This is a genomic window from Mycoplasma sp. 13536 (genome assembly GCF_055523495.1).
Genome location: NZ_JBVFVC010000001.1, coordinates 288,358 through 346,028, shown reverse-complemented (window position 1 = coordinate 346,028; position 57,671 = coordinate 288,358). Strand labels below are relative to the sequence as shown.

The 57,671-nt window shown below is 26.3% G+C and carries 39 protein-coding genes, 1 rRNA gene and 1 riboswitch (1 of these 41 running past the window's edge); of the genes, 19 read left to right on the top strand and 21 right to left on the bottom strand.

Annotated features, from left to right (window positions below; genetic code table 4):
* Window positions 1-563: the beginning of a S8 family serine peptidase gene (locus tag AC0B4N_RS01360; protein ID WP_465102115.1), read on the bottom strand. It extends 1,219 nt beyond the left edge of the window; 563 of the gene's 1,782 nt are visible here — the first part of the coding sequence; it begins with the start codon at window positions 561-563; the stop codon falls past the left edge of the window.
* A gap of 300 nt (window positions 564-863) precedes the next feature.
* Between AC0B4N_RS01360 and AC0B4N_RS01355 the strand changes: the two genes are divergently transcribed.
* Window positions 864-2,396 carry a transposase family protein gene (locus AC0B4N_RS01355; protein ID WP_465102114.1) on the top strand — a complete coding sequence of 511 codons (1,533 nt, stop codon included), beginning with the start codon at window positions 864-866 and terminating at the stop codon, window positions 2,394-2,396.
* Between the two features lie 385 nt (window positions 2,397-2,781).
* Here AC0B4N_RS01355 and AC0B4N_RS01350 read toward each other — a convergent pair whose 3' ends face one another.
* Complete coding sequence (locus AC0B4N_RS01350) at window positions 2,782-3,573, bottom strand: type I restriction-modification system subunit M N-terminal domain-containing protein (protein ID WP_465102113.1); 792 nt, start codon at window positions 3,571-3,573, stop codon at window positions 2,782-2,784.
* Window positions 3,574-3,802: 229 nt separating this feature from the next.
* On the bottom strand, window positions 3,803-5,068 hold the full coding sequence (gene obgE, locus AC0B4N_RS01345; RefSeq protein ID WP_046642903.1) for a GTPase ObgE: 1,266 nt from the start codon (window positions 5,066-5,068) through the stop codon (window positions 3,803-3,805).
* A 224-nt stretch (window positions 5,069-5,292) separates the two neighbouring features.
* Here obgE and leuS point away from each other — a divergent pair, with 224 nt between their 5' ends.
* The 4 genes from leuS (at window position 5,293) to AC0B4N_RS01325 (ending at window position 9,051) form a co-directional block, all read left to right on the top strand.
* Window positions 5,293-6,651, top strand: a complete 1,359-nt coding sequence (leuS, locus tag AC0B4N_RS01340; RefSeq protein ID WP_465102112.1) for a leucine--tRNA ligase — start codon at window positions 5,293-5,295, stop codon at window positions 6,649-6,651.
* Window positions 6,652-6,716: 65 nt separating this feature from the next.
* Window positions 6,717-7,679, top strand: coding sequence for a class I tRNA ligase family protein (locus AC0B4N_RS01335; RefSeq protein ID WP_465102111.1), 963 nt, complete (start codon window positions 6,717-6,719; stop codon window positions 7,677-7,679).
* Window positions 7,680-7,693: 14 nt separating this feature from the next.
* Window positions 7,694-8,098 carry a hypothetical protein gene (locus tag AC0B4N_RS01330; RefSeq protein ID WP_465102110.1) on the top strand — a complete coding sequence of 135 codons (405 nt, stop codon included), beginning with the start codon at window positions 7,694-7,696 and terminating at the stop codon, window positions 8,096-8,098.
* An 86-nt stretch (window positions 8,099-8,184) separates the two neighbouring features.
* Complete coding sequence (locus AC0B4N_RS01325; RefSeq protein WP_465102109.1) at window positions 8,185-9,051, top strand: hypothetical protein; 867 nt, start codon at window positions 8,185-8,187, stop codon at window positions 9,049-9,051.
* Between the two features lie 166 nt (window positions 9,052-9,217).
* Here AC0B4N_RS01325 and AC0B4N_RS01320 read toward each other — a convergent pair whose 3' ends face one another.
* The 4 genes from AC0B4N_RS01320 to AC0B4N_RS01305 all read right to left on the bottom strand — a co-directional run bounded on the left by AC0B4N_RS01320 (window position 9,218) and on the right by AC0B4N_RS01305 (window position 13,882).
* On the bottom strand, window positions 9,218-9,442 hold the full coding sequence (locus tag AC0B4N_RS01320) for a hypothetical protein (protein ID WP_046642908.1): 225 nt from the start codon (window positions 9,440-9,442) through the stop codon (window positions 9,218-9,220).
* Between the two features lie 30 nt (window positions 9,443-9,472).
* The gene (locus tag AC0B4N_RS01315) at window positions 9,473-10,504 is read right to left on the bottom strand and encodes a DUF4116 domain-containing protein (RefSeq protein ID WP_465102108.1); all 1,032 of its coding nucleotides are present in this window, start codon (window positions 10,502-10,504) and stop codon (window positions 9,473-9,475) included.
* A 74-nt stretch (window positions 10,505-10,578) separates the two neighbouring features.
* Window positions 10,579-10,694: riboswitch (SAM riboswitch) on the bottom strand.
* Between the two features lie 738 nt (window positions 10,695-11,432).
* Window positions 11,433-12,566 carry an Mbov_0401 family ICE element transposase-like protein gene (locus AC0B4N_RS01310; RefSeq protein ID WP_465102107.1) on the bottom strand — a complete coding sequence of 378 codons (1,134 nt, stop codon included), beginning with the start codon at window positions 12,564-12,566 and terminating at the stop codon, window positions 11,433-11,435.
* 41 nt (window positions 12,567-12,607) lie between these two features.
* Window positions 12,608-13,882 (bottom strand): Mbov_0400 family ICE element protein, encoded by a 1,275-nt coding sequence (locus AC0B4N_RS01305; RefSeq protein WP_465102106.1) that lies wholly within the window; start codon window positions 13,880-13,882, stop codon window positions 12,608-12,610.
* A gap of 228 nt (window positions 13,883-14,110) precedes the next feature.
* On the opposite strand from AC0B4N_RS01305, the gene dcm reads away from it, so the two are divergent.
* Together dcm and AC0B4N_RS01295 are read left to right on the top strand one after the other, a co-directional pair.
* Entirely contained in the window at window positions 14,111-15,067 is a 957-nt protein-coding gene (gene dcm, locus AC0B4N_RS01300) for a DNA (cytosine-5-)-methyltransferase (protein ID WP_465101272.1), read from the top strand.
* 1 nt (window position 15,068) lies between these two features.
* A complete protein-coding gene (locus AC0B4N_RS01295) occupies window positions 15,069-15,824 on the top strand; it encodes a PDDEXK family nuclease (protein WP_465101271.1) in 756 nt (251 codons plus the stop codon).
* Between the two features lie 122 nt (window positions 15,825-15,946).
* Here AC0B4N_RS01295 and AC0B4N_RS01290 read toward each other — a convergent pair whose 3' ends face one another.
* The 5 genes from AC0B4N_RS01290 to AC0B4N_RS01270 form a co-directional block, all read right to left on the bottom strand.
* Window positions 15,947-17,272, bottom strand: coding sequence for a hypothetical protein (locus AC0B4N_RS01290; protein ID WP_465101270.1), 1,326 nt, complete (start codon window positions 17,270-17,272; stop codon window positions 15,947-15,949).
* The gene (locus tag AC0B4N_RS01285; RefSeq protein ID WP_465102105.1) at window positions 17,259-18,920 is read right to left on the bottom strand and encodes a hypothetical protein; all 1,662 of its coding nucleotides are present in this window, start codon (window positions 18,918-18,920) and stop codon (window positions 17,259-17,261) included. Before AC0B4N_RS01285 ends, AC0B4N_RS01290 begins: the two co-directional genes overlap by 14 nt.
* 324 nt (window positions 18,921-19,244) lie before the next feature.
* Entirely contained in the window at window positions 19,245-20,429 is a 1,185-nt protein-coding gene (locus tag AC0B4N_RS01280; protein WP_465102103.1) for an IS30 family transposase, read from the bottom strand.
* Window positions 20,430-20,474: 45 nt separating this feature from the next.
* Window positions 20,475-20,708 carry a hypothetical protein gene (locus AC0B4N_RS01275; RefSeq protein ID WP_465102104.1) on the bottom strand — a complete coding sequence of 78 codons (234 nt, stop codon included), beginning with the start codon at window positions 20,706-20,708 and terminating at the stop codon, window positions 20,475-20,477.
* A 400-nt stretch (window positions 20,709-21,108) separates the two neighbouring features.
* Window positions 21,109-22,293 (bottom strand): IS30 family transposase, encoded by a 1,185-nt coding sequence (locus AC0B4N_RS01270; protein ID WP_465102103.1) that lies wholly within the window; start codon window positions 22,291-22,293, stop codon window positions 21,109-21,111.
* Window positions 22,294-22,388: 95 nt separating this feature from the next.
* On the opposite strand from AC0B4N_RS01270, the gene AC0B4N_RS01265 reads away from it, so the two are divergent.
* Both AC0B4N_RS01265 and AC0B4N_RS01260 read left to right on the top strand, forming a co-directional pair.
* Window positions 22,389-24,857: a S8 family serine peptidase gene (locus AC0B4N_RS01265; RefSeq protein ID WP_465102102.1), complete on the top strand. Its 2,469-nt coding sequence runs from the start codon at window positions 22,389-22,391 to the stop codon at window positions 24,855-24,857.
* Between the two features lies 1 nt (window position 24,858).
* Window positions 24,859-26,247, top strand: coding sequence for a hypothetical protein (locus AC0B4N_RS01260; protein WP_465102101.1), 1,389 nt, complete (start codon window positions 24,859-24,861; stop codon window positions 26,245-26,247).
* A 394-nt stretch (window positions 26,248-26,641) separates the two neighbouring features.
* On the opposite strand, the gene AC0B4N_RS01255 is transcribed toward AC0B4N_RS01260, so the two are convergent.
* Complete coding sequence (locus tag AC0B4N_RS01255; protein WP_465102100.1) at window positions 26,642-27,025, bottom strand: hypothetical protein; 384 nt, start codon at window positions 27,023-27,025, stop codon at window positions 26,642-26,644.
* 446 nt (window positions 27,026-27,471) lie between these two features.
* Between AC0B4N_RS01255 and AC0B4N_RS01250 the strand changes: the two genes are divergently transcribed.
* Window positions 27,472-28,656, top strand: coding sequence for an IS30 family transposase (locus tag AC0B4N_RS01250; protein ID WP_465101895.1), 1,185 nt, complete (start codon window positions 27,472-27,474; stop codon window positions 28,654-28,656).
* Between the two features lie 152 nt (window positions 28,657-28,808).
* Entirely contained in the window at window positions 28,809-30,227 is a 1,419-nt protein-coding gene (locus AC0B4N_RS01245) for a transposase family protein (RefSeq protein ID WP_465102099.1), read from the top strand.
* A gap of 445 nt (window positions 30,228-30,672) precedes the next feature.
* On the opposite strand, the gene AC0B4N_RS01240 is transcribed toward AC0B4N_RS01245, so the two are convergent.
* The gene (locus tag AC0B4N_RS01240) at window positions 30,673-31,461 is read right to left on the bottom strand and encodes a hypothetical protein (protein WP_465102098.1); all 789 of its coding nucleotides are present in this window, start codon (window positions 31,459-31,461) and stop codon (window positions 30,673-30,675) included.
* Between the two features lie 311 nt (window positions 31,462-31,772).
* Between AC0B4N_RS01240 and AC0B4N_RS01235 the strand changes: the two genes are divergently transcribed.
* The gene (locus AC0B4N_RS01235) at window positions 31,773-33,020 is read left to right on the top strand and encodes a hypothetical protein (RefSeq protein ID WP_465102097.1); all 1,248 of its coding nucleotides are present in this window, start codon (window positions 31,773-31,775) and stop codon (window positions 33,018-33,020) included.
* A 70-nt stretch (window positions 33,021-33,090) separates the two neighbouring features.
* Window positions 33,091-33,369 (top strand): 30S ribosomal protein S20, encoded by a 279-nt coding sequence (gene rpsT / locus AC0B4N_RS01230; RefSeq protein WP_465102096.1) that lies wholly within the window; start codon window positions 33,091-33,093, stop codon window positions 33,367-33,369.
* 109 nt (window positions 33,370-33,478) lie between these two features.
* On the opposite strand, the gene AC0B4N_RS01225 is transcribed toward rpsT, so the two are convergent.
* Both AC0B4N_RS01225 and AC0B4N_RS01220 read right to left on the bottom strand, forming a co-directional pair.
* Window positions 33,479-38,326, bottom strand: coding sequence for an MGA_1079 family surface serine endopeptidase (locus AC0B4N_RS01225; protein WP_465102095.1), 4,848 nt, complete (start codon window positions 38,324-38,326; stop codon window positions 33,479-33,481).
* 171 nt (window positions 38,327-38,497) lie between these two features.
* Complete coding sequence (locus AC0B4N_RS01220) at window positions 38,498-43,369, bottom strand: MGA_1079 family surface serine endopeptidase (RefSeq protein ID WP_465102094.1); 4,872 nt, start codon at window positions 43,367-43,369, stop codon at window positions 38,498-38,500.
* 178 nt (window positions 43,370-43,547) lie between these two features.
* On the opposite strand from AC0B4N_RS01220, the gene AC0B4N_RS01215 reads away from it, so the two are divergent.
* Window positions 43,548-44,813 carry a fibronectin type III domain-containing protein gene (locus tag AC0B4N_RS01215; protein ID WP_465102093.1) on the top strand — a complete coding sequence of 422 codons (1,266 nt, stop codon included), beginning with the start codon at window positions 43,548-43,550 and terminating at the stop codon, window positions 44,811-44,813.
* Window position 44,814: 1 nt separating this feature from the next.
* Window positions 44,815-50,286 carry a beta-N-acetylglucosaminidase domain-containing protein gene (locus AC0B4N_RS01210; protein ID WP_465102092.1) on the top strand — a complete coding sequence of 1,824 codons (5,472 nt, stop codon included), beginning with the start codon at window positions 44,815-44,817 and terminating at the stop codon, window positions 50,284-50,286.
* Window positions 50,287-50,329: 43 nt separating this feature from the next.
* Here the strand turns inward: AC0B4N_RS01210 and asnA are convergent, their stop codons facing one another.
* The 4 genes from asnA to rrf form a co-directional block, all read right to left on the bottom strand.
* The gene (gene asnA / locus AC0B4N_RS01205; RefSeq protein ID WP_465102091.1) at window positions 50,330-51,313 is read right to left on the bottom strand and encodes an aspartate--ammonia ligase; all 984 of its coding nucleotides are present in this window, start codon (window positions 51,311-51,313) and stop codon (window positions 50,330-50,332) included.
* Between the two features lie 60 nt (window positions 51,314-51,373).
* Window positions 51,374-52,486 (bottom strand): molecular chaperone DnaJ, encoded by a 1,113-nt coding sequence (gene dnaJ, locus AC0B4N_RS01200; protein WP_465102090.1) that lies wholly within the window; start codon window positions 52,484-52,486, stop codon window positions 51,374-51,376.
* A 114-nt stretch (window positions 52,487-52,600) separates the two neighbouring features.
* The gene (locus tag AC0B4N_RS01195; RefSeq protein WP_465102089.1) at window positions 52,601-54,103 is read right to left on the bottom strand and encodes a hypothetical protein; all 1,503 of its coding nucleotides are present in this window, start codon (window positions 54,101-54,103) and stop codon (window positions 52,601-52,603) included.
* A gap of 229 nt (window positions 54,104-54,332) precedes the next feature.
* A 5S ribosomal RNA gene (gene rrf, locus AC0B4N_RS01190) occupies window positions 54,333-54,438 on the bottom strand.
* A 258-nt stretch (window positions 54,439-54,696) separates the two neighbouring features.
* Between rrf and AC0B4N_RS01185 the strand changes: the two genes are divergently transcribed.
* Window positions 54,697-55,572 carry a hypothetical protein gene (locus tag AC0B4N_RS01185; protein ID WP_465102088.1) on the top strand — a complete coding sequence of 292 codons (876 nt, stop codon included), beginning with the start codon at window positions 54,697-54,699 and terminating at the stop codon, window positions 55,570-55,572.
* A gap of 241 nt (window positions 55,573-55,813) precedes the next feature.
* On the opposite strand, the gene AC0B4N_RS01180 is transcribed toward AC0B4N_RS01185, so the two are convergent.
* Entirely contained in the window at window positions 55,814-56,050 is a 237-nt protein-coding gene (locus tag AC0B4N_RS01180) for a hypothetical protein (RefSeq protein ID WP_465102087.1), read from the bottom strand.
* 227 nt (window positions 56,051-56,277) lie between these two features.
* Here AC0B4N_RS01180 and AC0B4N_RS01175 point away from each other — a divergent pair, with 227 nt between their 5' ends.
* The 3 genes from AC0B4N_RS01175 (at window position 56,278) to AC0B4N_RS01165 (ending at window position 57,457) form a co-directional block, all read left to right on the top strand.
* Window positions 56,278-56,568, top strand: coding sequence for a hypothetical protein (locus AC0B4N_RS01175; RefSeq protein WP_465102086.1), 291 nt, complete (start codon window positions 56,278-56,280; stop codon window positions 56,566-56,568).
* Window positions 56,556-56,945: a hypothetical protein gene (locus AC0B4N_RS01170; protein WP_465102085.1), complete on the top strand. Its 390-nt coding sequence runs from the start codon at window positions 56,556-56,558 to the stop codon at window positions 56,943-56,945. Before AC0B4N_RS01175 ends, AC0B4N_RS01170 begins: the two co-directional genes overlap by 13 nt.
* Window positions 56,946-57,019: 74 nt before the next feature.
* Window positions 57,020-57,457, top strand: a complete 438-nt coding sequence (locus AC0B4N_RS01165; protein WP_465102084.1) for a transposase — start codon at window positions 57,020-57,022, stop codon at window positions 57,455-57,457.
* Window positions 57,458-57,671 lie beyond the last annotated feature (214 nt).

Sequence of the window (57,671 nt, the reverse complement as noted above, 5' to 3'; positions counted from 1 at the left end):
CCTAAAAAAGAAAAAAGCCATTCATTATCATATTCATGCTCAAAATGAGAGTAATCTTGCCTAGGACTAACATATGCTTGTCCTTTGGTGATTTTTCCATTTTCTTTTTGTATCTTAAAATTATCATAATATGTATTTGTATTAAAAGAGTAAATATTAGTGTACTCAATATTATTATCTTCGAAAAAATTAAGTACCAGGTCATTTAATTTATTGTTATCGATGCTTTTTATATATGCAATTGATAAAACACCACTAAATTCATGATATAATATAGGAACATCTTTTCCTGTATTATGATTAATAAATTTAGTTATTTTATCCAATTGTGTTTGTGTTAAACGCGCAAAGATTTCAAGGCGATTAGCTCCCAAATTAATAGTTCTACCTTCATCAGATTCATCGGCCTGTGCTTTAACATATGCACTATTTAAATTTATATATTGAATTTTTTTATTATTATTTTCCGCTATTAACAGCTTGTTTGAACTTACACTCACTAGCGGTAAAATCGTTAGCACACTAGTAGCACCAAAAAATATATTTCTAACTTTTTTAAACATAAAACCTCTTTAAAACCTAGTTAGCATTAATAATTATTAGTATAAATTATTCAACTAACTAATATTCATTTTTTTCTTTTTTTTGATAGATCTTTTCACTCAAAAATAGTGAAGCAATACCTTACAGACTAAAAAAAAATTTTGTTATTTCCTTATATAAAAATTATAATACTATTTTAAAAATTTAAAAATTTTTTTGAGAACAGCTATTTTTTCCTGTCCAATGACAACTATATTAGGTCCATATATAAATCCCACCGAAAGTGAACTAATTTAATTAAAATATGGTATAAATTATTTATGAGAATCAAACATAACATAGATAAGTACAAAAACTTAACGAACTACGAACTAAAAAAACAGCAATCTCTCATATTAATTGCTGCTAATATTGAAAAATCTTTATCTCAACTTAGTTTAATTACAAAGCTCAGTGTATCAACTGTAAAAAGATATAAAAAAATAATAAAAAGTAATCAAGAAATTGACATCAGTCATAAAAATAAAAATCAACAAAGAAGTTGCAAAGTTACAGATTCAGAAATTAAATTAGTGTTTAAAGATTATTTAAAAACATGTGAAATTATTTTAAATAGCATTCTAACAAATAACCAACTTTCGTTTAAAAGTTATTATTATTCAGAATATGGTTCTTTTATAAGGCAAAAAATTTCTTACAAAACTTTGGTAAGAAGATTCAACCAATTAGGGTTATTTAATATAAATACAACCAAAAGAGGAAGAAAAATAGCAAAATTATCAAAGAAGAAAACTTCACAAGAGACAACATTGCTATTAAAAAAATATTATAAACAAATTAAACAAAATGAAAAACAAAGACAAGTTTTGGGTCTAAAGAAAAATTTAGAATTTGGTGAAATTGTTGAAATCGATGCTCAGCTTGAACCATATTTAAAAAATAATAAACCATTCTATCTTTATCACGCAATTGATGTTGCCACTGGAACATTATTAGCAGCATGATTTGAAGAACAAGAAACAACATTAGGATATCAAAGACTGTTAGAAATAGTATTTAAGAAATATGGATTTCCAAAGAAAATTTATACTGATAAAAGAAGAACTTTTTGGGGAAACGAAAACACACAAACAATTTTTGAAAAAGATTTAAATAAAAAAGGAATAGAAGTACTCAGTTCATCTAATCCCAAACATAAACCACACGTTGAGAGATCTTTTAGAACATCATTAGATCAATACCCATTATTAATTCATGAAAACGGATATAAAGATATTAATGATTTAAAGCAAAATAACGAAGTATTTCAAAATTATTACAACACGAGGAATAAAAAAATAATTTCTAAACATAATGTCTTTCAAAAAGAAGGAAAGAAAAACGGCAATTGAGCCGTTGATTTAGAGATTAATAGAAAAGTTTTAAATGGTGTTGTTAGATACCAAGGTAAAAACCTTGCAGCTTTCGATATGCATGACAAAAGGATTATATTTCCTTATAATTCTGATGTTGTGTTAGTACATTCTTCTGATGATAATTTGTATTTTAAATATAATGGAAAAAAATACTTTGCCAAAGAACCTAATGGAAAATATCTAAGCTTTACAGAAATGTGAGCTCTTGAGAAAGGTTTAGATTATTCTATCCCTGCCGTTGGAAAACTAGCATTTATCCATAAGAAAACAAACTCATTTTTTAAAACTCTTGAATTATACATCTCAAAGTTTAATAGTGTCTCTGTGAATGCACAAGGAAATAACCTTGAAGCCAATAAGATTATGGCTGAGTATTTAGAGATACTTCGAACATTACACAGAAGCATCAATGATGAAATAAAAATTGATGCATATTAATTATAATATTTTTTAATAAAAAAGAAAATAATAAAATAGAAAACACGGCCACGTGTTTTCTGGAAGTTTTGCTTACTTTTTCAAAAGTAAGGCCCCTTGATTGCAATCAAGGGCGGGGGGTTTAAAAATCTTTTTGCTGCATTTTGAAATTTTATAGTTAATTTAATAATATACATAATCATATCTTAATTTTTTAGACAGTAAAAACATCAAAAAATATATAAATTTTCCAATTTAGTTGCCAAAGAAGAAAAAAATTTTTTTGGTTTGTTTTTTCGTTATCTTTTTTTGCGACAAAGGGATCCATAATATAAATCAAAAAATAAAAAAATGATTAACCCCAGCAGTCTGGGCAAAAAATTAAAAAAGTAGTGCAAAAAAGTAGTTATTCTACAGCTACTCTAATTAATAATGAACCTGAACCAGCTGTTGGATCATAAATTCTTATAAGGTCACTATCATGGTTAATCTGACTTAGGTGATAAGAAATTATTTCTGACATTAAAATACCAGCTTCAAGCGGAGTATAAAATTCACCGGCTTTTTTACCAGCAGAAGACGCAAACATACCAATTAAATACTGATAAATAAATCCTAAAACATCGTAATCTTGTTTTTTAGTTGGTATTTCATCAATAATTCTAACAACTTTTTTGATGCTACTTTCATTTTTTATTTTTTGAATAGAAAGATAAAATTCATTAAAGATATTCTTGTACAAGAATGAATCTTTTTCATCTAAATTTTCAATCACAGAATTAAAATGGTTAATTGAATCTATTATGTAGTTTTTGTCAAATTTATTTCTATACTCTTTTTTATTTCATGTAGAAAATAAATACTCATAGGGTATAAAGTACTTTAGTTCATCAATTACATTCTCTACCAAATCTGGATGACTATTTTTGCTCAATTCTTCAATATATATAACTTCTTGATCTTTATATATTATTTCTTCACCCTTTTCATATAAACAATAATCGCCATTTTTATCTAATAATAATTCTTCTTGTTTAGATGATAAGAATTTATAAAAAATTAACCCAAGAATAATTTTGTCATATTCTGTTGCATCTAATTGTGATCTTAATTCACTTGCTGCAGCTCAAATTTTATTACTTAATTCTTGCTTACTTATTTTTTTAAATTCTTGATTTTTTTCAATATTTTCGTTCATATTACTCCTTTAAAACTAATCTATATTTAGATATTTTAATTATAAATTATTTAGCAATTAAAAGGAATTAAAATAGCTAAATTTCTCTTTAAATTAAGGAATTATTTTGCAGTTATTTTTCTATTTATATGACTTAAAATTGATATTGCAAATTTATTCTTAAATAAAATAAACAAAAATCATTCAAATAAATTATTGAATGATTTTTGTTTATTTATATAAATTTTTACTATTGTTCATCTTCTCATTCGAATTCGAATCCATAGATAGAAACAGTATCTCCTCTTTGAATATCCTGTCTAATTAATTCTTCTCATACACCAATTTTCTTAAGAATATTATTAAAACGTACTAAGTTATCGTAAGTATTAATAGGTATTTTGTGGTAAAGTTCTTCAACTTTTTTACCAGTAACTTCAAAATGACCTTTATATGGTGAATTAACTACATAATCAGGTTCAAATTCAATAACTTTAACTTCTTCTTCGTCATTTTCAATAGTAGCATATTGATTTTTTTCAATTAAGTTTCATAATTTAGCTTTAACTAAATCAAGGTTATCTCTAAAAATTGCAGATATTTCAACTACTTCAACATTTGGAAATGCTTTTTTGAACTTTTTAATATTATCTTTAAAAACATCCATGTCAGATTTATTAGCTATAACCAATTGAGGTTTATTTTCTAATTTAAGATTATAACTTCTTAACTCATTATTAATAACATTGAAATCTTCAATTGGATCTTTATCTTCAGAACCAAAATCAACAATGTGAGCTATTATTCTGCAACGTTCAATGTGCTTAAGGAATTGAATCCCTAATCCCTTACCTAAAGAAGCTCCTTTAATTAATCCTGGTAAGTCAGCAACTGTGAATGAATTATCATGGAATTGAACCATACCTAATTGAGGAACTAAAGTAGTGAACTCATAATCAGCTACTTTTGCATTAGCATTAGATATTGCATTAAGAAATGTTGATTTACCTGCTGAAGGTTTTCCTACAACCCCTACATCTGAAAGAATTTTAAGAACAATTTTGGCTTCATATTTTTCGCCTGGCATACCGTTTTCCGCAATTTTTGGAGCTGTGTTTTTGGTTGTCTTGAATTTATTATTTCCACGACCACCTTTACCTCCGCTTGCGATTAAATAAGGAACATCTGGTTCGATAATATCAGCAATTAACTTTTTACCATTGTAGACTAATGTACCAATCGGAACCTTAATGTAAGTGTCCTTAGCGTTGGCTCCATAAAGGTTTTTAGGTCCACCATTAACCCCATCTTCCGCGACGATATGTTTATTTTTATAGAAGCTTAATAGCGTATTTTTTCCTAAATCACCGACAAAATAGATGTGACCACCACGACCACCATCTCCACCATCTGGACCACCTTTATCAACGTGGGCTTCACGTCTAAAGGAAATCATACCATTTCCGCCTTTTCCCGCTTGTACTGATATAGTTATTTCGTCAATAAATCTTGCCATAATTCTCCTTATTTTACATATACTCTAAATATTACCATATTTTATATTCTTTTTAAATAATTATACAAGGTAAAAGAAACAAAATTTTAATAATCTATTTTAAATAATGCTGAAATATTATTTTAGTTATTTAAGACTAAAATATTCACTATTTTGGTCTTAAAATGCTTTTTTATTGTATTAATTATATTAATAACATAAAAATAAGTTATAATTAAATAACTATGTATAATCACAAAAAAGTTGAACAAAAATGACAAAAAATATGAGAAGAAACTAAAGCTTTTATCACTACAGACAAAAGTGATAAAAAATTTTATGCTTTAGATATGTTTCCTTATCCTTCTGCTTCTGGGTTGCATGTTGGTCATCCAGAAGGATATACTGCTACAGATATTGTTTCTAGATATAAACGTTTAAATGGTTATGATGTTTTACACCCAATTGGGTGAGATGCTTTTGGTTTACCAGCAGAGCAATATGCTTTAAAAACAGGTAACCACCCAGCACCATTTACGCAAGCAAATATAAAAACATTTAAAAAGCAACTTAAAAGTTTAGGAATGTCTTTTGATTGAGATAAAGAAGTAGATACAACTGATCCTAAATTTTATAAATGAACTCAATGGATTTTTAAAAAACTTTATGAACATGGTCTAGCAGAAATAAAAGAAATTGACGTTAATTGATGCGAAGGTTTAGGAACTGTATTAGCTAATGAAGAAGTTATTACTGATGAAAATGGTAATAGCGTTAGTGAAAGAGGTAATTTCCCTGTAATTAGAAAACCAATGAAGCAATGAGTTTTAAAAATTACAGCATATGCAGAAAAACTTTTAGAAGGACTAAATGAGGTAGAATTTTCTGAATCATTAAAAACACTTCAAGAAAATTGAATCGGTAAATCCGAAGGACATGTAGTTAAATTTGATTTAGAAAATTCAAATGAAACTCTAGATGTATTTACCACAAGAATTGATACTTTATTTGGTGTTTCATTCTTGGTTATAGCTCCTGAACATTCGTTATTAAATAATGTAAAAAATAATTATGAAATAAGCGAATTTTTAGAATATTCTAAAACTCTAAGTGATAGAGATCGTATTTCTAATAACAAAGATAAAATAGGTATATATACAGGAATAAATGCAATACATCCTATTACAAAAGAAATATTACCTATATGAACATCTAATTATGTTTTAAATACTTATGGAACAGGTGCTATTATGGCTGTTCCAGCAGAAGATGAGCGTGATAAAGATTTTGCCCTTAAATATAATTTAGAAATTAAGGAAATTATTTCTAAAGAAGACCAAGTATTGATTAATTCTAATCAATTTAATGGGTTAAGTATAAGAGAGGCTAAAAACGCAATTCATAATTTTCTAGCTAAAGAAAACAAATCAGAAATAGAAATATCATACAAAATAAGAGATTGAATTTTTTCAAGACAAAGATATTGAGGTGAACCATTTCCTGTATATTTTGATGAAGATAATAATATTTATATTGAAGAAAATATTGTTGAATTACCATATATGGAAAATATTAAGCCTTCAACTACTGCGAATCACCTTTAGCCAACAATAAAGAGTGACTTTACTTTGAAAAAGATGACAAAAGATTTAAAAGAGAAACAAATACAATGCCTCAGTGAGCAGGAAGTTCTTGATACTTTTTAGCTTATATAATGAAAAATGCTGATGGTTCATATCTTGACATGGATAGCAAAGAAGCATATGAAAGATTTAAAAAATGATTGCCTGTAGACTTGTACATAGGTGGTCAAGAACATGCGGTAGGACATTTAATTTATTCAAGATTTTGACATAAATTTTTATATGATATTAAAGTATTACCTGTGTCTGAACCATTTCTTAAAGTTGTTAACCAAGGTATGATTTTAGGACCTGATGGTAAGAAGATGTCTAAGAGTCGTGGTAATGTTATAAATCCTGATGAAATAGTAGAAGAATATGGAGCAGATACATTAAGAGTGTATGAAATGTTTATGGGTCCATTAACTGATACAAAAGAATGAAGCGTTGATTCAATTCGTGGAATCAGAAAATGATTAGACCGTGTTGAAGTTATAATAAGCAAATTTGCAAATGATTCTAGCTTAATAGATGAAAGTTATAAAGATAGTGAATTTAATTCTTTATGACAAAACACAATAAAAGAAGTAACAATAGCAATAGATACACTTAAATTTAATATTGCTATAAGTAAATTAATGGTATTTATCAACGGTTTATACAAGGTAGAAAAACTACAATCTATTAAACCTTTAATTGATTTTTCTATTATGCTCTCTACATTTGCTCCACACCTTGCAGAAGAATTGTTAGAGCAATTAAATCAAAAACAAATCAAAGAGCAAAAATGACCTATTGTTGACGACAAATTAATTCAAAATTCTACTGTTAAAATAGTAGTTCAAGTTAATGGTAAAGTTCGTGCTGTAATTGAAAAAGATGGTGATTTAAGTGAAGAAGAAATTTTTTCTTTAGCACTTGAACAGCCAAATGTTCAAAAATTTATAGATGGACAAGAGATTAAACGTAAGCAATATGTTAAAGATAAAATAGTAATCTTTAATGTGTAAGAATATTTGAAAAAATGATTAATATTAAAAAATGGAGATTTTATGAGTGAATTAGATTATGAAAAAATAGTGAGTCACAAATTGTTAAACTAAAATATATTAATGTTTTAGATTTTTATGCAGATATGACTCCTATGAGAGATGGTAGTTTTGTATTAGAAACAAAAGGTATTAAGTTACTAAAACAATATATGTTTAAAGATAATTATGGGCTTTTTGTGGCTAATAAGCCACTAATTGGTATCAAAGGAAAAGAAGTTTTTATATCTGAGCCTATTGGGGATAATTCTAAAAAAAGACAATTTATTGAAAAATGAATTAAGGAAGTAAAGTCTAAAAATAACCTAGAAGGTGAATTTAGTATTCAAGATTTTGAAAAAACCGTGAATAAAGGTGAAATTTTAGTTAAATGTATTTAATTTTATGTTGATATGATTTTACTCATCATAAATTACTTAATTCCTGTTGAATAGATGTAATTTTGAGCAAAAATAAATGGAGGAAAATGAATAATTTAGAAAAAGAATACGAAGATTTTTTTGATTTATATAAATTTATAGAAAAAAACAAAAATAACCAACAATCTGAAAAGTGATTACCCCTTTTAAATAAGAAAAATAGGGATTTTATTAATGCTGTTTTATATGTTGATTCAAACTATAATCTAGACCCTTTAGCTAAAGAGCCTGACAAAAAATTTATGTTTAAATTAAACTCGATCATAAGCGGCGAGAAAGAAGAGCTAGAAGGTTATGCTGGTTCATCATCACACTGATTTGAAAGGGTTATGAAAACTGATAAAAATTCCGAAGATGAATACAAAAAAGCAATCTTGGGATCTATAATTTCTATTGATAGAAGCAATTCAACTCATTTGGAAGCAATTAAAGGAACAAGGTTAGAAATTCTTAATAGAATAATTGAAATTGCGCCAAATAAAGAACAATTAGAAAAAGAATTAAAAAATGATGATCTAAACGAAAATCATATATTGTTTAAAATAACAGATGCAATAATTGATAATAATAATGAAAAAAACAGGTTTAACTTATCTTTTGCTTCTAAATTTTGCGCATATGCTTCGAAAATAATTCTAGGAGAAGTTAAATACCCTAAATATGACAGTGTAGTTTCTGATAATCTTTTTTATTTTTACAATAAATATGTGGACGAGAATTCTAATAAGAATAAAAATACTTATAAAATTAATCATGACATTAGAAAAATAGATGAATATATCAATAAATATCTTTTATATACGAATGATATAAAAAAGATAGTGGAAAAAGTAAAAATGAATAATGAATTTAGTGATTTTAATATTGAAGATTTAGATCACATTATTTGATACTTTTTAAAAGGCCAAAGATAAAAATGTCTTAAAGTTTAAGCTTTTTTGCTTAAAAATTACAAAAAAACACCCATAATTTGTATGAAAATACATTTATTATGAGTGTTTTTATTATTTACAATTTTTAATCCTAAAATACTTAAAAATCTTAAATTAACCGTTTTCAATTATTATTCAAACTTTATATTTAGTCTTTACTTGTTTCAAAGTACATTGCTGCTACAACAAGTTTCAACTTACTTACACTATTTAACTTTAATAGCTCAGCTGTTCTTTCTTCTTCAATTGATATAATGTTATTGTTGTGGATCTTATAAAATTGGTATCCGTTTAAAACTCCAACAAATTCATCTCCATATGCATTTTTTAATTCTCACATTTCGTTTAAATTATCTAATCTTACCAATCTCATTTATTTTTTCCTTTAATTACTTTAATAATATTATTTCTCTTTGTAAGCATCTGCTATTCATTTAAATACATCAGGGTCATTCTTGATTTCTTTAGACACATATTGTGAATGTCTTAAAAAATAAATATCTCGCATAGATTTTTTAACTATTTCTTTGTCTCCTTTTAATCTATCTGATGAGTTCATTATTTCAGAAGGTGATAATGAAACAGCAAGTAATACAACTTCTTTATCATCTTTTAATTTATCAGACAGGAATTGTAAAGAACCAGGTCTTTTACTGATTGCTAATAATGCTAATTCTTTATCGTTTTTCAGTCTATCTGAAGCATATCTTATTGAATATGGGTCTTTTTGTATTGCTTGTAAAACAAAATCTTTTTTATCTTTTAATCAACTTGATACATATTTTAAATTATCACCTTTTTTCTTAATAGCTATTGATGCAAAATAAAAATCATTTTTAAGTCGATCCGAAGCATATTTAAAGTTGTTTGGTAGTCTTTTAACTGCTAACTCCATTACTTGAGAATCATCCTTAAATTTATCAAATATATCAACCAATATGTTCGGATTTTTTTCTATGGCATCCATTACAAATTTTTTATTATTTTTAAAATCATAACTTAACATTCCAAATAAATATCCGTGATCTATTATTTTGTTTAAAACGATATTATAATGATCTTCATTATTAATATCAAAATCAAATAAATCAAAAAAACTTCACGCACCTAAAACTTGCTTAATAAATTTAGTGTCATTTAATATTTTCTTATCAACATGTTTTTTTAAAATAAGTGCAATAAAATCATTTTTTGAATCGTATCATATTTTTTTCAAAAATTTAATTATAAAATTAGGACTCTTTAAATGAGTATTTTCTAATAAATTTCATGCAGATTCAACTTTTTCATAATTCAATATAAATTCTTCTGTTGAAATTATTGAAACTATTGCATCTATTTCATTAGATTCTTTTTTTAGTTCTTCAATTTTTTGTTTTTTAATTATGTTATTTTTAATACAAATACTTGCTAATTCATCAAATATTTTTATCATTTTTTCTCCTTTTTTAATAATTAATAGTAACTAAAAAAAGAAAGAAAAAACTTCCTATAGTTATGATAGGAAGTTAATTATTTTTATGAAAATTAAACCTTCACCATCATACAAGCTTTAGCACTTTGCCTTTGTTAGGTAAGTTGCTGAAGGTTCATAGAGCTTGTCTCTCCCCTTCTCTTTATAGTTACTGTAGTATTATAAAAGATTTATCAATTAATCCAAACTAGAAAATTTAATTTTGATTTAACAAACATTATGGTTTTGGATTTTTATTTATTAACTGCTATATATTATTTTATTAATTAAAATAAAATGTAAAAAAGTTAAACAAGAATTACTAGGAATAAAACTAAAAGCAAAATAGTTAATATTATTGATGAAGTTACTCCTGCAATAATGACTCACATCATAATTTTTTTATTTTTAATTAAAATTTGTTCAGTTACTAATTTGACATATATATCTGTTTTATCTTGGTGCTTTTTACGGACCAGGCATAAAAAGGGGTGTATAGCTAAACACTATACTCTCTACAAAAATTATAACACAACCATAATTTTTTTATAACTGTAAAAATTTACAAAAATTAATCAAAAAAAGCAGTGTATACACTTTTAAGCTTTTTTTGATTAATCAAGTTTAATACAAAGTATTAAACTACGCGTGCGTGTACACGCACACTTTAAAGTGTCAAAAAACACCGCATGAATTTCTAACGAAAACGCTTTTTTTGATTTCTTTACCATATACTATGTATATGGTATTTTATTATTTTGTCCGTATGCATTTTTCACTACACTTTATAAAAACTGTATTGAAAATAGTATACACTTTTACATACACACAAAATCTTATATATATTACATAGTAATATATATAAAAAGTTCTAAAAATAGCATACTTTATTGTATGTATTTTGTATACACTAATAAAAATCAAAATTAAAATTCTTATTTTTTAGCCTGATAAAATTTTTACAATTAGTTCAACTAAATAAGCTAAATCTTTTAAAAATAGGGGTTTTTATAAAGTGATTTATGTAAGTTTCTGCTCTTCCGCCATTATAATTTTTTCTCAAAAAAGTATTAAAAATGTACTCTTCATTTTCAGAAAAAGTCTTTAAAAATCCTCTTAATTCTTTTATTTTATTAATAAAAATTTTGTGAATTTTTAGATAGTTTATTAAGCTTTTCAATACTCTTTTAAACTCTTGAAAATTCATTTTTTCCGAAAAATTATTCATTATTTTATATAAATTTTCAACTTGAAAATGCTTTGAAAATTCACTATTTTTCTTATTTTTTGTTTTATTAAAACCAAAAATATTAAATAAATTTCTTTTAAAATGATATAAATCATAATACCTTTTTACCCCTAATTTTTTTGAAATAGTACTAATAAATCTTGCTCCATCACCACTAATTATTACTTTATTTTTATCAAAATATTTACCAAAAAACTCCCTTATTTTATTTGTGATAAAATCTAAATTTTTATATTTTTCCTTAAAAACTAAACTATGTTTATTGTTATTTTTATCTACTAAAAAAATATTTCTTATACATCTTTTTACTTTTTTATGACCTAAATTTTCTTTAAAATAAGTATCATCAATATGAATTTCAATCCTGTTTTTTATGTCTAATTTATTAAAATTATTATTAAATTCATAAGATAAATTACCCATTTTTAAATGATAATCTAACACATATTTTGGTATCAATTTTTGATTATTTTTCTTCCTTCTAGTTCAAATTTGTTTATTAAATTGATTATAAATATCTTTGTAATAATACTTATTTTTACCGATTCTTTTTGTTTCTTCGTTATGATAATAAGTAAAACTTTTACCGGTACTTTTATCAATATATACTCCTAATTTATATTCAAAAACTTCACCATTTATTATTATTTTTCTCCTCTTTATTTTCTTTACTTTTCAGTTATTAAATTCACTTTTTTCTAATCTAATTTTTGATCTAAAAATATACTCTTCATCATTTCAATTTTTAATCATTTTTTGATTATCTATTTCAACTCAATTTTTAAATTTGCTCATATAAAAATTTTATAAAAAATAGCACTCTTTAGTGCTAAGTTCTACCTTGTAAAGGATTTCACTTTTTCTTGCTGATACTCCAAAATATCTTCATATCATTCTTCGAAAACTTTTTTAAATTTTTCTATTTTATTTACATTCTTAGAATTTCTAATAGATAAAATTTCATGAGCTAAATCTTCATCTTTCTTTTCTTTAAAAACCCATTTTTCTTTTAAAGCTGAATCTAATTTTTCTTTTGTGCTATAAATATTTTTAGCTTCTAATTCGTTTTTAGCTTCTGATTGAATCACTTCTATAAAGCTAATATTTAAATCATTTTTTATATTTTCATTAACTTTATTTACTATTTTTTCAATATCTTCTTGAGCAAAGCTATTTGATGATAAATATATAGTTTTATTTTTATTAAAATTATTAAAATCTTTCTCGCTAATTTTAAAAATTGAAGTTGTATCAATAAATTTTTGAACTTGATTATTATCTTTATTCATCGTAACTAAAATATGATTATCATTCAACTCTCATGCTTGACCCCAATAATCCAATTTATCACGCATTGATAAATAATATTTTTCATCATCTGAATCACATAAAATTAAAGCTTCATGTTCCATTTTTTCTTCAAACTCATTAAATATAATAGAATTTTCTTTCAATTCCTCTCTTAAGTAATATACATAATACTTAAATTCCTCCCTTACAGCATTTTTTATATTTTTAACTTCATCTTTAAAATCTTCATCAGTATTCCTATTTTGAATAACGTCATCTATAAATTCTTTATATTTTTTAGATTCTGATGGAGATAATGTCATTTTTTGAAAATCATAATCTAATAGTTTTTTTTCTGAATATATCATATAAGACTTAAATACTTTATCCTCATCTTTAAAAACTAAACTAACAGAAACTTTAGGAGGTTCTTGAGATAAATTTTCATATAATCCATTATAAATTTTTGTTATATCCGCGTGACTTAGATCATCACTGTCTAAATAAATTACATCATTTTTATTAAAGACTTTTTCAAAATCATCTTTACTGATTTTAAATATTTGTGTTAAATCTACATAGCTATCTTTGCTTGGTAAACCTTTTTTTCGTTTTGTAATTAATATTTCATCATTAATTGGTTTTTTTAATCTTCCTTTTTGATCATAAACACTTCTTGATTTTACATAGTATAAATTATCAAAATAATCACTAAAAACTATCACTGGATGATATTTTATTTCTTTTTCAAACCTATCAAAAATAATTGATTTTTCAGTTTTAATCATTTTTCTTTTTAAGTCATCTCTATCTCAAATCATATCACTCCTTAATTATAAATTTTATTTATAATTAAATTATAAAGTTTTTGTAGAATATTAAAAGAAATTAATTATGTTTTTTATGCAATTGCTTTATAATTTTAGTGTAACATCTTGCGTGCGTATTATGCGTACATGTATGTGTGCTCCGGCACACGCACACACAAAGATACTTGTGCGATCCTTTTATTGAAAATGGGATCTTTATGAAGAAAGGTTTTATATTTTATGGATTTTTTTGATTTTTGTTCTGGAATTGGTGCTGGTAGAATTGGGCTAGAAAATAATGGGTTAAATTGTGTTGGGCATGCTGAAATTGACAAAAAAGCTTCGAAGACATATGAAATTCTTTTTAACGATCAAAAAAATTATGGTGATATAATGAAAATTGATATCAACACCCTCCCTATTTTCGACTTTATGATTGCTGGTTTTCCTTGCCAAACTTTTTCGATTGCTGGTAAAAGAGAAGGATTTGAAGATGAAAGAGGAAAAATAATTTTTACATTAGTTGAAATATTGAGTAAAAGGAGAGTAAAATATTTTATACTTGAGAATGTAAAAGGATTGCTTAGCATCGATAAAGGCCAAACTTTTGAAACCATAAAGAAAATGTTATCTGACGCAGGATATAAAATTTATTATAAGGTATTAAATAGTATAAATTTTGGTGTTCCTCAATCTAGAGAAAGAGTATACATTGTTGGTTTTAGAAACGATTTAAATATTGATGATTTTGTTTTTCCAAAAGAAAATGATTATTTTTATGATATAGATAAATTTATTGATAAAAATAATAAAGAAGAGTTAGAAATTACAAATAAGACTTTTTTAAAATATTTATCAAACAAATATAATCAAAACAAAGATAACATTATAGATTTAATAAAAATGGAGAATTATATTTTGGATTATAGACAATCTGATTTACGTAAGTATCATAACTTTTTCCCTACACTTAGGAAAGGGAGACACGGGTTGCTTTATGTTAAAAATGGTAAGATAAAAAAATTAAATGGGTTTGAAGCATTAGCACTGCAGGGATTTCCTAAAGATAAAATAAAGATATTGAAAAATAACGATTGAGTAAAGAATAACGATTTACTTTCTCAAGCGGGTAATGCAATGACGGTTAATGTTATCGAAATGATAGCTAAAAAAATGTTAGAAAAAATCAAGGAGTAATATGGATAAAAAAATATTAGGATCTAAAATTGCTAAAAACGGTTTTAAAAATGAAGATCATATAGCAGAAAAATTCAATCTCTGAGAGCAAGATGAAGAAGCAAAAGAATGACTCATTATAATGGGATACGATTTAAATGCGATTGAATACGTCAAGGCAAAAGTATTGAAGGGGGGATTCAAAACAGATGTTAATGTTCGAATACAAATTAAATTAAAAGATGTATTTGATATCCAAAATATACAAGTAAAACTAGTAAGTCAAAAACAAGGATATAATCAAGTTGACAAAAGATGATTAAAAAAATACAAAGAAATGTGAAGTATGCCAGAGATTGTTTTTAATTATCTTCAATATTTTACTGGAGAAAAAGAACCTTATAAAAAATGGACAAGAAATGATCAAAGAATGTTTATTTCTGAATTTGAAGATGATAAAATAGAAAAAATAATCGATTGATTTGATAAAAATAAATTAATTATTATAACTGATATCATAAAAGGAAGGGGGGAATTTCATGCTGAATGAGTTTTGGTTGCCCAAAAACTAAATCAAAATAGTCGCTGAATTTTGAAAAATGTAAATGAAGTAATTGACTTTTACTTCAATAAAGGACTAGTGAAAATTTCAAAAGAAGGTTCAATTAATATAGGAAGGGTTACTATCCAAAGAAAAGGTGGTGACAACGGCAGAAAAACTGCTTCCCAGTTACAATTTAAATTAAACCCAGCTGAATTGTTTGAACTTGATGAATAAATTATTTATTAAAATGGTAGCATAGATAATTTTGTGTAAATTCTCTTTTGCTAACAAAAAATGTTAAAGACTAAAAAAACAAACACACTCTATAAATCAAGATCATAGAGTGTGTTTGTTTTTTAAATTGGTCTTGCAAGTTTTTCTTTAACTAATTGCCTTAAAGTTTTGTTTGTTTCTTTTTCCACTTGTTTAGTTATAAACATATCTGTTATTTTTTGCTCCATAAAAAAAACATAATTTTTTAAAAAATTATCAGCATGATCATTTGAGGAAATTGATTGAAAATCTTCAAAAGTTGATCAATTGGAAATAGTTTGTATAAACGATCAAATGATAGCAAAGTCATCAAAAAATGTATCCATAACATAGTGGAAAATTGAATCTTTATTTAATAAGAAATCACCCATTTCTTTTACCAGTTCAAAATGATCTTCATTTAAATCAAAAAATTCTTTTCTAATATTTTTTATTTTAGTTATTTCATTCTGATCATGTTTTAAATCTTGATTTATTAAAGAAAGTAATTTCCCAACGATACTAACAATATTATCTGAAATTTGAATACCAATAACTTGTTTCGAATCATTTTCTGGAAAAATATTTTTTATATTCGAATTTTTAAAAATATTTTTATTTATTCCATTATCTAAATATAAATCATATTCGTAAATCTCCCCTTTATAAGTTTTTTCAGTAATTCGCAAATCTAATGCTCAATCAAATAGTGATGAATTTAAATTAAATTCAATATCTTTCTGTTTAATTTGCGGTTTAAATGATTTAAGAGCATACTCCATTTGTTTAGTTAGTTGTGACAATGTTTCGTTCTGACCCATAGTTCTTGCGTTGCGTAAGTTTCTTTCAATAAAAGCATTTATGTCATATATTAATGCCTTTATGATTTCTTCCGCGTCTTTCGTCTTATCTACAAGAATTTTTCAAAACTCTTCTGAAGCATCATTGTTTATAAATTTGGTTACTGAATACTTAAACAAATATGCAGGCAAAATATCTTTCTCATCACAATAATAAATGAAATCACTAATTCTTTCCGATACTATAGATGATACCTTACTCACCATAAACAATATATTCTCAATTTTATTTTTATTAAGTAATTTAAATAACTTTATGTAAAAATTTAGATTTGAGTTTTTTAAAGAAGCTATACCATTACGAAAATTCTTGCCCTTTAGTATATTTTGCCCTTTTAGTTCACTTTTATTTTTAAGCTGGTGATTTTGTTTTAAAAAATCATCAACAATCTTTAAATATTCTTTCTCAATATTTTTTACTTTATCTTCTGGTATCATTAGAATGTTTCCTACGTAAGAAGTCATTCTGTCATCAGCGTATTTAATTTTGTTTTTATATGAAAAAGGAACGCTAATGTTAAGTCTTTCTTGAGTGCCTTTTTCATCCATATATAAATTAATTTTTTTCATAAATTCCTTTCTTAAATTTTTTAACCCTTTGTTTATTCATAAACTTAGGAAGTTTTACACCTAATTTTCAACCTCATTTTTTAGCTAAAATTTTAGCTACAAAAATTAATAAAATTAAAGATGCTACAATCCCTAAACCTAAAAAGCTATATCCCACTATTCTTTTTGTTTGTCTAGCTTTTTCTTCATCAGTCTTGTTTGTTACGGGTTTATTACTTTTATTATTTTCTATGTCTTTTTCGATTGTTTTCTCTATATCTTTTTCGTTAATTTTTAGATCATCATTAATATTAATTATTGTTTCTGGTTTTTTATCAATTGGTAATCCTGATTCATTAAACTCATTATTTTTTGCTTTTGAATAGTAATTAGCTATACCACCATAACCATAATTAAATGATTTTTCTTTGATTGGTAAAATTATAAAACTCTTATAAAAAACTACGTTTTCTAAAAGTTTATCATTTAAACTTTCTAAAATAGTTTCTTTATGTTTGTTTAACTTATTTATTTCTTCTATTTTAGTTGGCGTAAATGGTATTAATAAAGATTTCTCATTATCAATAAATTTATTATTTTCTATTCATTCTTTCGCTTCTTTTATTTTTAATTTGAGCGACTCACTTTTAAATTCTGTATTTTCAAAATCAATTAATAAATCTAATCAATAAATAAAGCTATTATTTCCAAATATTAAGTAATCTTGATATTCTCTTAAGTTAATTTCGTTCGCTGTTTCATTAATAAATTTAATTGATTTTTCTTTAACATCAAAAAGCCTATCTTCATTTAAAGATTTTTGTTTACTTAGTAATAAGCTTGTTAAATCATTTAAATTAACAATATCATTCTTTCCGACATTTCTGAATACAATCTCTTTGTTACCTAAAATATTGGCATTTTTACCAATTAAATTTAAATAAACGTCGCTATTATTGTTCTTTAATTTAGCTATTACAGTATCTAAATTACTTATTTCTATATCTTTATTTAAATGGATTTTTATCGAAGATTTAACATTATATTCTTTTAAATAATCTACTATTACTTTAATAATAGCTTCTTTTATTTTAGTTTCATAAACTCTGTCTACTAATTCTTCATCAACTCCGGCATCAATTTCAAGTTCTTTTCTAACTTCTTTTTTAGCCACATTGATAACGTTATTAAAATTAAGTCCATTAAATATGTCTTTAATATCTATTGGTGGGTAAATAATTTGATTTGCGTGATTATCATACTCAAATCTTGAACTAGAATTTCTATATTTTCCTATCCCTCTAATATTAATATTTTTTGTTAAATAGTCTTCTTGACCTTCTTGCTCAATTTCGACCATTCCGGCCTCTTCTATAAATAATTCAGTACTTCTTGAACTTGTAAATTCTTCTATATAATAATCTTTATCATAAATAAGAGGTTTCATTTTATTTGAATTAGTATATTTATCAATTTCTTTAATAACAAAGGATTTCACTTTTTCTATAATTAAATCTTTTTGTTCTTTAACTAAACCATTTAATGATAGCTTTTTTCAATTACTTGTATTTCCAAAAATATTATGGCTCAAAGCTTCATTATAATCTTTTATAGCATATAAATTACTATTAATAAATTCTAAATAATATTTCCTAATATCATTGTCCAATGACAACTATTTAGGTCCATATATAAATCCCAGCGAAAGTGAACTAATTTAATTAAAATATGGTATAAATTATTTATGAGAATCAAACATAACATAGATAAGTACAAAAACTTAACGAACTACGAACTAAAAAAACAGTATTTTTTGGAAAAGTCACTTGCGAGATATTAACAAAATAATTGCGTTTTAATTTTAACATAAATTTTACATAAAAAATGTATGCGAAAACAGAAAACACGGCAGTGTTTTCTCGTTGGTTTTGCTTACTTTTGCCAAAAGTAAGGCCCCTTTGATTGCAATCAAAGGCGGGGGATTAAAAAAATTTTAGGTTATCTTATATTGCCGGACAACTTGCCGATAGTTATTTATTTTATCCATCATATAATCAATTTCTTGCTGAGAGTATTTATCTAGACTTTTTCCTTTGGGAATGTAATACCTAATTAAGCGGTGCATATTTTCTATTGAACCTTTTTGTCATGAACTATATGGTTGGCATTTAAATAATCTTTCAGTTGGAATTACCTGGTGTAATAAGACATTTTCACTACCATTATCAACAGTTAAAGTTTTAATGTCTAAGTTATGTTTCTTGATTAGTTTGATAAGAGTTTGTTTGATAGCTTTGGAGTTGCGTTTTGAGAGCATAGCATAAGACATTCTGGTTTGCCGTTCAATTATGGTCACAATACAATAGGTATCATTGATTTTACCAATAACGGTGTCTAATTCAAAATGGCCGTGTTCAGAGCGATCATTAATATAAGATGGACGTTTCGAAATTTCTGTTGCATATTTTAATGTTTTAGGTTTGGTTTGCTTTTGCTTCCTTATGCCATATTTTCCTTCAGATTTTTTAACAATATGGTCAAAATCAAGGAAATAAGGGTATTTTTTAATTATTTTATAAATTGTACTAGGCGAAGGAGCAAATTCATCAGGGGATAATTTTTTAAAAGAATTCACAAGATAGGTAACTGATTTCTTAACTTCTTTTTGCTGCAAATTCTTTTTGTTTCTATTTTTATTGTATGTATTAAGCTCACTATACCAATACTTTCTGTAGGCCTTTCATTTCTCTTTAATTGCATCACTTACAAAAAAGAGTCGCGAAAATGAATAACCTAATAAATGTTCGTATAGCTTGGTAAAATTAAGGGTTTTAACCCGCATTACTCTTTTTGAACACTTAGCACAAACATAGCGATTTTGTTTATCTAAACTAAGTGGTCTGCGATTTGTAATAATTTGGATTTTACTTTTTATACTTCGAATGTCTCTATCAAAAATCTTGGCTACTTCTTGGATTGAGAAGCCTTCAGAAAGTTCTTGTAAAATATTATAAAGTTGCTCTAGATCGATTTGGTTTGTTCGTAATTTTCGATGCGACTCAAGAGCTCCTTGCATTTTCAAAATAGTATTATGATTCTCTTCGATTTTAAAGTGTTGATATTTATTTTCTTTTCGATATTTGTCAAAAACACAAATATATTTTTCTAAATTTTTCATATAATTTTAAGGTCTCCTTTATTTTTTGAAAAATTATCAATACAACTATTTTATTACAAGGCAGACAAAAACAATGTCACATGCAAAAAACTTGCATGTGACATTTCCAATTAATATTTTTTTATATCTTTTTACAGTTGATACACTGAGCTTTGTAATTAAACTAAGTTGAGATAAAGATTTTTCAATATTAGCAGCAATTAATATGAGAGATTGCTGTTTTTTTAGTTCGTAGTTCGTTAAGTTTTTGTACTTATCTATGTTATGTTTGATTCTCATAAATAATTTATACCATATTTTAATTAAATTAGTTCATTTTCGGAGGGATTTACATATGGGCCTAAATAGTTGTCATTGGACAAAATTTATGAAATAAGAAAATATTTCCACTTTATATTTTAAAAAATGTTATAATTTTAATGATTTAATTTATCGGAGGTTAACTTTTTTATGTTTAGTTTTAAAAAAATAAAAAAATCACTATTTTTAGTAATATTTTTTGGAAAAGTCACTTGCGAGATATTAACAAAATAATTGCGTTTTAATTTTAACATAAATTTTACATAAAAAATGTATGCGAAAACAGAAAACACGGCAGTGTTTTCTCGTTGGTTTTGCTTACTTTTGCCAAAAGTAAGGCCCCTTTGATTGCAATCAAAGGCGGGGGATTAAAAAAATTTTAGGTTATCTTATATTGCCGGACAACTTGCCGATAGTTATTTATTTTATCCATCATATAATCAATTTCTTGCTGAGAGTATTTATCTAGACTTTTTCCTTTGGGAATGTAATACCTAATTAAGCGGTGCATATTTTCTATTGAACCTTTTTGTCATGAACTATATGGTTGGCATTTAAATAATCTTTCAGTTGGAATTACCTGGTGTAATAAGACATTTTCACTACCATTATCAACAGTTAAAGTTTTAATGTCTAAGTTATGTTTCTTGATTAGTTTGATAAGAGTTTGTTTGATAGCTTTGGAGTTGCGTTTTGAGAGCATAGCATAAGACATTCTGGTTTGCCGTTCAATTATGGTCACAATACAATAGGTATCATTGATTTTACCAATAACGGTGTCTAATTCAAAATGGCCGTGTTCAGAGCGATCATTAATATAAGATGGACGTTTCGAAATTTCTGTTGCATATTTTAATGTTTTAGGTTTGGTTTGCTTTTGCTTCCTTATGCCATATTTTCCTTCAGATTTTTTAACAATATGGTCAAAATCAAGGAAATAAGGGTATTTTTTAATTATTTTATAAATTGTACTAGGCGAAGGAGCAAATTCATCAGGGGATAATTTTTTAAAAGAATTCACAAGATAGGTAACTGATTTCTTAACTTCTTTTTGCTGCAAATTCTTTTTGTTTCTATTTTTATTGTATGTATTAAGCTCACTATACCAATACTTTCTGTAGGCCTTTCATTTCTCTTTAATTGCATCACTTACAAAAAAGAGTCGCGAAAATGAATAACCTAATAAATGTTCGTATAGCTTGGTAAAATTAAGGGTTTTAACCCGCATTACTCTTTTTGAACACTTAGCACAAACATAGCGATTTTGTTTATCTAAACTAAGTGGTCTGCGATTTGTAATAATTTGGATTTTACTTTTTATACTTCGAATGTCTCTATCAAAAATCTTGGCTACTTCTTGGATTGAGAAGCCTTCAGAAAGTTCTTGTAAAATATTATAAAGTTGCTCTAGATCGATTTGGTTTGTTCGTAATTTTCGATGCGACTCAAGAGCTCCTTGCATTTTCAAAATAGTATTATGATTCTCTTCGATTTTAAAGTGTTGATATTTATTTTCTTTTCGATATTTGTCAAAAACACAAATATATTTTTCTAAATTTTTCATATAATTTTAAGGTCTCCTTTATTTTTTGAAAAATTATCAATACAACTATTTTATTACAAGGCAGACAAAAACAATGTCACATGCAAAAAACTTGCATGTGACATTTCCAATTAATACTATTTTTAGTAAGTATTTTAGGCGTTTCCTTGCCTACCATATCGCTATCTACTGCTGTTGACAGTAATAAAAAATATACAAAAAACGAAATCACAAAAAAATTTTTTGAACCATATTACAAAAGATTAGGGATTAATATTGATTTATACGATAAGGATCGCGAACAAAACGAATATGATAAAGTAGGTGTTATTGAGGTAGATAATTTTAAAGAAAAATTATTTTTTTCTAAAAAAGATCTTGAATTTAATAATTTATCTAAGTTTAAAGAATATAGTATGCATGGATTTGCTGTTTCTTCATTAGTCGGAACAGATATGGGTATAAATAAAAACGCACGCATATACTTTGACACAATAGACACGAAAGATATGGTAGGTGCAGTCAAAAATATGAACGAACAGTTTAATGTAAAACTTTTCAACATTAGCGCAGGTTATCATGATCTTCCTCATGTGATGAGAAATTATTTTAAAGATTTTATAATGGATGAATATTTATCGCTAAATAAAAATAATTCAAATGAAAACAGATCAAATAAAAATGAAAATAATAAATTAAAAGTAGAAATAGAATATTTAAATAAAATTTCATTTTCTTTATTCTACTATATTTATAATCAAAGTAGTAAATTACAAAAAAACCTTTCCGAAAACACTTATAAATATTATAAAAAATTGGATGAATATGCAACAAAAAACGACTTAAAAATAATTTTAAGTGCTGGCAACAACAATGAAATCATAGATTCTTCATGAAAAAATATTTTTATCAATGCATTAAAAAATGGTTATATTAATGATTTATCATTTAAATCATTGCTCTTTTGGGCTACTACTACATTAAAAAAAATGGTAATAAATGGTAATATAAATTTTGAAAGCGAAGACGATTCTTATGTTAATAAAATAAAAAATATAATCTTATTAATAAAAATATTAGAAAATATACTAGAGCCATTAGATGGTTTATTAGATAAAGAGAGCTTTTTCGATGATGAGAAAAGAATTAGAGAAATAATCGATGGTTCAATTAAGTTTCAATCTTTTAAATCATTTCCAAATTTGATAACTGTAGGAGCTGTAGATTCTCTTAATTTAGCAACTAATTTTACATCTTATTCATATTTGGATAGCGATAATTTGCCCTTAGTTTCGGCATATGGAGAAGACGGGGATGATCAATCAGAAAAACATTTAATTTATAAAATCGAAAAAGAAAAAAAGAATTTGTTTAATCAGCCTGCTTATTATTCTCTTAGCGAAGCCGAAAAAAAAGAATTATTAAAAAATAAAATTATTGAATGAGAAAAATTATTTTCGGAAGAAACAAGAAAAAAATTATATGAAATATATTCATCATTAACTAATGCATCAATCGAAGAAAAAAATATTATTAAATATTTAGCTAATTTTAATGGGACAAGCATGGCGGCGCCTTTAGTCACTGGAGTTATTTCTTTGTTGCAATCAAATTTAAAAAGAAATTTAAGTTTAAATGAAGTTAAGGTGCTACTAGCATCATCATCTACATACTCAAAAGAAAAAGCTACTAAATCAGCTTACTCAGAAAATCATACGAATACAACAGAAGAGATATGGAGAAAAAATAATTCCAAAAATAAAACCGGATTCGGTATACCTAAATACTTTAAAATGAAAAAAATAATGGATAAAAAATTGTTAAAAGTAATTTCGGAAGAATCATTTAAAAAATGAGTTTCAAAAAGTTCTATAGATTCTGATGAGATTATCATTAAAAATAATTTTAGTCACTTAACCGACACATTAAGTTTAACTGTTAAAAAAGATTTTAGAGAAGTTATAAAAAACTATAAAGAAGGAAATATAAAAGAAATAGCGAATTTAATTGAAAAACATGATAAAAGAATCGACAGCAAATTAGAAAAATTAAAAAAAGATCTTGAAATTAAAGAAAATGAATATATTAAAAGAAATAATGTTAATGAATTTAAAAGAAAATTATTTTCAGAAGGTTTATCTAAAGAAGAATCTGAAATACTATATGAGTTTAAGAAAAAAAGTAAAAATTATTTTGATGTTTATTCTCATTTAATACTTGAAAGAATAAACACTGAAGATCAATCAACATATAATTCAGTAAGAATGAAAGTCAGTGAATCAAAAGATTCCAGCGTAGAAAGAAACAATTTTGGTGAATATTCTAATCTGACCTCAACTAAATATCATCACGAAATTTTATTAAATGATTTTAAGGAATTTGAAAATATCATTAGGGAAGAATTAGCTTATATTGAAAATTATAGTGAGATAATAAAAAATAAAAATGATAAAATTAGAAATAAAAAGATAAAAGAATTTGAAGAGAAATATAATTTATATAGAGATGAATTAATGAAATATTATAAGGAATATATAAAAAAATATTGAGAATTTCATTATTATTTAAGTATTAATGGAGGGTAATATGAAAAAAAAGATATGTTTTCTTATTAGCTTGTTAGCCATAATGCCGCTATCTAGTTGTAATGTTAAAGAAAACGATGTAGTAAAGGTAAATAAAAGCGAAACATCACACAATGAAATGGATGATGAATTTAAAATAGATGAAAGATGATTTAATTTATTAAATAATTTATATAGCCATAATTTTGATAATAATGGTAAGTTAAAACTTTTAACCAATGATCAATCATGAGTTATTCTAAAAATGTTGAAAAATAAAAAGTATAATTATAAATATAAAAAATTGATCGAAGAATATTTAAATAAAATTTCTATTGACAATAATCTTGAGGAAAATGCTTCATTTAATTTAAATTATCTTTTATATTTAAAAGAAACCTTAGAATACAATTGAGAAAATACTGATGTTGATAAATTAATTTATAATGAAGAAAAAAACAAGAAAGAAATTAATGACTTAAAAAAAATAGACATTAATATAATTACTGAATTAATAAAAAATGATAAAAATTCAAAATTTAGTAAATTAGCATATGCTTTTGCAAGCACTTTTTTTGGTGTTTTGAATAATAACATAGATTTTACAAAAAAATTTTCATACTATGATCACTTATTTCGTAAAAAGTATAAATTTAATTTTAATGATTTTGAACACCACACAATAGGTAGTTATTTTAAGCGTTTAATCACACCTTATGTTAGTGATATAAATCAAAAAAAGAAATATTGATGAAGCCATTTTGATGATGAATTAAGAAAATTATTTTTATATCCACCATATGATGATGAAAAAGTAAGAAAACAAATAAATAAGAAATATAACGAGGGTAAGTTTTTATCTATAAAAAATATAATTGGTGAATACACAAACGGTAAAAATATAAAAATCAACTTTCAATCAAATAGAAATTTACTTGATAAAAAAGAAAATATTAAGTTAATAACAAAGGAATATAAAAAAGGGAATTATTTATTTCGTTTTATTACACTTAAAGAATATGCTCCATTGTATTCTTATGATGAATTTAAAAGCATATATAAAGAAGATGGAAAAAAACGTTTTTCTAATAAAAACTTTTCAGGGAATTTCTATTTTTCATTAGATACAAATAAACTATTTTCGAAAAACAATTCTGAATTAAAAGAAATATACATATTAAAGACTGATAATATTTTTATAAATGAAGATTTTAATTCCTTTGATGCTGAAAATTTTGAAAATATTTTAAACAATTATTACAATCATATAAACAAAGAACCAGATAATTTAGTTTTATCTATAGATGAATTTATGCCAATATTCAAAACTGGTAAAGAATATTTGGAATTATTTAAAAAAATTCAAAAGGATTATGATATGCCTATTTCTAGTGAATTTGTAACGCTGTAGAATATGTAGAATAACTACTTTTTTGCACTACTTTTTTAATTTTTTGCCCAGACTGTTGGGGTTAATCATTTTTTTATTTTTTGATTTATATTATGGATTCCTTTGTCGCAAAAAAGATAACGAAAAAACAAACCAAAAAAATTTTTTTCTTCTTTGGCAACTAAATTGGAAAATTTATATATTTTTTGATGTTTTTACTGTCTAAAAAATTAAGATATGATTATGTATATTATTAAATTAACTATAAAATTTCAAAATGAAACAAAAAGATTTTAACCCCCCCTTGATTGCAATCAAGGGGGACTTACTTTTGAAAAAGTAAGCAAAACTTCCAGAAAACACGTGGCCGTGTTTTCTATTTTATTATTTTCTTTTTTATTAAAAAATATTAAAATTAATATGCATCAATTTTTATTTCATCATTGATGCTTCTGTGTAATGTTCGAAGTATCTCTAAATACTCAGCCATAATCTTATTGGCTTCAAGGTTATTTCCTTGTGCATTCACAGAGACACTATTAAACTTTGAGATGTATAATTCAAGAGTTTTAAAAAATGAGTTTGTTTTCTTATGGATAAATGCTAGTTTTCCAACGGCAGGGATAGAATAATCTAAACCTTTCTCAAGAGCTCACATTTCTGTAAAGCTTAGATATTTTCCATTAGGTTCTTTGGCAAAGTATTTTTTTCCATTATATTTAAAATACAAATTATCATCAGAAGAATGTACTAACACAACATCAGAATTATAAGGAAATATAATCCTTTTGTCATGCATATCGAAAGCTGCAAGGTTCTTACCTTGGTATCTAACAACACCATTTAAAACTTTTCTATTAATCTCTAAATCAACGGCTCAATTGCCGTTTTTCTTTCCTTCTTTTTGAAAGACATTATGTTTAGAAATTATTTTTTTATTCCTCGTGTTGTAATAATTTTGAAATACTTCGTTATTTTGCTTTAAATCATTAATATCTTTATATCCGTTTTCATGAATTAATAATGGGTATTGATCTAATGATGTTCTAAAAGATCTCTCAACGTGTGGTTTATGTTTGGGATTAGATGAACTGAGTACTTCTATTCCTTTTTTATTTAAATCTTTTTATTAATTGGAAATGTCACATGCAAGTTTTTTTGCATGTGACATTGTTTTTGTCTGCCTTGTAATAAAATAGTTGTATTAATAAATTTTAAAAAAATGAAAGGAGACCTTAAAATTATATGAAAAATTTAGAAAAATATATTTGTGTTTTTGACAAATATCGAAAAGAAAATAAATATCAACATTTTAAAATTGAAGAGAATTACAACACTATCTTGAAAATGCAAGGAGCTCTTGAGTCGCATCGAAAATTACGATCAGATCAAATCGATCTAGAACAACTTTTTAATATTTTACAAGAACTTTCTGAAGGCTTCTCAATCCAAGAAGTAGCTAAGATTTCTAACAGAGACATTCGAAGTATAAAAAGTAAAATCCAAATTATTACAAATCGCAAACCACTTAGTTTAGATAAACACAATCGCTATGTTTGTGCTAAGTGTTCAAAAAGAGTAATGCGGGTTAAAACCCTTAATTTTACTAAACTATACGAACATTTATTAGGTTATTCATTTTCGCGACTCTTTTTTGTAAGTGATGCAATTAAAGAGAAATGAAAGGCCTACAGAAAATATTGGTATAGTGAGCTTAATACATACAATAAAAATAGAAATAAAAAGAATTTGCAGCAAAAAGAAGTTAAGAAATCAGTTACCTATCTTGTGAATTCTTTTAAAAAATTATCCCCTGATGAATTTGCTCCTTCACCTAGTACAATTTATAAAATAATCAAAAAATACCCTTATTTCCTTGAATTTGACCACATTGTTAAAAAATCTGAAGGCAAATATGGCATAAGGAAGAAAAAACAAACCAAACCTAAAACATTAAAATATGCTACAGAAATTTCAAAACGTCCAGCTTATATTAATGATCGCTCTGAACACGGCCATTTTGAATTAGACACCGTTATTGGTAAAATCAATGATACATATTGTATTGTGACCATAATTGAACGGCAAACCAGAATGTCTTATGCTATGCTCTCAAAACGCAACTCCAAAGCTACAAAACAAACTCTTCTCAAACTAATCAAGAAACATAACTTAGACATTAAAACTTTAACAGTTGATAATGGTAGTGAAAATGTCTTATTGCACCAGGTTATTCCAACTGAAAGACTATTTAAATGCCAACCATATAGTTCATGACAAAAAGGTTCAATAGAAAATATGCACCGCTTAATTAGGTATTACATTCCCAAAGGAAAAAGCTTAGATAAATACTCTCAGCAAGAAATTGATTATATGATGGAAAAAATAAATAACTATCGACAAGTTGTACGGCAATATAAGATAACCTAAAATTTTTTTTAATCCCGCGCCTTTGATTGCAATCAAAGGGGCCTTACTTTTGGCAAAAGTAAGCAAAACCGACGAGAAAACACTGCCGTGTTTTCTGTTTTCGCATACATTTTTTTATCTAAAAATTATGTTAAAATTAAAAGACAATTATTTTGTTAACATCTCGCAAGTGACTTTTCCAAAAAACAAGATATAAAAAAATAATAAAAAGTAATCAAGAAATTGTCATCAGTCATAAAAATAAAAATCAACAAAGAAGTTGCAAAGTTACAGATTCAGAAATTGAATTAGTGTTTAAAGATTATTTAAAAACATGTGAAATTATTCTAAATAGCATTCTAACAAATAACCAACTTTCGTTTAAAAGTTATTATTATTCAGAATATGGTTCTTTTATAAGGCAAAAAATTTCTTACAAAACTTTGGTAAGAAGATTCAACCAATTAGGATTATTTAATATACATACAACCAAAAGAGGAAGAAAAATAGCAAAATTATCAAAGAAGAAAACTTCACAAGAGACAACATTGCTATTAAAAAAATATTATAAACAAATTAAACAAAATGAAAAACAAAGACAAGTTTTGGGTCTAAAGAAAAATTTAGAATTTGGTGAAATTGTTGAAATCGATGCTCAGCTTGAACCATATTTAAAAAATAATAAACCATTCTATCTTTATCATGCAATTGATGTTGCCACTGGAACATTATTAGCAGCATGATTTGAAGAACAAGAAACAACATTAGGATATCAAAGACTGTTAGAAATAGTATTTAAGAAATATGGATTTCCAAAGAAAATTTATACTGATAAAAGAAGAACTTTTTGGGGAAACGAAAACACACAAACAATTTTTGAAAAAGATTTAAATAAAAAAGGAATAGAAGTACTCAGTTCATCTAATCCCAAACATAAACCACACGTTGAGAGATCTTTTAGAACATCATTAGATCAATACCCATTATTAATTCATGAAAACGGATATAAAGATATTAATGATTTAAAGCAAAATAACGAAGTATTTCAAAATTATTACAACACGAGGAATAAAAAAATAATTTCTAAACATAATGTCTTTCAAAAAGAAGGAAAGAAAAACGGCAATTGAGCCGTTGATTTAGAGATTAATAGAAAAGTTTTAAATGGTGTTGTTAGATACCAAGGTAAAAACCTTGCAGCTTTCGATATGCATGACAAAAGGATTATATTTCCTTATAATTCTGATGTTGTGTTAGTACATTCTTCTGATGATAATTTGTATTTTAAATATAATGGAAAAAAATACTTTGCCAAAGAACCTAATGGAAAATATCTAAGCTTTACAGAAATGTGAGCTCTTGAGAAAGGTTTAGATTATTCTATCCCTGCCGTTGGAAAACTAGCATTTATCCATAAGAAAACAAACTCATTTTTTAAAACTCTTGAATTATACATCTCAAAGTTTAATAGTGTCTCTGTGAATGCACAAGGAAATAACCTTGAAGCCAATAAGATTATGGCTGAGTATTTAGAGATACTTCGAACATTACACAGAAGCATCAATGATGAAATAAAAATTGATGCATATTAATTTTAATATTTTTTAATAAAAAAGAAAATAATAAAATAGAAAACACGGCCACGTGTTTTCTGGAAGTTTTGCTTACTTTTTCAAAAGTAAGGCCCCCTTGATTGTAATCAAGGGCGGGGCGGGGCGGGGTTTAAAATCTTTTTGTTTCATTTTGAAATTTTATAGTTAATTTAATAATATACATAATTATATCTTAATTTTTTAGACAGTAAAAACATCAAAAAATATATAAATTTTCCAATTTAGTTGCCAAAGAAGAAAAAAATTTTTTTGGTTTGTTTTTTCGTTATCTTTTTTTGCGACAAAGGGATCCATAATATAAATCAAAAAATAAAAAAATGATTAACCCCAACAGTCTGGGCAAAAAATTAAAAAAGTAGTGCAAAAAAGTAGTTATTCTACAAAAATTTAAAAATTTTTTTGAGAACAGCTATTTTTTCCCTGTCTATTTATCTTTTCGTGCTTTTAAGTATGAATTATTATATCAATTGTACAGGGTTTTATAATAAGCAAGGTTATCATTGGTGGTTCTTGTATCTTTTAGTATTTCAAATTTTAACTCTTTTGATTTAGGCAATACAAAAACCCCAAAGCTATGACTTAGTGGCACCACATCTTGCCTGCGGCGGTTTTGGTCATTAACTATAATATTTAGAGTTATTTTATCATGTTCATAGAAAGGGACAAGATAATCAATAGTTGAATTATGCTGAGTGATATTACCGTAATTTGCAAAAATATAAATATTATTATCTTCCAAAAGATTATAAACATCTTTATTATCCAAATAAATGGATTCAAATAATTCCTTGATTTGAATATCATCATTAAAGTCATCATGATTATGCAATTCTTTAAATCGATTTATAATTAAGGAATTAAATAATTCTTTTGAAGATATCTCAATAAATCTTTCCTTTATTTTAGGAATATTTTCATCAAAATATACTGTGTTAAAACCTCCGGTTTGATTTTGGCTATAAGTTTGTTTTATCCTTTCGTTATTATCCAACCATATTGGCGGGATAAAAGAAGCTAACTTAACCAGATTTTTATATTTAGGAATAATAAGATTATATATTTTACTAATTTCTTTTGAAATTTTTAACCTTTGTTCCACATCTATATCATTAAAAGAATTTGGATTAACTAACTCGTCATTATTCACAGTGCAGGCAAAAGCTGTAAAAGGGATTAATATCGTGCTAAGACCAACTAATGCTTTCTTAATCATGGATTCCTTTTACCAAATGAGTTACAGCACATTTTTTACTGCTGGAGTAGCAAAAAATGTTGCTAATCCCATTGAACTGACTGAGTTTAAAAAGAAAAATTTTAATTTCTTTGCCATAAATATCTCCTTTTTTATTAATTGATTGATGTTAAATATTATTATTGGGATTATTATACTATAGAAAATATTAATAATGTTTGAAAAATATCTTCCTTTTATCTAAACACATCATAATTATATCAAAGAAAAATATCAATATAAGCCCGAAACTTTTAGAAAATATATTTTTCCTTATCTGTTATAATAATAGAATGGAAATATACATACACAACACGAATTATAATTTAAAAAAAATAACATTAATACACGGATTTTTTAAAGCATTATGTTTAACTTTATTAATTTTAATTATATTAATATTGAATAAAACATACATTCCTTTTAATATCCATTTATCAACTAATCAATTAAATCAAAATATTATCTTCTGGGGGTTATTAATCCCTTTATATCTTGGTGTTTTAGCTGCAAGAATTTATTATTTTAAAATTGAATGGCAAATGTGACAGCATATTAAAGATAAAATTAAATATGAAGGTAATGGAGTATTTAATTTTACTTTCTTAAAATTATCCTTATTCATTCCGTTATTAGATATATACCGTTACTTCTTTTTATTTGCATTATTTAAAGAAGGAGACTATTATATATGTAATTGAAAAGAAGGTTCAAAACGTAATAATTTAAAATTTTCAGTTTATGATATTGCCCTTGGTGCAATTTTAATGTCTTTATTCTTTATTATTACTGCTTTAAAGAATTTTACTCCACTAAAAATTATTTCTTTATCGACTGAATATATCTTTTATATTATATTCACCATTTTCTTTGGTAAATATAAAGGGGCTTTTTTCTCTTTTTTGGCTGACTTTTTTAGTTTACTACTTTCAGGGCAAATTGCTTTATATCATGAAGCTTATGCAATTGTGCCAATTGCTGTTTCGTTTTTAATTGGCTTTATCTTAGATATCTTTAAGAAAAATAAAAAACAAGTTTTTATTTTTATGGAAATCTTTATGCTTTTATCTTTTGTATTATTAATTTATACATTCTTAGTAAATGTCAATGATCCAAAAGGTTTAAGAATTTCATCTACTTTTGGAATTAGTAGGTTAAGTGTTGGAGTTTTTGGCACTTTACTGGCATTAACTTTAGGAATGTTTGCATTATTTAATTTATCAGTATATTGATATTTTAAAGCAAAAACCCCAGGTAAAAAACAAACCTACTTATACTTATCTTTAACAATCTTTTTAGTTATCTTTACAATTGTATTAGCAAGGTGAATCTGAGGCCCAATTGCCTTTATTCAATACGCTAATAGATATTTAGGAAGAAGTTATAACTTACAAAATCGTTATGTAATTGTTATGACCCCGATTGTTCTTAGATCAGTAATTGCCTTGCCAATTTATATTTTAGTTTTAAATATTATTATTCCAGTATTGTTTAAACTAAAGAAGACCATAGTTAGAAGTGATTACAAAATCACATATTAATTTATATATTTTAAGTTTTGTTGTATAATATATAAGATTTTTCAAACTAAAAGAAAAAGGGAGGTCTTATATGGCTAATATTAAATCTAAAATGAAAAGCATCGTTAAGATGGAACAAGCTCGTGTAAAAAATGCAGCTATGAAATCTAGAGTTAAAACAGCAATTCGTAAAGCTCGAGAAGCTGTTTTAGCTAACGACGAAAAAGCAGCTTTATTAGTAGCAAATGCACACCACGTAATTGCTAAAGCTGTTGCTAAAGGAGTTTTTCATGCTAATAAAGGCGCAAGAAAACACTCACGTTTAGATCAATTTGTTAACAAAACAAAAAAAGCGAACAATGCTTACTAAAATATTTTATTAAATGCAGCTTATTGCTGCATTTTTTATATTAATTAACTAATGCTTATAAGAAAAAAACAATGTCTTAATAATCAAGACATTGTTTAATATTTATCTACTAGTCTTCTTTGACTTCTTTTAAGAATCAAGGCATATCATATACATCGGGGCTATTTAAATGAGCCTTAAAAATTTGTGAAGCTGCAGATTTGTAATTTTGTAATGATAATGGGTGTTCATTATCTGGGTTAATACCTAGGAGGTTATATTCTCTAAGATCATAGCTATAAAATATACTATACTCATTTTTTCCAATTCCATATGTATGACTTGAAGCAGCAGTCATTAGACCAAAATAACTATGCTTTCCATCTTTTTCTACATATACTGGTGAACCAGAAGAACCAGGACCACCATAAATATGTGAATAGTAATCTCTTCAACCGGTTTGGTATGAATTATCTTGAATATTTTTAGGTCTACGAGTAATTGAACCTGAAAGCTTCGTATGAGGGAAACCGAGTGTTGCTGCTTCCCAAATCATTGGAACTGATACTATTCTAAATTTAGAAGGAACATCCATGCTAACATTAGGCATTTTCATTATTCTTTCAATTTTTGATACTATATCCATTTTTCCAGAATTTCTAGCATTTTTTAAGTGTTGATTTAAATTAATTGATAATAAGATCATATCATGAGGTTCACGTGTTTTTTTACCATCTTTTGATTCTTGAGAGTGAGCTAACCACAATGCTTTAATAGGGATGTCGCCAGCAATGTAATGAGTGGAAGTATACTGCTTATTTCTTTCCAAAGTAGTATCAATAAGCTGGTAAGCTAAAAAGTAATATTTAGCCACATAATCTTTTAAGAAACTATCACCAATAACATCATTAAAGTTTTTTGCGGCTTGGGTCTCTACGTGCATGTTAGTTATGTAGTAGAAAGTAGCATCGTTAGGATTATCATTTGTTTTGGCCAAAAAACCACCTGTACCTGAAGGGGGAGCAGAGTATTGGAATGCACGAAGGTATGCATTATCAACAACATCTCAATCCCTTCATTCTTCAAGGCGCATAAATTCAGCATCTAATTTATATCCATTATGTAATTCATATGGAACATTTTGATTAGGTTGATAAACGTCTCGATTTGCTAAATATTTTGCATCTGAAAAAATAGTAATAGGCTGATTAAATTGATTATAATCCATGTTATTATAATCAAATCTGTTTTGGTTTACCTTAAAGTCTTCTTTTTCTTCATCATTAGTATATTTTACACTGATGCTTGCAGCAGCAGGTAAAATAATAAATGCTCTTTCTTTTTCAAACTCAGTTTTGAAATGATCTTGAACTTCTGGTTCATCAATAATAATTTTATATGAATTATCTTCCATGAAGATTTTGAATTCAATACCAGTATTTTCATTTCATGTTAAACTTACAATATATTTAAAACTTTCTTGTTCTGAAGCTGTTGCACTGTAAACATACTTTTGTGACTTAGATGCAATTAACTGATCAAAGTCAACATTTATATCAATACCATTACTTAAATCTCTAAGGCGATTATTTTTATTAGTATCATTAATTAAAACATTAGCAAGGAGTTTGAATTTAATTGATCGATTTCTAGCATTTGGTTTTAATAAAGTTTGTTCTAAATATTTACGTTTTAAAGTCCATGAAGCTATGTTGGTTCTTTGATTTAAATTTCAAAGCAATTCATCTCACATAGGCTCAATTACTCTTTCGCGAGTAATTGAGGTTGGAGAATCTTGGATAGTTTTTAAATTGTTGTTAGTTCATGCAAAACTTTGATATATGTTATTTGTTTGACTTGGTGCAAAGCCTTGGATTTTGTATCATGTATTACCTTGAATTCATTTATTGCTTTTATCTTGGACCTTAAAGCTGATGTATGCTTGGTCACCAGAAATACGTCTAATAGCATTTATTTTAAATAATGTAACTGGTAATGAATAATTTAAATAATTAATCTGCTTTTGTGAATCTGATTTTAATTTAATAATATTATTTAAATTTTCTAAATCAGCTGCCCACTGGTCCGCAGTTTTAGTTTTTAATGTTTCATAGTTAATTTCTAAATCACTTATTTTAATATTATTTACCATGATTTCTGGATAATGGTGTTGTTGATAATCATTAACTAAGTTAATTAAAGTATATTCTTTACCATTAGTATATCTTATGCTTTGGTTTTTCTTATTAATTCAACCTAGTTTAAATGTCATACCACGTTTACCAGTACGTTTAACATCATAATAAACAGCAAAGTACTCATCTGTTAAAGGTTTTATATCAGTTGAGTTAACTGAAATATTTTTATCATAATATTTTTTATCTAACGGAACATATGCTTTACTATCATGGTTTTCACCTTTATTGTCTGTACCATTACCAAAAACCATTAAATATTCCATATTAACAAATGCTTTTTGATCAATCATATCTTGCACATTAAGCATTCTAAAATCTGGAGTTGGATTAGTTGATGAGGTTAATCTTGGCGTAAAGTTTGATTCATTAACCGAGTTGATGATACTAATAATATTTTGCGCTGGAACTGTTGAGTTTTTAAAATCATCGGCAGTAAATACCTCACCTTTAGGTTTTAAATCAAAGAAGTTAAGTAATTTGAAATTACTAATTGAAACTGTTTTATTGTTGGTAGAAGCTGGTTTTTCAACTTCAACACCATCTTTTTTATATCATAAAACTAATTTTGCATTACCATCTCAATCATTAATATCTCTAACTTCTTTTATAAATAATTCATATTTACCAAATTTAGGCAAAATATATGATTCATTAAAGGCTTTAATTGCATCAGAAGCAAGGTAAACTTCATGAGAATTTTTACTCTTATGATTAATCTTTAAGGAATTAAAGAAATCAGAAGTATTACCATTAATTATTTTTAAGATTTTAGCTTCGTGAAGTTTATCAACGTATTCTTGATAATCACCTTCGTTATTTCAAAATTCTACTGGTTTATTAGTTGCTATTTTAGCTTCTTTAATTACTTGGTTATTAAACAATACTTTTAAAGTTACATATAGTTTATTATCTCTAAATTCAAAATCATCTGAAAAATCATAACGGAAGAATTTTGAAATAAATTTAGATTTAGCTTTAAAGAATTTTAATTTCTTATCTTTTTCATAAGATAAGAAATCTTGTGATTTTAGTTCTTTTAAACCTTCATAATCTACATCAAAGTTTGTATCTAAGTCATTAATATTAATATCATTTACAAATTGTGTTACATCTTTTGCATATACTTTATTAAATTTGTATTTATAACTAATTTCAGGTTTTGATTTTAAAAACACTGTAACTTCAACTAGTAAATTATTCCAGTTAGTTTTATCCAATTCTAAATTAGTTATTTGATAATCAACATATTCATTGTCGTGGACATCAAAGAATAACTTAGTATTTTCAAAGTTGTATGATGCAGAATATGAGTATTTCTCTAAATCATATTTAGCACCTATTTCATTAAATTCAAATTTAAGTTTTCCATCTGTTTCTGCTTTGAAGTAATCTAAAAGAGTTTTTGAATCTGTTTCAGTATTATTCTTAAGATTTGTTTCTTGTGTCTCAAATGTTTTTAATAATTCTTCAAACGTACTAATATTGTTAGACATTGAAACTAGAGAAACTTTCTCTAGTTTAGATTCCTTATCAAAAAGTTTTAAATATTTACCTTTTTCTTTGTAATATTCTAAAACTTGTTTTTGTGATTTTTGATATTCACTAGTAATATAATTTTCAATTGAATTTAACTTATTATTAAGGTTGGTTCATGATTCAAGGAACTTAGTAAACTCAGTTTCAAAGGTAGTAAGTGCATTTTGTCCATAAGCATTTATTAAATCAGTTAAATCTTGTTTATTTTGATTATTTAAATCTGTTTCATTAACTTTACTAATTAATCTTTGTTTTGTATTTACCACAACATTTGTTTCTAAATAGTTAAGTTTTTCTTGTAGTTCGTAAATACCTGCAAGTGAATATATTTGTTTAATGCTATTTCTTAGTTCTTCTTTAGTTGTAGTATCAATATCAGAACTTTCAACTAAAGCAGTGAAATCTTGCTTTTTACTATTAACATACTCAGAAGCTAAATTGTTCTCAATAATATAGTTTGTAATTGAAACAAAGTGACTATCAAAACCTTGATTAAAGGTTGTTAATTTATCAAAAGATAAGTTAGTATTAACATACTCTTTTGCTTGGTTAATTTTAGTTTGTAATTCTTGATTTGAATTTAGAGTAGCAAACTCAATTACATTTTCTAACTTAGTTAAATTTTTATCAATAGTTTTAACTAATTCTAGTGGATTATTAATTGATTGTTTTAGGTTAAATAGCTTAGAAGTATTATTTTTTAATAAATCACTAACTTTTGAATTACTTAATTTAATTTTTTTAGCTTCTAAAAGAAAATCATCAAGTTCTTTATTTTTAGATAAAATGGCTTCGTTATATGAGGAAAGTTCTTGTTTAGTTGTTTTAATTTGAGTTAAAAACTCAGGAGTAAGTTTATCAAAGTTATTATTTGTAGTATTGATAAATTTATCATATTCATCTAGTTTGGTTTTAATTTTTTCAAAATTGTCTGGTTTGTAATCAATAGTTGAGTATAAACTTTCGATTTTGGTGTTTAAAATTGATAAATATTCAGTTACAAAATCAATTAATAAATTTGCTTTTGCTTCATCAAAATCATTATTTTGATAATTTGTTACAGTTTGTTTCAAAACATCTACAGAACTACTATTAACAGAATTTAGAAAGTTATTAACCTTGGTAATGTTAGCATTATCAATAGGTTTTGGTGTTGGTTTTTCATCATTTGTACAAGATAATGCAACAAATGGAACGACAGTTAGTGATGATAAAGCCAATGAGAATTTTTTAATTTTTTGCATAAAACTCCAGTATTTTTATTTAATTTATTATTAGTAAATTTTTTTGTAATTGTAATATCTTTAAAGTTATAAGTAAAAATTTATGGTAAATTTTTACTTATTAGAAGTAAGATATCTTATTTCTCTTAAATTAACAAAATTGTTTAAATGTGTTTTATTAAAATTCAATTATTAATTTTCTATAGTTTCTTTTAAGAATCAAGGCATATCATAGACATCAGGGCTGTGTAGGTGAGCTTTAAATATTTGAGAAGCTGCTGATCTATAGTTATGTAGCGAAAGAGGGTGTTCGTGATCTGTGTTAAGACCAAGCAAATTATATTCACGAATGTCATAACTATAGAATAAAGAGAATTCATTGCCACCCATATATCCACCTGATCCAGCTGTAAGAATCCCAAAGTAATTGTGTTTTCCATCTTTTTCAACATATACAGGACTACCTGAAGATCCACCACCTGAGTAAATATGTGAGTAGTAATTTCTTCAACCTGTCGCAAACGAATTATCTAAAACTCATTTTGGTCTTCTGGTAATTGACCCAGTGATTTTATCTTTTGGGAAACCTAATGTTGCTGCTTCTCAAATCATTGGAACTGATACTATTCTAAATTTAGATGGTACATCTAAACCGATATTTGGCATGCTCATTAGTTTTTCTGTTTTTCAAACTAAATCCATAAGACCACGATTGCGAGCATCTTTTAATTTATCATTTAAGTCGATTGATAATAAGATCATATCATGTGGCCCGCGAGTTTTGCTACCATCTCTAGAAACAGCGCTGTGTGCTAGTCATATTCCTTTAACTGTTACATTGCCATATCTGTGAGTAGCAGTTTTATTTCTGTTTCGTTCTAGATTATTACCATTTAATTGGAAAGCCAAATTATAATTTCTACCTGTATTATCCTTTAGGAACGAATCATCAACAACATGGCTTCAATTAGTAGCAACGCCAGTTTCAACGTGCATGTTTGTTATGTAATAGAAAGTAGCATCATTTGGATCATTATTAGTTTTCGCTAAGAAACCACCAGTACCAATTCCACCTCCTGCGGCATCCTGGGTTGCTCTTAAATAAGCATTTTCCACAACGTCTCAGTTTCTTCATTCTTCAAGGCGCATATGTTCGGCATCCATTTTGTATCCTTCATGTAATTTGAAGGATACATTTTGGTTTGGTTGATATACATTACGGTTAGCTAAATATTCGCCATCAGAGTAAATTGTAATAGGTTGGTTGAATTGGTTGTATTCCATATGATTATAATCAAAACGGTTTTGATATATTCCAAAATCTTCTAATTCTTCATCATTTGTATATTGAATGCTTGCACTTACGGCAGCAGGTAATATTAAAAATGCCCGGTTTTTTTCAAATGTTTCTTTGAAATTAATTTGTGTGTCTGGTTCATCAATAATTATTTTATATGAGTTGTCCTCCATATAGATTTTAAACTCAATACCCGTAGTTTCATTTCAGGTTAGACTTACTATATATTTAAAAGTCTTGTCTGTATTGGTTTTAGCTTCTTTAATATATTTAAGTGTTTTAGAAGCAATTAAATTATCCAAATCTATATTTAAAGCTATAGTATTATCGTTATTTCTAATGCGCTGAGTTTTTTGGTTATCATTAATTAAAGAATTAGCATGTATATTAAATTTAATATTTCTATTTCTAGCATTTGGTTTTAATAATGTTTGTTCAAGATATTTTCGTTTAAAAGTTCATGATGCAATATTAGTACGAGTATTGATGTCTCATAATAAATCATCTCACATTGGTTCAATTACTCGATCACGGGTAATTGAACTTAGCGAATCTTGAATTGTTCTTAAATTTGAATTTCTTCATGTAAAACTTTCGTATAAATTATTTGTTTGACTTAAAGCAAATCCTTTTATTTTGTATCACGTATTACCTTGAATTCATTTATTGCTTTTATCTTGAACCTTAAAGCTGATGTATGCTTGGTCACCAGAAATACGTTTTATAGAATTTATTTTAAATATTGAAGCTGGTAAAGAGAAGTTTTTGTATTGAATTTCATTATTTTCATTAACTTTCAATTTGATTACTTGTTCAAGGCCATTTAAATCTCTTGCTCATTCATCTGCTGTTTTAGTTTTTAAGGTTTCATAATTAATATCTAAATCACTTAATTTAATATTGTTAACCATGATTTCTGGGTAGTGGTGTTGTTGGTAGTCATTTACTAAGTTTATTAAGTTATATTCTTGCTCGTTGGTGTATCTAATTGATTGATCAGTTTTCTTAATTCATCCAAGTTTAAATGACATACCACGCTTACCAACACGTTTTACATCATATCAAACTGGGAAATAATCTCCTCGTAATGTGCTTATATTTGTTGCATTAACTTCTATATCTTTATCATAATATTTGTTATCTAATGGAACATATGCTTTATCATCGTGATTTACGCCTTTATTATCTGTACCTGTATTATTAATCAACATTAAATATTCCATGTGTACAAATGCTTTTTGGTCAATTAAATCTTGAACATTGATAAGTCTAAAATCAGGTTCTACTTTAGTTGATGAAGTGAGCCTTGGAGTAAAGTTTGATTCATTAACTGAGTTAATTAAATTAATAATATTTTGATCTGGGGCTGTTGCATCTTTAAAGTCTTCTGCAGTAAAGATTTCACCTTTAGGATTTAAGTCAAAGAAGTTAAGTAATTTGAAATTTCCGACTCTAATTGTTTTATTATAAACTTGAGCAGGGTTTTTAATTGGAATCTCAATTCCATCTTTTTTATATCATAAAACTAAGTTTGCACTACCATCTCAATCATTAATGTTTTTAACTTCCTTAATAAACAATTCATATTTACCAAATTTAGGCATGATATATGAATCATTGAATGCTTTGATTGCATCAGAAGCAAGATAGATTTCATGAGTGGTTTTGGTTTCAGGTTTGAATTGCAATGAATTGAAAAATGTTGCAGCATCTCCATTAATTATTTTTAATATTTTTGCTTCATGAATTTGATCAAGATAGTCTTGATAATTTCCTTCATTATTTCAAAATTCTACTGGTTTAATAGTAGGTATTTTACCTTCTTTTATTATTTGGTTATTGAAAAAGACTTTTATTGTTGCATATAATCTATTATTTTTATATTCAAAATCATCACTGAATTCATAATTAAAGAATTTAGCAATTTTTGTCCCCTTGTGTTTAAAATATTTTAATTTTTCGGAATGAGGCAATGCTAAAAAATCAGTTGCTTTCATTTCTTTTAAATCATCATAAGCAACTTCAAAATTCTGGTCTAAAGTATCAACCTGAATTAAATTTACATACTCAGATACATTTTTATCAAATGTTTTTGAGAAATTATAAGAGTAATTTATTTCTGGGTTAGATTTTAAAGTTACTTTAACGGTTACTAACAAGTTATTTCAGTTTTTTTTGTCTAATTCTAGATTTGTGATTTGGTAATCTACATAATCATTATCATGTACATCAAAGAACAACTTAGTATTTTCAAAGGTATATGATGCAGAATATGAATATTTTTCTAGGTCATATTTTAAACCAAGTTCATTATATTCAAATTTTAATTTCTCACCAGCATCCTCTTTAAAGTAATCTAATAATGTTTTTGAATCTTGTTCTTTATTTTCTAGTAATTTGCGTTCTTGTTCTTCTAAAGCTTTTAAGTGTGCCTTAAAAGTTTCAATATTATTTTCCATTGAAACTAAAGAAATTTTTTCTAACAAGTCCTTATTAAACAATTTAATATACTTACTTTTTTCTTTGTAATATTCTAATACTTGTTTTTGAGAACCTGTATACTCATTATTTATATATTTTTCAATGCTTGTTAATCTACTATTAATTTGCTCTAAAAGTTGCGTGAATATATCAAATTGTTCTTTAAAACTAGTTAAAGAAGTTAGTGAATAACTATTAAGAAGATCTTTTAAATCGTCTATATTATCTTTGGTTAATTTAGAATTTTCAATTTGAGTAACCAATGATTTTCTTAGATCCACTAATTCATTTGTTTCTATATGATTTAGCTTTTCTTGTAATTCATAGATTCCAGTAATGTTGTAAACATTCTTAATTTCATTACTTAATTGCTCTTTGATTTGACTATTAAGATTAGCATTTTCTACTAAAACTGTTAATTCTTGTTTAAGATTTTTAACATTATCTGAAGTCATGTTATTTTGGACAATATAATTTGTAAGAGATTTAAATTTATTTTCTAATTCGTTATTATATGAATTTATGTTATTAACTGATAAATTTTCATTTATATATGACTTTGTTTCGTTGATTTTGTTTGTTAATCCTGTGTTATTTAGTTCTGTTGCAAAATTAAAGAAATCATAAAGCTTTTTAATATTATCATCTATTTTTTTAATTAAATCAAAAGGATTTTGAATTTGTGTTCTAATCTTAAATAATTTATATATTTCAGTATTTATGAAATCTTTTAAATTATTATTGGATATTTTTATATTTATTGCTTCTTTGACAAATTCATCTAGTTCTTTATTTTTAGTGCTTACTTCTGAATTATATGCTTGAATATCGCTACTTGTTTGCTTAATTTGAGCAAGTAATTCTGGTGTAAATTGGTCAAAGTTATTATTTGTTGTATTAATAACTTTATCATATTCTTGAAGTTTTGCTTGAATTGCAGTTAGATTTTCTGGATTAAATTCAATTGTTGAATAAACACTTTCTATTTTTGTGTTAAGTATATTAAAATATTCAGTAACAAAGTTGATTAAAAGATCAGCTTTAGAAGCTGAAAAATCATTACTAGGGTAGTTTATTAAACTTTCTTTAAGTGTATCTACATTTGCATTATTAATAGATGCAAGGAAATTCTGGACTTTTTGAATATTAGGATTGGTGATATCTCGCACATCTTCCCCTGGTTTTTTGGGAACGTTTGGATTAGTTTCATTTGAACATCCAACTGCTATTGCTGGTAATAAAGAAAGTGCAGCAGATGCTAGTGATATTTTTTTAAATTTCTTCATAATGGCTCCTTTTTTAGTCAAAAGTATGATATATAAAATGTGATAATTTTGTATATATTATTATACTTGAAAATTGATCAAAAATAACCTAATATTTCTATAATATTTTGGCATTTTATTTAGTATAATTTATATACATTTTATAGTTAGATTCAATAATTTAAAATTAGGAGGAAAAATGGCTAAAATTATAAAAAAAATTATTTTAAGTAGCACAGTTTTGGTAGGTCTTTCACCTGCTTTAATTTCATGTTCAAAGGAGCCAAAACCTGAAATTAATAACCCAAAACCAGGCGAATACAAAGAAAACACGGATTTTACAAATAAATTACAAGTAACTAAAAAAGAGAACCCACAATTTGAGTTGCAATCAACTGAGACTATTTCATTATACAATGTACCAATTTCACCGGTAATTAAGGTTTGAACCGGTGAAATAATTTCAAAAAACTCACTACCATCAGAAGTAAGAATAGTTGACCAAAATAACAATGCTGTATTTAGAAAAGTTAATTGACAACTAGAACAAGAAATAACAGTTTACAATGATATGAAAATTGAAGGTACTGTTTTACATGATGGTAAAAATATGCAAGTTAATGCTATTGTTTTACAACAACGTAAATCTTTAGCAAATGACAGTAATTATGTAATTCGTGAAGATGGTCTAAAAGTCGATCAAGACAAGAGCACTAAAGACGGGGATGCAAATGTAAACACGGCAAAACAAAATTTACTAAAACTAATTGATCGTTCAGGTCAATTTGGGGCTAGTGGTTCAAGATGAGACAATTGGAAAACATTTGGACAAGAACAAGATAATAACTTAGTTTTTCACTGAGACAAGCTTACTAAACTTTCAAGAGTTGAAATTTCATTTTGAATCGCGGCAAACAAAGAAGGATCTGCAGGGAAGTTACCTAAGAATATTTACATATGGCATTCAAATGATGGTATAAATTGAACAAAAGTTAGAAATCAAGATAGGACATCTGATGTAGATTTTGGACCAATGGAACGAAATAACAATAGTGGTTGGTCAAATGCTGCATTACCTAAAAATATTCATTTTGATGAAGTTGAAACACAATGGCTTCGTATTACTTGAGATCCTTCTCAAAATGATAAAGGCCAAAACTATATTTTGGGTATCACAAACATTTTCTTTAAAGGCGCTAAATCTGAAGAGTCTCTTATCTTTAATCAGTCTAAAAACATTTATAAACTAAAATATCAAGACAAAGAAGTTGATCAACCAGAAAAAGATACTGTGCTGGAGGTTAATGATTTTTCTGGTGATATAGCAGTTTCTACTAACGGTGCGTCATATGATATTCATTTAGTTAAAGAAGAAACAAATCTAAAAAAATATCTTGTTGTTGTTTATAATGATCTAGGAGATTATTCAACTTATAATTTAACACTTGAACAAAAGGGGAAATAATATGAATGTTAAAAAACAACTTAAAAAATCATTTTTATTAAGTCCCGCTTTTGTTATACCATTTACTATTTCTAATAACACAGAAGTAAACCATAGTGATATACAACAATCTTTTAAACAAAACGAGTTAATTAAATACCTTCCAGTTAAAGAATTTGTTTATAAAACAGAATATTTTACTGTTCTTAATGATATTAATATTGTTTCTAGTGAATTAGATCAAAATCCTTTTTTATTAGACTTTAAAGACTTTTTGGAAAAACAAGGGTTTAATGTTTCGATTTCTAACCGCTTAGATAAACAAGTTACTAATATTGTCTTAAATCTTAGCTCAAATAATGATTTATTTGCAGGCTATGATATAAATAATGAATTCAATGATTTATATAATGATGAATACTTTATTGAAGCGGAGAAAAATCACTTTTTTGTACAAACTAAAGGTCAAAAGGCGACTGCTTATGCCTTGAATGACCTAAAAAGTATTTTTCTTAATTTAGATAACAAATCATTTAAAAGTTTTAAACTACATAATTATTTTGATATTACTAACCGTATTGTTTATGATGCTAATAATTTTAGTTTAGAAGATTTAGAAGATAATTTAAAAAATGCTGCAAGTAACAAATTCAATAAATATGTTTATTTAAATCCTGACGAGACTAATTGACGTGAAGACTATACTAGTACTGAGTTAAATAAAATTAAAACCAAGGTTGAATTAGCAAACAAATATAATCTTGATTTTATTTATGCGCTTGATATTTTAAGAAACCAACCAATAACGGATGGTGAATATTATGAATTCGATTTTAATATTTTAAAAACTAAAATACAACAACTTACTGATTTAGGTGTTAGTGGTTTTGCCGTTGTTGTTAAAAATACTGCCGGAGTAAACTATACTTTATTAACTCGGATTATTAATGAACTTAGTGAATTTTTAGAACCAATACAAAAAGATTTGTATTACTTTACAAGTATAGCAGCAAATAGCATTAATACATCATTTGCAACACTTAAGGATCATGTTACCTTAGTTAATTATGGTGCTACTAAATACGGTGATTTTGATAATGAATTTATTGAGAGATATTATGTAAATAATAATAAAAAAAGCGGGATGGTTTTAAATTGAGCAAGTGGTTATAATGAAGGTTTATTAAATTTTGATGTTCTGAATAATTTAAACATTACAAATAACTCATTAGCACAATCAAGTTCTTATACAGTAGCACTAGGTAAATCAACTGGATTAAACAAACTATATTTAAACCAGTTTGCAAGTTTATGATACTTAAACAGTGATAATAAAGAGCAATTTAAACTTAATGCAATTAAAAATGCCTTTACTTCTTCTAATGTAGTTCTTATAAATGCTTTTAATAATGTTTCAAAACATATTATTAATACTAAAATAAATAATAGTACAAAATCAGTGGACTGATCCGAAAGTTCTGATGTTGCGAATTTATTTGATGCCTTAAGTTCTAAATATAATGATAAAAGTTTTAGTAATTTAGAAATTAATGACTTTAAATATTATTTTGAAGTACTAAAACAAGATATAGGCTTGCTTTTAAATAACAAGAATTCATTAATTGTAGACCTTAAACCTTGATTAGAAAAACTTTTATTAATTTCACAACTTAATTTAAAAATAGCTGAGATTTTAGAATATTTTAAGGATAATTTAACCTCAAGAACACAATACTCTATAAATGAAGCAATTAATTTATATAAAAAAATAGATACTTTCAAGGTCAATGAAGCGCCCATTAATGGAGCAAGTAAATTGCTCTTACCAAAAACAATTGAATTATTAACAAAAGTATATGGAAAACCACTTCAAAATATTTCTATGCAAACTACACCTACTGTTGTTTCTAATAGTGGAAGTGGCGGAACATGATTTACAGATGGTCAATTCACCCAAGCTGACACAGGTAATTTAAGCACAACAGGTGGCAGATGGCAAAATATTTTTGACACAGACCCAAATTCTGAATGAGTTATTAAACCCGGAACAGATCCTAACTTCCCAGTAGATTGATTTTTTACTGTAAAATATCCATCAAGGAGAAATATTACAACAGTATTAATTGAACAAGCCGTTAACCATCCAAATACAAGATTTACAGACTTTTCTTTAGAATATTATGATTATTCAACAAGTTCATGAAAAGCATTTAGTTCACACCATTTAGGCAATGCAGCTCGTTATGTTGTAGGTGGTTGAGCACCTAATACCGATAAAATTAGAGTTCGTAACCATAAAGTTGCTGATCCAAGTTGGAGAATTGGTACTATTTTGGCGGCAGGAGAAAATTCAGTTTTTAATGATTTAGGTTTAACTGCTCATACTGTTAATTTAGATTTATCTACTGAACTTGAGGGTAATAATTTAGAAAATATTGTTGATAATAATAGTTCAACATATGCTCGTTTAACACATAAAGGCGGAGGAAATATACGTGCTAATGATTCATTAGATATATTATTTCCAATTTATAAAGAATATGCAAGATTGAGATTAGTTCAAGAACCTGGTTTATTATTAAAAAACTTTAAAATACAAAAGATTGTAAATGGTGAATATACTGATTTGGGAACTGAATTTAGTTCTGATAATGAAGTGATTAATATAAACATTCCTCAAAGCACAGGAAAACTTAATGGAATAAGGATTATAGCCACCCAAAATAGTGATAGTGAATGGGGTATAAAATCCGCATATTTATTTGATAAAATTGCTTCCGATATTAATTACACATATACTTCAAACCAAGTGAATCAAGATAATTTTATTGCTGAATTTGAAGCGGGAAAATTTACCTTAAACAACAAAAGTCAAACTACTTCTCGTATAACATTACAACCAAATGAAATAGTGGGCTTAGATTTCAAAAAGTCATTAATGATAACTAAAGTTAATTCAAAAATTAGCAACGAAAACATCAAATATTTCTACTCACATGATGGTTATCGCTGAATTGAGGTTGCAGATATTAATAATTTAGATAACAATTTGCAAGCGAAATATTTTGGGTTTAAGAATTCTTCGGAACAACCAACTGAGTTTACCTTTAGCAATTTGGAAGTTGTTACAGAAGATTCGCAATCTATAGGTAAAGTAGATTCATCGACAGTACCAATGAAAAATAAAGCAAACGAAAAATTTGAGTTTGACAATGATTTTGATAAGGGAAATGTTTTTGTTAATCCTAAAAATGGTCAATATATTATTTATGATCTTGGGAAAGAAATAGATATTGAATCCCTAAGAATTTATGCTTCTAATAAAACAGAGCATTACCCAAGAAATTTATCAATACAATTATCAAATGATAAATTAGAATGGCGCCCAGCTTTTGCAATTAATGACAAAAATTCAACCACAAATACACAGGTTTTAGGTGATACAATATTTGGATTATTTGATGAAAAACACCCTGATTATAGATATTGAGGTAATGATAAATTAAATATTAAATCAGCTCGATTTATTAGACTAAATATTCTTGCTAATTATCCGGCAAACAAGGATTTAGAAATTAGCGAAATTGTGATAAACAATCAAAAATACAACAATGTAAGAACAGATGTTTATGAATTTACTGGTTCAGAAGTCTTAGATATTGATAAAAATAAGAAAGTTGAAAATTTAACCCAATTATTCACAGATAAAAACGATGTTAAGAAAGTTGCTCTTAATGTAAATAATGCAAACTTCACAAATAAGAATTTAGTAATTTTCACTGACAATCCAGTTGCCAATGCCTTTGTTAAATTAGAAGTAATTAATAAAACATCAGGGCAAATCAGTGAAATAATTCTTGGCGAATTAATTTTAAATTTAATGAATTTTACATTACCTAATGATGCTGATTTAAGTATTCAGAAAGTTATTTTTACTTGGCAAGGTGAAAATCCACTTGTACAAAGCATTTATTTAACAGATTCGACTAATACTCAAAAATCAACTGATGAATTAAATCAACTGATGGCAAATATCCCTGGTTCATTTGAGAGTTGAAGCGATGAAAACAAAACTCAGTTCAATACATTAAGGGCCAACATTGTCAGTTCACTTAAGTATGAATATCTTAGTCAAGAAACAATTGTGGAATTCAAAAACGAGCTTTCATATTTATTAAACAAATATTCTGCTTCAGCACTTGATACATCTGAGTTGTCTTATCTAACATCACAAGTTTATTCAAATAAGAATTCAATATATACTGAAGATTCTTATAATATTTATTTACATGCTTTAGAAAATGCACGTATTTTATTAGCTAATAAAACAAATCTAAATGAAGTGAATTATAACCAAGCTATTCAAGATATAACTAAGGCTCGCCTTTCTCTAGCTCATTCATTTAATACTAAAGCAACATTTTTTACTTTAATTAATAAATATAATGATCTAGATCGCAGAAATTATACGAATGAAACATTAGCTCCACTCGATGAATTAGTTTCAATTAATGCTCACTTAGTTACTGCAAATAACATAGATAATCTGGATTTAGATACACTTTCTTTAGTTAATAGTAATTTATTTGATGCTTTTAATAAACTAAAATATAATGAAGTTATTCAATCATATAAAACTTTAGAAGAACTGATCAAACAAGCCAAAAAACTTGAAGATTCTTACAAGGAAGGATGAAATGATCCGCTCAAAGAACTAAGAAAGCAAATTGAATCTTCCGAAACAGATTTAGTAAATTCAGGGCTCAGCACATCTAACAATGCAAATGTTAAAAATTCAGTAACTTTATTAGAAAAAGCTATTGATGATTTTAAACTACTTGTTTCATCAAAACGTGAAAAATTGAAAAAGCATCTTGACGATCCATATATTAATATGTCTCACTTCTTTATTAAAAGTACTGCTGATGCATATGCAAGTCAATACTCTAAAGCAAAACTTGTTTACGAAAATGAAAAAGCTGGTGAGTTAGAAGTTGAGAATGCTACTGTGGCAATGAATAATGCTCGTTTAAATCTAGAGGTAAGCAAAGATTACTTTAATTATCTTATGAATTCAGTGGAAAATAAAGATGTTAAAAGTGCTTTTGAAGAAAAAATGGCCGAAATTTCTAGTAAACCAGAAGTATTGCAATTCTTGCAATTAGTTAGCAATTATATAACACCAAGTTTCTACCGTCCTTTGGAGGCTGGGAAGTCTGCATTTATAAAACAACTAGCTAAGTATAAAAACCAAGACTTAGTAAAAGAATTAAGTTACAATATTAACCGAACATATACTTATGAATCATTTGAGCAAGCTAAAAATGAAGCACTTGAAAAACTTGATAATAGCGAAAAAACTGCTTTTAATAAAACAATAATAACCCCTATTAACCGTAAAATTACTTTAGGATTTGTATCCGCCATGTTTGCAACATTAACATCTGGATTCTTTGCTCTATACTGATTTAAAATACGTAAAAAGAAACAATAAATAAAACTGGAGAGATAATCTCTCCAGTTTTTTAGATTAATAATTATAATAATTCAATTCCTTGTTTTTTAAGTTCATTACGGTAGTTTTCAGGTCAAAAACTAGCTTGAACTTCACCGATATGTTTTTTTTCTAATAAAAACATACTCACACGGCTTTGACCAATACCGCCACCAATAGTTAAAGGTAGTGTATTTTCAATAATTGCTTTGTGATATGGTGAGAGGTTTTTAACTTCTTCTTGTGTTTTATTGCTTTGGCTTACAATAGAATTTTGATCAACTCTAATGCCCATTGATGAAATTTCAATAGCTTTATCATGTACTTTAGAATAAACAAGTAAATCACCATTTAAGTTTCAATCATCATAGTCAAAAGCTCTAAGAGAATGAATTAAACCTGATTTAAGTTTATGACCAATTTTAGATATAAAAACAGCACCTTTTTCACGAACAATAGCATCTTCTCTTTCTTCCAAGGTCATAGCAGGATATAAGTCTTCTAATTCCTGTGAACTAATGAAAAAAACTTCTTTTGGTAAATTATTTTCAAGAACCGAAAATTCTTTAACTAAGTTTTCCTTTGTCTGGTATAAGGCAGAATATATTTTTTTTACTACATTATGTAAGAAGTCAATATTGCGATCACTTTTATTTATAATAACTTCTCAATCCCATTGATCAACATAATATGAATGAGTAAAATCAAGGTCTTCTTCCCGGCGCACTGCATTCATATCAGTATATATACCTTCGCCTGGTAAATAATTATATTGTTTTAAAGCATGCCTTTTTCATTTAGCGAGTGAATGAACGATTTCTAAATGAATATTTGGTTGTTCCTTAGGCGAGAAAGACACAGGAGCTTCACCGTTTAAACCATCATTTAATCCCGATTCTTTTAATAAGAATAGTGGAGCAGTTGCCCGTGTCAAATTCAACTTTTCCCGGATCAAAGCTTGGAAATTCTTTTTCAAAGATTGAATTGCTTTTTGTGTTTCTTTAATGTTTAATTTTGATTTATACATGGAGATATTATAGCAAATAATGCATCACACTAATTAAAAATAGTTATGTTTATAACATAACTATTTAAGTGTTTTATTAACCATTTGCATGAAATCTTGGTTTGAGGAATCTTCCATTGTTTGAAAAACTTTAAGCAATTCCTTAGTTTGTGAACGTGATAATTCAGGTTGCACTACTTTTAAGATTAATTTAAGGTCTCCCACACGGTATTTGCTTTGTACACCCTTACCACTAACTTTAATAACTTGTCCTGATTCATAAGATTTTTTAAGAGAAATGGTTACTTCGCCATATGGAGTTGGCACTTTAACATTATTTTCAAGCATGATATCAATAATTGAAACTGGGAATTCTAAATATAGATCATTGCCACGACGTTCAAAATATTTATGTTTATCAACGGAAATATAAATATATAAATCTCCAGCAGGGCCTCCATTAGTTCCTGCTTCACCGTATCCTTGGAGTTTTAATACAGCTCCATCTTCAGTTCCTGGAGCAATTGGAATTTTAACATTTTTATTAGTTTTTATATATTTATTACCTTTACAGTTACTACATTTTTTAGTAATTGTTTTACCTTCTCCTTGGCAAGTATTACATACAATTTGTTGTGTAGTAATTCCGAAAAATCCACGACTTTGTTTTGTTGTATAACCAGCTCCTTTACATGTTTGACATGTATGAATGTCGTTTTTTGATTCAGCGCCTGATCCATTGCAATGTAAACAAAGGCTATATTTAGGAATATTTTTTTGAATTTCAATTCCATTTATTGCTTCCATAAATGATATTTTTTGAACACTTTTAATATCTGCACCTCGTTCAGCATAGCTGGCACGTCTAGATGATGAGCCAGTAAAGCCACTAAAGATATTTTCAAATATATCACTAAAGCCACCAAAGCCTGAAGCATTAAAGCCTTGGGCTCCAGCTCCATTATAACCGTTGGCAGCTTCATGTCCGTAATTATCATATAAATTACGTTTTTCACTGTTTGATAATACTTCATATGCTTCATTAAGCTCTTGCATTTTTTTATCACTTGTTCCATCTTTTAATTTATCAGGGTGGTATTTTTTAGCAAGTGAACGGTAGGCTGTTTTTATTTCTTGGTCTGTTGCATTTTTATTGAGTCCTAAAACTTCATAATAATCTCTTTTATTATTCATGATATCTATTTTAGCACAAAACATATTTTATTGCTAATAAAAAATAAAAAAGAATATAAGAAAAATATTCGGATTGCTCCGAATATTTTGATTTACAAAATAACATGATTTTTCCTAGAATCAACCCCAAAAATTAGGCATTTTAATTTCTTGAGTTTTTCCGTCATATGTTACTTTTATAATAGCCTTAGTTGGATCAAATAAACTGCTAAATTCAACATAAAATCCAAATTTATTTCCATTTATTAACTTTGAACCATTTTTAACATAAGCATTAAATTTAACTTGGTTTGTTGAACCATTAACAGGTACTAATTTATTGCCTTGTATAGTGTATTTCATAGTTGTTTTAGGACTATCAGGGTGTGATAATTCAATTGTTACTTCTTTACCATTAAGAACATTATTTGTTAAAGACTGTCTTGTTCCATTTGAATTTAAGACATTGCTATCAAAAGAAACATATTTATTTCAAGTTCCTCTTCTTCAAATTTCGTTTTGTTGTCATTTTGTTAATTGTACATCATTAGACTGTCTATCTTTACCCGCGACTTTGAAGTATGATCCATTTTTATAACCATTAAATGACATAACGATACGAGATTTAGATGGATCCCACCTTGTTCCTAAACGCAATTGGAATGTTATATATCCTAATTCATCATCAGCTTTATAGGTATTTGCGACAACGCTAAGATCTGCCCTATTAGAACCTAGGTTAGAAATGACTTCAGCTTTATTGGCATCTACTACATATGAAACATTTCCGGTGCTTTGACCTTCTTGTTGAATTGTCATATTTAAGTACATTTTCATATTACCATTTTTTCCAAATTTATGATTATTTGGAATTACTACTTGGTAAATTGGAACTAATCATAGTTCATTATCATATGGATATACTTCAGTATATTCATTAGTTGCATAAATATGCAAATATGGCTTTCCAGTCACTGGATTAACATTAACTTTATATGAAGCGTTTCTAGCATTTACATTTTTCTCATCTAATGGGATAAAAGCAAAATCTTTTACTGCAGATTCAAAAGGTTTTTTAACTTCTGGTTTATAAGTTTCTACACTTGCTGCTAATTTTAATAATTCGCCATGGCTCATTTTTTCTAAAGCAGTTTGTTTTACAACATGGCGGCTTGTTGGTTTAATGGTAATTTCTCTACCACCAAGACCAATTTCGAATTTAAAGTTTGCTGCTGTTCAAGCATAATCACCAGCAAATTTAACATCTAGTGAATATGTCTTTGTAGCTTGATTAAATTTTCCATTTTCAAGCCTAGCTCCAGTTGCTTTAAAACTAGTTGTAACTTCTTCAACTTTATTTGTGTATCCTAAATACATTACATTATCTCCACCATTTATATTAGGATGCTGCAATGTAAAACTAATAAATGAATACATTGATTTAAGGTCATTTATTTCATTATCTTTTAATGCAAAACTAACATTTACTACATGGTCTTTTTTACCATTTTCTGTAACAGTTTTATCAAAATATGCAGTATCATTACTTTTATTTGTATTAGCACTTAATCCAATAATAGGCAGTGCTACTAATGAAGTAGATAACAAAGTAAAAGCCTTTTTAAAACTTTTTTTCATAATTTTAGCTCCTTTTGGTAAAGTTAAATTGAAGCTTTACCAAAGTAATTATACTAAATATACAATTAAAACCCATTGTATTGTAACTTTCTAAATAAGAAAACATATTATTCACTGTTTGGATTTGAATATAAAAAGTGAATAATATGTTTTTTGTTTGTTAAATTTAATTCAATTATATTTATTTAAATAGTTTTTATATTTTGAATTTTATCAAAAAAATATAAAAAAACAGCGGCTTCCTATTTTCACCTTTAGGCTATCGTCGGCGTAAAGAGGCTTAACTACTGAGTTCGGAATGGTATCAGGTGATCCCTCTTGCTTTAACCACTGATAATAGTATAACACAAAAAAATAAAAGTCAAAATATTTTTTTATTTTTTTTGTTCTGTTTTTTGGAAAAGTCATTTTCAAAACATCAACAAAATAATTGTTTTTTAATTTTAACAGTTTTTTGTAGTTTCTCATAAACTCATTTTAAAAAAATTATACTATAATATTAGTATACAAAATATTTATAAAGGCAAATATGACTAAAATTAATCTTAATACTTTTGTAGATGATATTGTTGCTGTAACACACGTGGTAAGAAATGCAAATAAATAAGAAATTATTGGCTAGTTTAATAACTTTTTTTAGTCCTTTCGTAATTGTTTCGTGTTCCCCTCATTATATAAATTTTGAACCTTTAAAAGATGATACTTCCAAAAAACAACAACAAGATAAAAAACAAGAACTTACAAAACTTAATGAAAGTGATAACCATATTACTAGTAGTAATACAAAACGAAAAATACCTCAACGTAAAACTGCCGGAGAATTACTTAATTTAATACTTCCTCATTATCAGAAATTTACAACCATAAAAACATTTATACCTGATGAATGATTAAAACCTAATAATGGGTATGTTAAATATAAAAGAGTGCAAAAAAATTCAGATGGGTCGGCAGTCCCGTTTAATGAATTTTTCTTTTCAGATGACTTACCGACTATTGATGGTCATTTTATAAAAATATCTAATATAAGCGAATTTAATGAAATAATTATTAATAGATTTAAAGAATTGCATAATTTTGATGATTTTAATCAAGACTCTCAAATAACAAAGTTATTTGAGAAATTATATTTAAATAAACAAGATCTAAATGAAGTTTTGAAAACCAGTGATATTTTTATTACAAAATATAATGAATATAAAACTCATGGCTGAAGCGGCATTTACATAATTCCATTTTATGAGAATAATAAAGTAACTTTAAATATAATAGATAGCCTACAACATGACTATCCTGCCTGAATATTAGATTCACATGCATGAGAAGTATTTATAATTCCTAAAAATGTTGAGCTTGTATTAAAAAAATATTTCCAAAGTGATGTAGGGGGTAAAGCTGAAGAAAATTTTGGGGTTATGCTAAATGATTGATACAGTAATGATTTTATCAAGCATTACCCAGAGGCGTAAAAAATAAGTAAGAAGTAATATGCAAAAATGCATATTACTTTTTTCATATCTTTTTTTATTCAATTATATTTCATTTGATTTTATTTTCAGGGTTTTTGTTGTTTCATTGTATGAGTAATCTTTTAATATCTCAACTATCTTATGGTGATCACCTTGGGTAGGCATGAATGGACTGTTTATAATTATTTAATAAATCATTAAAATTTTTAAGTATTAATTCTTCATTTGGGAACAAGTGAATTTAAGTCCTAATACAACTAAACAAGTTTATAGAATCTTTGTTTTCTTTAAAAATATATGTAGCGTTTTTAACATTATCCGATAAATATATTAAAGGAACAGATTCAATATTTTTATTTAGTTTAATATGCTTATTACTATATTTATGTGGTTCATAATAATTATATTTGCTTTGGTTATTGAATAATCTTTCTAGATCTTTTGCGAATAAGGGTAGGTAAACCTGTTTCTTAGTCAAAGCGTTTTAGTTTCAGTTCATTAGGACATACCCCATCTTATTATCTTTTGTAATTAATTATATTCCACTTTATATCATGTATATAACGATATAGGGATTATTAATGATGTAGATCCTAAAAACATTTGTGGGGGACTAAAGCCGGACAGAAAAGTTAACATTTAAATGTTAGCTTTTCTGTTACCATTCGTTGGTACCAACGAAGAATTTTTTTGAAAGGATAAATTATGTCAAGACATTTAAAGAAAGAAGAATTTGCAAAAATACATGAAGAATATCAAAAATCAGGTTTCCCAGGTGCTTTCCAAGCTATTTATCAAATATCACCAGAAACAAAAAACTTACAAAGAAATAGTGTAAAAGTGAGAATTAATAAAATAATTAAGTATTATAATTTAGGTATGGAAGACTTATTGCAGACAAAGAAAGGTGAAACCGTAAAAAAGGAAGCGGCAAACCTAAGACGAAAAGAGAACCAAATTGAGATATTTTTGATCGTGATGATTTGTTACAAATAGCTAAAAGATATTATGAAATTACCAACGAACTACCTAAAAGTAAGAAAGTTATTGAATCTAAAAGTTTTAGTATAAGTTATGTTAAGCTTGCAGAAGTTTTTGGCATTTCTAGACAAACAATTTCTAAAACTCAAAATATTAAAATTGTACAAAAACTCCCAAAATATAGTGATGTAATCGAAAAATCGTTCGCAGAAACAAAGTCAAGATATGGAAGGTTAAAACTAAGTGTTTACATATCTAAAAAATACAAAATAGATATAAACGAACGTTCATTAGGGAGATATATGAACCTTTTAGGCCAAAATGTAAGCTTAGACAAAAATCAAAACGAAAAGAAATTAAAAATGTATCTTCACAAATTGATAACTTCGTAAATCGTGATTATAACGATCAAAACAATCGAAATATTTATGCAACTGATGTTTCATATATAAAAGCACCAAAAGACGTGTTAGAATCACACGTTTATTTGTCTGCAATTTTGTCTCATAAAACTAAACAAATTGTTGGTTTTAAATTATCAAGAAGTAATAATCTAGAACTAGTTTTAGACAATTTAAATTCATTAAAACAATACAAACCCAAAAATTTTATCATTCACTCAGATCATGGATTTCAATATACACATCATCAATATATTAAAGAAGTTCAAAATATTGGTGGCGTTATTTCGTTATCAAGAGTGGGAAACTCACTTGATAATCGAGAAATTGAATATTGGTTTGGAATCATTAAAACTGAATTATTAAATGATTTAGATTATTCAAAAATAACATTTAATGAGCTTAATGATATGATACAAGAATATGTAATTTGGTACAACAATGACCGAATTCAATCAAACTTAAACTGAAAAACTCCACAGCAATTTGCTATGGAATTATAAATAACTAAAATGTTAAATTTTGCTGTCCATGTTTAGACTTTATTATTTTTCTTGTTTTTGAAGCCATAGTTTAATTTTATTCCTATGTATAAACTTGATTCTTCAACATTTTATTTATAGTGTTGAAGAATATTAATTTATTAATAAATTGTAGATATGCAAATATATCATAGTTTAGGTTTGTTATAATGTTTCTCAAAGACACTTATATAAA